Annotated in this window: 41 protein-coding genes, 1 tRNA gene and 1 pseudogene (1 of these 43 only partly in view); 20 read left to right on the top strand and 23 right to left on the bottom strand. The window is 64.5% G+C overall.

What is annotated here, in order from left to right:
• Positions 1-371: 371 nt before the first annotated feature.
• The 3 genes and pseudogenes from NG696_RS06525 to NG696_RS06510 form a co-directional block, all read right to left on the bottom strand.
• Entirely contained in the window at positions 372-767 is a 396-nt protein-coding gene (locus NG696_RS06525; protein WP_252574849.1) for a 6-pyruvoyl trahydropterin synthase family protein, read from the bottom strand.
• Positions 768-770: 3 nt separating this feature from the next.
• Positions 771-1,802 carry a dehydrogenase gene (locus NG696_RS06520; RefSeq protein ID WP_252574847.1) on the bottom strand — a complete coding sequence of 344 codons (1,032 nt, stop codon included), beginning with the start codon at positions 1,800-1,802 and terminating at the stop codon, positions 771-773.
• Between the two features lie 180 nt (positions 1,803-1,982).
• Positions 1,983-3,617 (bottom strand): annotated as a pseudogene (locus tag NG696_RS06510) (HNH endonuclease signature motif containing protein).
• Between the two features lie 235 nt (positions 3,618-3,852).
• On the opposite strand from NG696_RS06510, the gene NG696_RS06505 reads away from it, so the two are divergent.
• Together NG696_RS06505 and NG696_RS06500 are read left to right on the top strand one after the other, a co-directional pair.
• Positions 3,853-3,942 (top strand) — tRNA-Ser (locus tag NG696_RS06505).
• Between the two features lie 541 nt (positions 3,943-4,483).
• Positions 4,484-5,623 (top strand): IS110 family RNA-guided transposase, encoded by a 1,140-nt coding sequence (locus NG696_RS06500; protein ID WP_252574845.1) that lies wholly within the window; start codon positions 4,484-4,486, stop codon positions 5,621-5,623.
• A gap of 673 nt (positions 5,624-6,296) precedes the next feature.
• On the opposite strand, the gene NG696_RS06495 is transcribed toward NG696_RS06500, so the two are convergent.
• The 4 genes from NG696_RS06495 to NG696_RS06480 form a co-directional block, all read right to left on the bottom strand.
• Positions 6,297-7,436: an ABC transporter permease gene (locus tag NG696_RS06495; RefSeq protein ID WP_252574843.1), complete on the bottom strand. Its 1,140-nt coding sequence runs from the start codon at positions 7,434-7,436 to the stop codon at positions 6,297-6,299.
• A gap of 61 nt (positions 7,437-7,497) precedes the next feature.
• Entirely contained in the window at positions 7,498-8,160 is a 663-nt protein-coding gene (locus NG696_RS06490) for an ABC transporter ATP-binding protein (protein WP_252574841.1), read from the bottom strand.
• Positions 8,157-9,719, bottom strand: coding sequence for a hypothetical protein (locus NG696_RS06485; protein ID WP_252574839.1), 1,563 nt, complete (start codon positions 9,717-9,719; stop codon positions 8,157-8,159). Before NG696_RS06485 ends, NG696_RS06490 begins: the two co-directional genes overlap by 4 nt.
• Positions 9,720-9,831: 112 nt before the next feature.
• A complete protein-coding gene (locus NG696_RS06480; RefSeq protein ID WP_252574837.1) occupies positions 9,832-10,080 on the bottom strand; it encodes a hypothetical protein in 249 nt (82 codons plus the stop codon).
• A 692-nt stretch (positions 10,081-10,772) separates the two neighbouring features.
• On the opposite strand from NG696_RS06480, the gene NG696_RS06475 reads away from it, so the two are divergent.
• Entirely contained in the window at positions 10,773-11,729 is a 957-nt protein-coding gene (locus NG696_RS06475; RefSeq protein WP_308291952.1) for a ScbA/BarX family gamma-butyrolactone biosynthesis protein, read from the top strand.
• Here NG696_RS06475 and NG696_RS06470 read toward each other — a convergent pair.
• The gene (locus NG696_RS06470; RefSeq protein WP_252574833.1) at positions 11,726-12,310 is read right to left on the bottom strand and encodes a ScbR family autoregulator-binding transcription factor; all 585 of its coding nucleotides are present in this window, start codon (positions 12,308-12,310) and stop codon (positions 11,726-11,728) included. The two genes, NG696_RS06475 and NG696_RS06470, sit on opposite strands and share 4 nt — an antisense overlap.
• A 36-nt stretch (positions 12,311-12,346) precedes the next feature.
• Here NG696_RS06470 and NG696_RS06465 point away from each other — a divergent pair, with 36 nt between their 5' ends.
• Complete coding sequence (locus tag NG696_RS06465) at positions 12,347-13,249, top strand: NAD-dependent epimerase/dehydratase family protein (protein WP_252574831.1); 903 nt, start codon at positions 12,347-12,349, stop codon at positions 13,247-13,249.
• A 387-nt stretch (positions 13,250-13,636) separates the two neighbouring features.
• On the opposite strand, the gene NG696_RS06460 is transcribed toward NG696_RS06465, so the two are convergent.
• Together NG696_RS06460 and NG696_RS06455 are read right to left on the bottom strand one after the other, a co-directional pair.
• The gene (locus NG696_RS06460; protein ID WP_252574829.1) at positions 13,637-14,416 is read right to left on the bottom strand and encodes a type 1 glutamine amidotransferase domain-containing protein; all 780 of its coding nucleotides are present in this window, start codon (positions 14,414-14,416) and stop codon (positions 13,637-13,639) included.
• A gap of 105 nt (positions 14,417-14,521) precedes the next feature.
• Complete coding sequence (locus tag NG696_RS06455) at positions 14,522-14,863, bottom strand: hypothetical protein (RefSeq protein ID WP_252574857.1); 342 nt, start codon at positions 14,861-14,863, stop codon at positions 14,522-14,524.
• 210 nt (positions 14,864-15,073) lie between these two features.
• On the opposite strand from NG696_RS06455, the gene NG696_RS06450 reads away from it, so the two are divergent.
• From NG696_RS06450 to NG696_RS06425, 6 genes are all read left to right on the top strand, one after another.
• Positions 15,074-15,283: a hypothetical protein gene (locus tag NG696_RS06450; RefSeq protein ID WP_252574855.1), complete on the top strand. Its 210-nt coding sequence runs from the start codon at positions 15,074-15,076 to the stop codon at positions 15,281-15,283.
• Between the two features lie 134 nt (positions 15,284-15,417).
• Entirely contained in the window at positions 15,418-16,509 is a 1,092-nt protein-coding gene (locus NG696_RS06445; protein ID WP_252574828.1) for an NAD(P)H-dependent flavin oxidoreductase, read from the top strand.
• A 70-nt stretch (positions 16,510-16,579) separates the two neighbouring features.
• Positions 16,580-17,941: a hypothetical protein gene (locus NG696_RS06440; RefSeq protein WP_252567039.1), complete on the top strand. Its 1,362-nt coding sequence runs from the start codon at positions 16,580-16,582 to the stop codon at positions 17,939-17,941.
• A gap of 75 nt (positions 17,942-18,016) precedes the next feature.
• Positions 18,017-18,640, top strand: coding sequence for a hypothetical protein (locus tag NG696_RS06435; RefSeq protein WP_252567037.1), 624 nt, complete (start codon positions 18,017-18,019; stop codon positions 18,638-18,640).
• Positions 18,641-18,727: 87 nt separating this feature from the next.
• Positions 18,728-19,477, top strand: coding sequence for a YcnI family copper-binding membrane protein (locus NG696_RS06430; RefSeq protein ID WP_252574826.1), 750 nt, complete (start codon positions 18,728-18,730; stop codon positions 19,475-19,477).
• A 104-nt stretch (positions 19,478-19,581) separates the two neighbouring features.
• Positions 19,582-20,202 (top strand): DUF4232 domain-containing protein, encoded by a 621-nt coding sequence (locus NG696_RS06425; protein ID WP_252567034.1) that lies wholly within the window; start codon positions 19,582-19,584, stop codon positions 20,200-20,202.
• Between the two features lie 373 nt (positions 20,203-20,575).
• Here the strand turns inward: NG696_RS06425 and NG696_RS06415 are convergent, their stop codons facing one another.
• The 5 genes from NG696_RS06415 to NG696_RS06395 form a co-directional block, all read right to left on the bottom strand.
• Positions 20,576-22,087: a glycoside hydrolase family 32 protein gene (locus NG696_RS06415; RefSeq protein ID WP_252567032.1), complete on the bottom strand. Its 1,512-nt coding sequence runs from the start codon at positions 22,085-22,087 to the stop codon at positions 20,576-20,578.
• 104 nt (positions 22,088-22,191) lie between these two features.
• On the bottom strand, positions 22,192-23,799 hold the full coding sequence (locus tag NG696_RS06410) for an ABC transporter substrate-binding protein (RefSeq protein ID WP_252567030.1): 1,608 nt from the start codon (positions 23,797-23,799) through the stop codon (positions 22,192-22,194).
• A gap of 68 nt (positions 23,800-23,867) precedes the next feature.
• The gene (locus tag NG696_RS06405; RefSeq protein ID WP_252574823.1) at positions 23,868-24,827 is read right to left on the bottom strand and encodes a carbohydrate ABC transporter permease; all 960 of its coding nucleotides are present in this window, start codon (positions 24,825-24,827) and stop codon (positions 23,868-23,870) included.
• Between the two features lie 7 nt (positions 24,828-24,834).
• Positions 24,835-25,809, bottom strand: coding sequence for an ABC transporter permease (locus NG696_RS06400; protein ID WP_252567026.1), 975 nt, complete (start codon positions 25,807-25,809; stop codon positions 24,835-24,837).
• On the bottom strand, positions 25,806-26,816 hold the full coding sequence (locus tag NG696_RS06395) for a LacI family DNA-binding transcriptional regulator (RefSeq protein WP_252567025.1): 1,011 nt from the start codon (positions 26,814-26,816) through the stop codon (positions 25,806-25,808). Before NG696_RS06395 ends, NG696_RS06400 begins: the two co-directional genes overlap by 4 nt.
• A gap of 181 nt (positions 26,817-26,997) precedes the next feature.
• Here NG696_RS06395 and NG696_RS06390 point away from each other — a divergent pair, with 181 nt between their 5' ends.
• From NG696_RS06390 to NG696_RS06380, 3 genes are all read left to right on the top strand, one after another.
• Positions 26,998-28,563 (top strand): FAD-dependent oxidoreductase, encoded by a 1,566-nt coding sequence (locus NG696_RS06390; RefSeq protein WP_252574822.1) that lies wholly within the window; start codon positions 26,998-27,000, stop codon positions 28,561-28,563.
• Positions 28,564-28,685: 122 nt separating this feature from the next.
• Positions 28,686-33,806, top strand: coding sequence for a DNA glycosylase AlkZ-like family protein (locus NG696_RS06385; RefSeq protein WP_252574853.1), 5,121 nt, complete (start codon positions 28,686-28,688; stop codon positions 33,804-33,806).
• A complete protein-coding gene (locus NG696_RS06380) occupies positions 33,799-34,644 on the top strand; it encodes a DNA-formamidopyrimidine glycosylase family protein (RefSeq protein WP_252574821.1) in 846 nt (281 codons plus the stop codon). The genes NG696_RS06385 and NG696_RS06380 overlap by 8 nt, the downstream gene beginning before the upstream one ends.
• Before the next feature lie 30 nt (positions 34,645-34,674).
• Here the strand turns inward: NG696_RS06380 and yczE are convergent, their stop codons facing one another.
• Entirely contained in the window at positions 34,675-35,346 is a 672-nt protein-coding gene (gene yczE / locus NG696_RS06375; protein ID WP_252574820.1) for a membrane protein YczE, read from the bottom strand.
• Positions 35,347-35,408: 62 nt separating this feature from the next.
• Here yczE and yczR point away from each other — a divergent pair, with 62 nt between their 5' ends.
• Positions 35,409-36,956 (top strand): MocR-like transcription factor YczR, encoded by a 1,548-nt coding sequence (gene yczR / locus NG696_RS06370; RefSeq protein WP_252574819.1) that lies wholly within the window; start codon positions 35,409-35,411, stop codon positions 36,954-36,956.
• Positions 36,957-36,973: 17 nt separating this feature from the next.
• Here yczR and NG696_RS06365 read toward each other — a convergent pair whose 3' ends face one another.
• The gene (locus NG696_RS06365; RefSeq protein WP_252567014.1) at positions 36,974-37,477 is read right to left on the bottom strand and encodes a DUF4188 domain-containing protein; all 504 of its coding nucleotides are present in this window, start codon (positions 37,475-37,477) and stop codon (positions 36,974-36,976) included.
• A gap of 79 nt (positions 37,478-37,556) precedes the next feature.
• Here NG696_RS06365 and NG696_RS06360 point away from each other — a divergent pair, with 79 nt between their 5' ends.
• Positions 37,557-38,132 carry a TetR-like C-terminal domain-containing protein gene (locus tag NG696_RS06360; RefSeq protein ID WP_252567013.1) on the top strand — a complete coding sequence of 192 codons (576 nt, stop codon included), beginning with the start codon at positions 37,557-37,559 and terminating at the stop codon, positions 38,130-38,132.
• Positions 38,133-38,274: 142 nt separating this feature from the next.
• Here NG696_RS06360 and NG696_RS06355 read toward each other — a convergent pair whose 3' ends face one another.
• Positions 38,275-38,967 carry an SRPBCC family protein gene (locus NG696_RS06355; protein ID WP_252574818.1) on the bottom strand — a complete coding sequence of 231 codons (693 nt, stop codon included), beginning with the start codon at positions 38,965-38,967 and terminating at the stop codon, positions 38,275-38,277.
• The gene (locus NG696_RS06350) at positions 38,960-39,637 is read right to left on the bottom strand and encodes a winged helix-turn-helix domain-containing protein (RefSeq protein WP_252574817.1); all 678 of its coding nucleotides are present in this window, start codon (positions 39,635-39,637) and stop codon (positions 38,960-38,962) included. The genes NG696_RS06355 and NG696_RS06350 overlap by 8 nt, the downstream gene beginning before the upstream one ends.
• Positions 39,638-39,865: 228 nt before the next feature.
• Between NG696_RS06350 and NG696_RS06345 the strand changes: the two genes are divergently transcribed.
• The gene (locus NG696_RS06345; RefSeq protein WP_252567181.1) at positions 39,866-40,873 is read left to right on the top strand and encodes an RluA family pseudouridine synthase; all 1,008 of its coding nucleotides are present in this window, start codon (positions 39,866-39,868) and stop codon (positions 40,871-40,873) included.
• Here the strand turns inward: NG696_RS06345 and NG696_RS06340 are convergent.
• Positions 40,858-41,391 carry an O-acetyl-ADP-ribose deacetylase gene (locus tag NG696_RS06340; RefSeq protein ID WP_252567007.1) on the bottom strand — a complete coding sequence of 178 codons (534 nt, stop codon included), beginning with the start codon at positions 41,389-41,391 and terminating at the stop codon, positions 40,858-40,860. The two genes, NG696_RS06345 and NG696_RS06340, sit on opposite strands and share 16 nt — an antisense overlap.
• Before the next feature lie 584 nt (positions 41,392-41,975).
• Between NG696_RS06340 and NG696_RS06335 the strand changes: the two genes are divergently transcribed.
• The gene (locus tag NG696_RS06335; RefSeq protein WP_252567006.1) at positions 41,976-42,653 is read left to right on the top strand and encodes a hypothetical protein; all 678 of its coding nucleotides are present in this window, start codon (positions 41,976-41,978) and stop codon (positions 42,651-42,653) included.
• An 88-nt stretch (positions 42,654-42,741) separates the two neighbouring features.
• The gene (locus NG696_RS06330; protein WP_252567004.1) at positions 42,742-43,359 is read left to right on the top strand and encodes a DedA family protein; all 618 of its coding nucleotides are present in this window, start codon (positions 42,742-42,744) and stop codon (positions 43,357-43,359) included.
• A 15-nt stretch (positions 43,360-43,374) separates the two neighbouring features.
• On the opposite strand, the gene NG696_RS06325 is transcribed toward NG696_RS06330, so the two are convergent.
• The gene (locus NG696_RS06325; RefSeq protein WP_252567002.1) at positions 43,375-43,680 is read right to left on the bottom strand and encodes a hypothetical protein; all 306 of its coding nucleotides are present in this window, start codon (positions 43,678-43,680) and stop codon (positions 43,375-43,377) included.
• A gap of 222 nt (positions 43,681-43,902) precedes the next feature.
• Here NG696_RS06325 and NG696_RS06320 point away from each other — a divergent pair, with 222 nt between their 5' ends.
• The gene (locus tag NG696_RS06320) at positions 43,903-44,394 is read left to right on the top strand and encodes a hypothetical protein (protein WP_252574816.1); all 492 of its coding nucleotides are present in this window, start codon (positions 43,903-43,905) and stop codon (positions 44,392-44,394) included.
• A 51-nt stretch (positions 44,395-44,445) separates the two neighbouring features.
• Here NG696_RS06320 and ppc read toward each other — a convergent pair whose 3' ends face one another.
• Positions 44,446-47,268 carry a phosphoenolpyruvate carboxylase gene (gene ppc / locus NG696_RS06315; protein WP_252574815.1) on the bottom strand — a complete coding sequence of 941 codons (2,823 nt, stop codon included), beginning with the start codon at positions 47,266-47,268 and terminating at the stop codon, positions 44,446-44,448.
• Positions 47,269-47,420: 152 nt separating this feature from the next.
• Positions 47,421-48,101, bottom strand: a complete 681-nt coding sequence (locus NG696_RS06310; RefSeq protein ID WP_252566997.1) for an NADPH-dependent F420 reductase — start codon at positions 48,099-48,101, stop codon at positions 47,421-47,423.
• 212 nt (positions 48,102-48,313) lie between these two features.
• Here NG696_RS06310 and NG696_RS06305 point away from each other — a divergent pair, with 212 nt between their 5' ends.
• Positions 48,314-48,960, top strand: the 5' portion of a protein-coding gene (locus NG696_RS06305; protein WP_252566995.1) for a DUF1684 domain-containing protein. It continues 190 nt past the right edge of the window; 647 of the gene's 837 nt are visible here — the first part of the coding sequence; its start codon is at positions 48,314-48,316; its stop codon lies off the right edge, out of view.

The raw sequence follows: 48,960 nt of genomic DNA, 5'->3' as shown, positions 1-48,960 counted from the left end.
AATGAACTCCCACTGGGCATCGGACAACAAGGCATAACGCGAACTCACCGCTCAATTTTGCCAAAAAGCCACCCCAAAGCATTAGGAGACACGCCCTAGGCGCACCGCACGCAATCAGCCCGTCCACGAGGGTGACGGTTTCTGGGGTGATGTCCGCCTGTGGTGAGTCCGCCCCGGCGTCCCAGGCGCCCAGCAGGCCGCCCAGCCACCGTCGTTCTCCAGCGCTGGCGTCAGGCCACGAACCTTCCACCGCCCGTATCTCCACGGCAACCCCAAACGATCTCAGGCCTTGGGTGAGCCGCGCGTTGTAGACATTGCCGCCGGAGTTGTGGCGGATGTTGGCGGGGACCAGGAACCTGACCAACATGGGATCAGACGGACAGGTCGAGGGTGTAGGTGGCCCACGCGTCCGGATTTTCGCGCAGGGTGACGTCGATCCCCGCGAGCTCGCGGCCGTCGTCGTCATCCGTGAGCTTGGCTGCGACCGCGTGGGCGATGTATTCCGCGAGCGCCTCGGTGGTGCTGAGCTTGCCTTCGAAGTCCGGGTGTTCGTCCAGGTTTTTGTAGTTGAGGCCGGACAGCACGTTCTCGATCATGCCGCCGGCGGCTCCGATGTCCAGGACGATCGAGTCCTGGTTCAGCGCACGACGGCGGAACGTCACCTCCGCCACGAACGTCGCCCCGTGGAGCGCCTGGGCCGGGCCAAATGCCTCCCGCGGGAGGCTGTGGGCGATCATAAAATGACGTCGGACGGTCAGGCTGAACACGGGCTACTTCCTGTCTTTGGGGTTGGCTTCCGCGGGGCTGTCTGCGTTGGGGTATTCGATCACATGGCACAGGGCTACCAGCGTGCCGTCGGCTAGGTTCTGCACTACTGCCGGCAGGTCCGTGAACGGAGAGGCACCGGTGAGGAATACATCGAAGACCGGGTCCTTGAGGAGCTCAACAGCCAATTCCAGGCGCTCAGCCGTGGTCCGGCGATGCCGCCGCGCCCGGGCAACCACGCCCACTTGGCTGGCCCGGATGGAGAGCCTGCGTGCATGAAAGTCTTCACCCAGCGGCAGCGTGACCTTGCGGTTGGCATACCAGGACATCTCGATGATCTCCCCCTCATCGCCGGCCAGCTGCAGGCTGCGTTCGAGGCCTTCCTGGGAAGCGGAGCAGTGGAACACGATGTCGCAGTCGGGTTTGGCATCCTCCGGGTGGGCGAATTCCACGCCGAGCCTGTCCGCCAAGTGCCTACGGTCTGGGTCCAGGTCCACGAGTTGGAGGCGGGCCAGCGGGAAGGTCCGCAGCAGTGTCGCCACCATGCCACCCACCAGACCCGCGCCGACGACGGCGATCCGGTCCCCCAGCCTCGGTCCGGCTTCCCAGAGGGCGTTGACGGCGGTTTCCACGGTGCCGGTGAGGACGGCGCGGCGGGCCGGGACGCCGTCGGGAATCCTGGTGAGGGCGTCGGTGGAAATGACGTAGCGGTCCTGGTGTGGATTGAGGCAGAAGACCTTCTGGCCTGCCCATCCTTCGGGCCCCTCCTCCACGACGCCCACGGAGAGATATCCGAACTTCACGGGCGACGGGAAGTGGCCTTCCTGGTGCGGCGCGCGCATTTCCTCGGCCACGCGGGGCGGGACGGAGCCTTTGTGCACCACGATTTCCGTGCCCTTGCTGATGCCTGAATACAGCGTGCGGACCAAAGCTTCGCCGGGCCCGGGGGCTGGCAGGGCCTCGTTCCGGAGCTCGCCATGCTCCGGGCCCGTAGTCCAGTACGCGGTTGCCTGTGCCTCTTTGCCTGAATTAGTCATCTTGCTTACGAATCTAGTCGGCGGGGGCTCTTCGCGACACCCAGCCCGCGCGGACGGACACTTGGAGCCCTTGGAATCGGGGCCATAACTGTCCGTTGGCGCTGTTGATGGGAGGAGCCCCGTTCTGCCCGTCTTAGCCCTGCCAGAGCCCTAACCCTGCGTTCCTTTAGGGGTTGGCGGTCAGACAGGGCTGTTGGCAGCGAGGGAGAAGTCCCAGTTCGGGTAAGGGTCTTGGGGCATGGGTCCGTGCGGCAGCGTGTCGTCCGGGAACATGTCGTCCGGTAGCAGCGCATAGTCGGGCAGTTCATTGTCGGGTAGATGAAGCTCGGCAGGTTGAGGCTCCGGAAAGGGATCATCCGCCCAGGGTCCGCCCGGAATTTCGTCGTCGGGCACTCCCTGATTTGCATGAGGCGCCAGCGCTGACCATTTGCCCAGCTGTTGTTCGGGCCAGGGTTTTGGCCACTCAGGTGGTTCCCAGTCGGGGTGTTCGCTGGCGTAGTGCCGTCCGGTGGGCGATATCCAGCCGGGTGATTCGGTCTTTGTGGCGGTGGTGGGTTTCCAGGCTGTGGTGGCGGAGCCTGTGATGCTTGGGGCAGGGCTGGCCGAGGTTTGAGATCCCGGTGGTGCCGCCGCGTGCCCAGGCCAGGATGTGGTCTGCTTCGTTGTCCAGGGAGTGGTTGCCGCAGCCAGGGAACGGACACTTCCCGTCCCGCAGCCGAAGCCATTGGCGCTGGGCTTTCGTGACCCGGTAGCTGGTCCGCCCGATCTCGAGCGGTGCGCCGTCTCGTGGGTCTGTCAGGACGCGGTGGAAGGACTCCGCGCCGTCCGCGAAGAGCTGCCGGGCCATGGACGGCGGGATCGGTCCGTACCCGTCGAGCGTGGCCGGTTCATCAGTGAGGCCCAGCAGCGACATGACCGGGACCGTGACCAGAACCTGTGCCCGCGGCGACGGAACACCCCCGGCCATGCTGGCGCAGTCGCCGGCCGCATCATCTGGGCCGCCGAGGAGCCAGGTGACGGTGATGTCGGCGCGGATCTGGCTGAGGGTCCGGTCCTCATCGGGTCCTTGGAGTGCTCTGGCGGCGGTGGTGGTGCGGTCCCAGATCCCCGCGGCCTGATCGGCGGGCAGGTAGGCGGAGAGCCAGGCCATGCCGTCACGCTCCGGCGCATACTCCGATCGCCGATCTTGGCCACCACGTACGTGGCGCTTTTCGATGCTTACCGGGTGGTGCCGCTCCCGCCACGTGCGGGCCTTGTGCCGGAACCGGCCGGGGACGAGCTCCCCCGCCGGGCAACCCCTCGCAGGGTTCACGGCGTCCGGGTCAAGGAAATGCGCCTCGAGGGCTTGCGCGCCGGCAGGGTCCAGGTTCACGGTTTCGTCGACCATGATCCGGGCGTGCTGCCACGAAATCGTCCCGGCCTGCAGCGCCGACAACGTCAAGGGCAGGGCGGTGGTGAGTTGGGGGCCTCCGCGAGCAGGGCACCCGCGGTGCGTTCACTGACCGTCAGCACGCAGGCGACCTCAGCGATCACGGCCATCTCTTGTCCGGTGTGGTCCTGCGGCGACTCGGCAGGACCCGCCAGGGTCTCGGCAGAGGCAGCAAAACCGGCGGCATCATGGACCTTCAGGGCCGCCATCTTCGCCTCCGCGCGGGCCACGGCAGCCAGCGTCCGCAGGGCAATATCGGCTCCCCTGCGCAACGGATCAACACCACCGGAACCTGAGGAATCGGCAGCGCCACGAATGACAAAAGCCAGCTCAGCGAAGGACGCCGCAAGGGCCTCCGCCGTCTCCACAGCTGCTCTGCTATCCATACTCAAATCATCCCCGGAGGGTGTGACAATAACGGCGAGGCTGAATGGCTATGTGCATATTCCTGATCATCCGCACCTCAAGGCTGCCATCCGAACCGCCCGCCGCGTCACTGCAGTTGAGAGCCTCATGTGTCCCTCGGGCGCTGGAGGGGGCTTACGTCTCCCTTCGCACCATCCGTGGGCTGCGCCTGCCGTTTTGTGGATGGGCGGTATGCTCCGGTAACCTATTCAGGTTGGTGACGTGTCCGAGCGGCCGAAGGTGCAACACTCGAAATGTTGTTTGGTGTCAAAGCCAACGTGGGTTCAAATCCCACCGTCACCGCCAGTGGGGGTTTTACGAATTCCCCGAGCTAGTGATTACGAATTCCCCCGGGCAGCAGTTGCCCGGGGGAATTTTTCATTCAGCGCGGCACGCGCTTGATCCTTGGGTCGCAGAAGCAGCCCCACGACCGTGTAGCGTTACACGGCTTATAGGGGCGTCGCTTGCGTTCCATTTGGATTTGGCACGACCAGTGACCCCAATGCCTGTCCACATTGGGGTCACCTTGGGGATGTTGTTTAGACGATATGAAGTGAAGAGCGTTCAGTCTCCTGCCCGTCCGGAGCGGCCATTGTCGCCGGGCAGCCGCGCAGCGCCAGCCTGATATGACGCGTATCCCTCGTGCCAGGGCGGCGCTGCGGGGCCTATCGCCCGGCGGAATTGGCCTTGGTCCGGACGGGCAGGGAATAGACCGGGACGATGGAATGAAGGCCGGGGCCTTCTGTTTCACAGGGTCCGTGGGTTGCCACTGACCAACCTCCTGGTCTATCGGCCTTGGGAGAGATGCAATGGTAGTGCCACATGTGAGTTTTGGGAGGTCCCGGCTATGTTTGAGCATACTTTCATCGGGCTCGATGTTCACGCGGTTTCTGTAGTTGGCTGCGCGCTGAGCCCGGATACCGGCGAGCTGGTCCAGGCGAAAATGGACTCCGACCCGGCGGTGGTGCTGGAGTGGATCCGCCGCTGCGAACCCCCGGTGAAGGTGGTGTATGAATCCGGCCCCACCGGATACGTTTTGGCCCGGTACCTGCGCGAGACAGGCATCAATTGCGTGGTCGCGGCGTCCTCGAAGTTGCTTCGCGCCCCGGGCGACCAGGCCAAAACCGATAGGCGCGACGCCCGCATGCTCGCCGAAATGCTCGCCCTTGGCCAGATCACCCAGGTGCGGGTCCCGACACGGGATCAGGAAGACCTGCGGGACCTGTCCCGGCTGCGGGCCACGTCGGAGAAGGACCTCGCCCATGCCCGCCAGCACGTGAACGCGATCCTGCTCCGGCACGGCATCAGGTATCCGGAGGAAAGCAAGTGGACGAAGGAACATGTGCTGTGGCTGCACCGGCAGCGTTTTGACTCCCCGGTGTTGCAGTTCACCTACGAAGCCGATGTGGAGCAGGCCGAACTGCTCGCAGCGCACCTGAAACGCATTGACCAGCGCGTCGCAGCAGCCGCCAGAGACTGCCAGTACGCCCCCGTGATCGAGGCACTGATGTGCCTGCGCGGCATCCAGACCACGACCGGCTTCGGACTCGCCGTGGAAATCGGGGACTGGACCCGCTTCACCGGGTCCTCCATCGGTTCCTACCCAGGGCTGGTGCCCAGCGAGCAATCCTCGGGCCAATCCCGCCACCAGGGCCCGATCACGAAAGCCGGCAGCAAATACGCCCGCAAACTCCTCATCGAGGCGGCCTGGCAGCACAAACGCCCCTACTCCCGACCCGGGCTGCGCCTGGTGCGCCAGCTGGACCTGGTCGCCCCGGCAACCCTATCCGGGCCCTGGAAGGCAACCACCGGCTCCACCACAAATGGGAAGTGTTCGACGCCCGGAAGAAAAGGTCAGTCACGGCCAACACCGCGATCGCCAGGGAACTGGCCGGCTGGTGCTGGTCCCTGGCCGCGCCGCTGCAGCAAGGGAAAAGCATGCACACGGCCTGACAAACGTGCCTTCCGGGTGGTTGGCGGGGCGTGACGTGGCAGCATTTTGGGGCTAACCCCGGGTTAGCCCTGGGCTAGTGGCTACTATGTGTCCATCATAGGCGGCTGGGCGTGTAACAAGGGACAGGTCACACCGTTTCGCCGCCAGTTCCGAACCCGAGTCAAGCAGTCTTCGGCTTCGTGCGCGGGAGTCGTCGATGCTCTCGCTTCCGGTCATGAATGTTCAACGCGGGGCATCTTCACACGTTGCCGGCTCTCACAAACCCAACCTGCTTAACAGCACGTCAGTGAAGTCATCCCAGGCTTGCCGTTCCTGAAGCCATGCGGGCCCTGTTGTTCGGCCAGGTCCGATCAGCGGGGCTACCTGACGCTTGATGTCCTCCCAAGTTCCATCTGGCCACCTGACATCAGAAGGCACCGTGCGGAGCAGGAGCTGAAAGTGATTGGCGGCTTGGTTTAGTAGCGGCTCGTCATTCAACGCCTGAGCATAGCTCTGCAGTCTGGCTGCACTTACGGTCGCCATAGGCGCGTCCGCCTTTCGAATTCATTTGTCCGGACTTGCTGTTCGCGGTCGACCCAACCACATCCCACGGCAGGAGTCCTCTCGTTGAGTTTGCCTTGCTGGCGGACTTCGCCAGCGTAACAGTGACGAATCTTCGGTTGGGCTGTGTTCCTCTGAGAGAGGGCCCTCATTCTCTCCGCTTCCTTTAGAGGTCTCTGAGCGAAGTATCGGCGTCGAGGCGAGCCAGTCGTGCAACATGGCCGACTGCTCCTGCGCAGAGGAATAACGGGACGCAAACGAGTGCGCCGAGAACTAGTAGCCAATTTGGCGTGGCCCAAGCAGCAACCGGCAGTAGGTCCAGTTGCAAGCTGCTGAAGACGGCTGTTCCAATCATGGAAGAAATGGTCCCCAAGAGCGCACCTCCTACGCCGATGATGAGGCCGACTGCCGCCAGTTCAATCATGTAAACGCCGGCTATCGAGGCTCCAGACCATCCGACGGCTTTGAGGAGGCCCACTTCTCGCGCACGCTGTTTGATCCAGCTTCCGCCCACCGAAATGCCCACTCCGAGGCAGAAAATGATCAGGACCCCGCCAATTACCCAACTGGCCAGAGCCAGGAGAGCAAACAAGCCCGACAAAGAGCGTATCTGGCCGGCCACACTGTTGACGGAGTAACCCAGGGCTCGTACGTCGTTCTGGACACTCACCACTTCGTCTGCGGACTCGACGCGGACGAAGGCTCGGGGGTATTTTGCTGTTTTCGTTGCCGGTCGGGCTTTGGCGAGCGTTGATTTGAGAAACTCGTCGGAAAGGTAAGCCGCCTGTGCACCGTCCGCGCCCGGGGAGGAGTTGTCGTAGATGCCCGCTACGCGCAGGGAAATTGAGACTGGTTCCCCGTTTCCCGGACCGATTTCCTTGGTATAGACGAAGCTTATTTCCTCGCCGAGCAGCTTGGTATAGTCCTGTCCCTGGCCCATGTCGGGGAGCATAATTTCGTTCCCCTTCACGCCTTCTTCAGGAATGTCTCCAAGCAATACTTTCGGCGTGATGCCGCTGATGAACGGTGTACCCAGAAACGCGCCGGGATTGTTCGTGGTCGGCCAGTTCGCTGGTTCCTCGATGGCGAGGTCGATTTGCGCCCAGCCGGAAGAATCCACGACGTGGTCGATCTGCTCAAACTCCGACAACGAGTCGTCCGTGATGTCGCGCGACGAGCCCGGCCCGACAGAAGTTACTTCCACATAGTTGAGGGCGGAGTTGGTTGTGATGTTGTTCGAGTACGAGCTGATGCCTGCCCCAACTACGCTGTCTGCAAAGACGAATACGGCGATGCCGAGCGCCATAAGAACCGCGAGTGGCCTTAGTTTAGATAGGGACAGCCGAACTGAACGTCCAGCGAAGATTCTATATTTGTTCAACAAGTACCTCACTCATGGGCAGTTCGCGGTGGGCTGTGTGCTGAAAGACCGAGTCGTGAGATGCGACCAGAACACCACAACCGCTCGCCGCGCCAGCTCGCATTGCATCGAGAATGGCTTCTGTGTTTGCCGGGTCAAGGCCCGAACTTGGCTCGTCGGCCAAGAGGACTGAAGGGTTGTTAATCAGGGCGCGGCAGAAGGCAACTCTTTGTTGCTGCCCGCCTGAGAGTTTTTTCGCTTCGCGGTCAGCCACGGACACCAGCCCGAAGCGCTCTAACTGTTCGGTGATTTCTGCCCGCGTGATCGGCCGGTTGCTGGCGAGAAGAACATTTTCCAACGCTGTGAGTTCAGGCAGTAAGTTGCTGCTCTGAAACACCATCCCGATTTCGGTCGAGCGCACGAGGCCGGCTGTCCGTGACGAGGTATGAGTCCTGTCGTGCCCTTTGATCCAAACTTTGCCGCTGTCGGGTGTTGATAGCAGCCCCGCGATGTTCAGGATTGTGGATTTCCCTGACCCCGACTCCCCCCGGAGCCAGACGATTTCGCCCGCTTCAACGATTAGGCTGACACCGGATAGCACTTGATGTCGTTTGCCGCGCTCATCCGTGAAGAATTTGGCGATGTTGTCCAGACGCAGGACTGAGGTCATTTGCTCTCTCCTAGGTTGTACGCGCCGGGTACGGCGATCATGGCTGCTGAGAGCGAGAGGCTGCACGCTGAGGCTTTGTCTTCTTCGAGTCGATACAGGGAGGGGACTTCCTCGCATCCCTTCAACTTCTGAAGTCCCTGGGCGGCCTTTTCAAAGTCGTTTGAGTCGAGCCCCGAAAGGCTTGCGCTCGTCATCGCGGTCAACGCCCGAAAGTAGTTCAGGCCTTTTCCACTAGGTTCGAGGATCAGCTCGGGAAGCTGGGCCTGAACTGCCGGGAACATCGATCGCACTTCCTCACTGTTAGTGAAGAACATCGAGTTGGAGAGCGCCAGCAGGGCGGTGGAAAGGGAACTTTCAGTGTTAGGATCGGCGTCGAATGGCTCTAGGCGCCGCAGCTGCACAGTTGAGTCGGCCTGGACAAGGACGTCCATTAGCTCGATGTATTCGGTGAGATTTGCCGATGTCACTGTTGTCGGGATCTTTGCCTTTCCTTGCTCGATTATGGTGCCGTAGTCACGCCATGATTCGGAACCGGATCGTTTAAGGGCTACTAGCGCCTTGAGCTGAGTCAATACATCGGTGTCGGGTGTCGCAAGAACCCGTGTCAATTCTTCCTGTGTTCGCTCCTTCGCGATCTCTGGGAAATTTGTGTCGAGGAGCCGCGCGGCCAAGTATGTTCCATGGACTGATCCTTTGGTCACCGATGATGAACGGACCAGTCCGGTCTGCTCGTCAATTCTGGTAGCTATGCGGTCCTTAACAAGCCGTTGCGCATCCGCATGTGAGTCCAGCAGTTCCAAGGAACGCAGCATGGAGTCGATGAGTGCATCGTCGTCAACCTGACCTGAATCCAGAAGCTTGACGAGGTGGTCTTTCGCATCGTTAGGGACCACGAGATCATTCTTGAGCGTGACTCTTGTTTCAAGTGCTGCCTGGAAGTCAAGGGTCGATTCGTAGTCTGCTGGGAGCCTCTTGATGTCCACGTCATTGAGCGCGATCTGCAATTCGACGGGTTTCTGCTTTTGGAGTGCAGAGTAGGAATCGAAGAGTCGCCACAGCAGGTAAGGCTTGTTGGTTATGGAACTAACGTCAACAGCCTCCAGGCGGGAATTCACTTCCTCCACAGCCGGCTTTCGCGCTGTCCCGGACCAGTCGTGCATCCTGCCAACGTCGATCCAAAACCAGAGCGCCGCGATTTCTGCGCCCACGTCTGGCTGCTTGATGGGGATGGCCGCATCCGCCAATTTCGTCTCCAATGCCGGAGACAAGGTTCCGCCGGTTGCTTTTAGCAACTTCAGCGCCGACCACAGAGTTAGCAGATCTGTGGTGTCCTGGCCGCTGACATCTTCGTCCACAGCCTTACTGGCCTCATCCGCGGCCAAAAGGTAGGAACCAAGATCGTCGGAATATAGGGCGGTGGTGTAGATGTCTCCGCGCTCTTGGTCCCCCGCTTCGGGCATCCTGATGAGCCCGTTGGTCCCTTGGAGCTTCTCCAGGTCTTTTTTAATGGCGGTAACGTCGTTCGCCGGCGCGAAGGGACCGGCACTGCAGGCAGACAAGCCAAATATTATTAGGGTCAGCAATGACAGTCGTTTGATACTTCGCTTGCTGTGGAGATTTCGACGACTTACGCCCGTACTCATATTCACCGCTACAGTGCCGATCTCTTCGTTATACGCGGGCGGAGGCGGTGCGCAGGTTGCCGTAGTAGAAGCCAGTGGCTGCTACGTCGGCACCCAGATAGAACGAGCCCCACCCCATGCAGACTGTGCCGCTCAGGTAGGATCCGGAAGCGCCGTTACTGTTGGTCCACTGGAGTGTGGCCGGGTTGCTGGTTCCCGATCCTGACAGGTTCACGCCCTTGATGCTGATGGACCCGACGCCGTACTGGTAAAATGATGTGGTATTGCGGATCCACACAGGTGATACGTTCATCACGGCCGAGGACGAGAAACTTCCGCAGCCACCCTCTGACACCGACTGAATCCACATGTTTGCCGTGATCGGCTGCCCGTTGTCGAAGGTGGCAGTGCCAGATGAGCTGCTCGCCTGCGCGCCAGACGCTGCACCAATTGCCAGAAAAGAGGTCAGTGCTATTGCGGCACCGGCCTTCCTTAAGTTCTTAACCATTTTCATGTGGTCCCCCAATTTCGATTGTCAAATGCCAGTTACATGCACGTTCCGAAGCGTTCGGGATTGATTGAGTCATTGCACGCAACGCCCGCATGTCTGACTCGTTCTATCCCGACTCTGACCGTCACGCCTCACAGGGTGAATTTGAACCACGGACCGTCCTGTCAGCCGCTACATGCGTCGCTTCCGATAGCGCCGCATGTAGGGATGCCGTGTTCCGCGGCCCGAGGCCGCCCGGACTCTCAATTGAAAGTCCTGGGACACCAGTCGCGGATTAACTCCCCCTCTTAGAACCCGCCAGATTTGCAAATCACCAGCGCGCCGAGCGGTCTGCCTCGGAATGCCGACCGCTCGGTGGTTAGAGGCTATGCCAACGAATTGACTAAAACAAGTTGGACGACCGGTTTTCTTTTGACAGAGATAAAACCATGCGTCCGGTATGCTCATCTGCGTTGGTCTAAAGCCGGGGGGGCTTAAAAGTGTGGGATAGCCAGTGGTTGAACTTCAGTTCAACTGTTCCAAGAGAGCTCGTCCACCGGGCCGCCGTCTCGGAAGTCTTCTTGACTGACGTTGTTCGGACCGGGGATGACGAATTTCGTGTTGCCACACAGTGGCCTCGATGGCACGTTTTCTACAACGTCCAGGGCAACGCTTTAGACTCTGCCCTCCTCGTGGAGACCATGCGCCAGGCGACCGTGTTGATCGCGCATTCCGACTATAAGGTTCCACTGAACCATAGGTTCCTGATGCCGATGATGTCACTGGAGAAAGTCGCTGTTCGTTCCCCTGACCCTTCACGGCCACTGGAGATGACCCTCCAGATCACCGTCAGCAGTACTCGCAACAGCGCAAAGCATCCAAGCAAACTTCACGCTCGGGGGACCTTCATGGCCGACGGCCAAGTTGTTGCCACTGCCGAAGCCGGGGCCCGCGTTATGAGTCCAACTGCATACAGTCGACTGCGCCGGACCACTCCAGCCGGCGCTCCCGCACTGTCCGAGCCGGTCAGCGCAGAAGAGGTTGGGGCAGTCACGCCGTTCAATGTGGTCCTGGGAAAGCCGAGCCTGAAGGATTGCTGGCCTGTACGAGTCGACCAATCGCACCCTATTCTCTTTGACCACCCCTTAGACCACGTTCCCGGGGTCCTGTTGATCGAAGCGGCACGCCAGGCCGCCAGGTTGGCCGCAGGGTGTCCGGCACTGGACGTCAGCAGGCTACGCGCGCGCTTCGACAAGCTGGTGGAGTTTAGCGATGAGCTGCGTGCAACGGTGACAACCTTGTCGGACAGAGGCAACGGAGATGTCGAAGTGGTTGTGTCAATGAATGTTGGGCACTGCGTCAAGGGGGAGTTTGAGCTTCTGCTCTCCAGGGTGACCGACAGCCGTCCACGTAGCGTACACAGCTTTGTGTCTTCGCCGTCACGCGCAGCCCACTAATCGGTAATGCCCGCCAACAAGAATCCCCACATTCGCTCAATTTCCTCCATCAGGTCTCGACGCTCGGTCCGGACCTCGGCGAGCATCTGCACACCCGTGAAAGACGCCACAATGTAGCGGGCAAGTGCGGCAGGCTCCACTGATGATCGCACGGTTCCTTCCCTCTGAGCCGCCCTCACGAGGGACTCCATCGTCGAAATCCAGTCAAGGTACGGTTGCTGCACCGCGTGTCCAAATGAGGAGGCTTCAAACGTGAGCCTAATGCCGGCTCTTACCACCGACTCGTCAAGGAGTTGCTGACCAAAAGACCGACACAGCAGCCTCATGGCGGTCAACGCAGAGTGCTTTTCTTGGAGGATCGCAGTGCTTTGGTCAACTGACATTTTGTGTTGGGCATAGATTACCGCTTTTGCAAGCTCTTCTTTGGATTTGAAATGGAAGTAGAGAGCCCCCTTGGTCACCTTCGCGTGCTCTGCTACCTCAGTTAACGAGGCACTGGCATAGCCGTGAGCTTCGAAAACGGAAGCCGCGCCGGCAATGATCGCCTCACGGGTCGCTTTTGCCCTGTCCTGTAGCGCCAATCGATCAATCCACCTTCCGACACACGAGAGGCAAGAATGCCCGGCTCTCCTCCATTATCACGTCTCCCACAGGCGTCTCTGACCGTCCTTCTCGTCGGGGCATCCGGTTTCGTCGGCGGCAACGCCCTCCGAGCATTGTGCCGTATTCCACACATCTCAGTTAGGACTCTGACGCGAAGAAGCCAAATATCAGTGGGGCTTGATCAGCTGGAGTCCGTGTCAGGAAACATCAGCGACCGGTCCTCTGTCCTGCGTGCTGCGGTCGGCGTCGACACTATCGTCAATGCCGCCTCCTACGTGGGACATGACTCCAAGCAGGCTGAAACGACGAACCTCGAAGGCGTCAGAAATCTGACAGATGCTTGCGCGATTGCAGGGGTCAGCAAATTGATCCATGTCAGCACCACGGCGGTGTATGGATTCGGGCCCTTTCGAGGCCTGGAGCCCGACCAATGTCGGTTCGCTCCGGAATCCATAGCGAGCCAAAGCAGGGTAGCAGGGGACGCAGCCGTCCTCGCAGCAGGCGGTACGGTGCTGCGACCAAGCCTCATATACGGCCCCGGTGACAAATGGCTCTTTCCCGGGCTGGCACGAATGTTCAGTGCCCTTGGAGCAACCATCGATGGAGGATCGGCTGCGCTATCCACCATCGCGGCCTCGACGCTGGGAGACCTCATTGCGACCATCGCCACTACAGGCGAGGACGTCGCCGGGCCCTACCATGCTTCAGACCTGACGCCGACGACGCTTGAATCAATGCTAGGCCTGGTAAAGGGTCAAGGGAATGAAATAGACACTGCATCTAGCGTCGGCCTCAACGAAGCAATCGAGAGGCTCACCCCGCTGGGATTCACGGAACACCAAGTGAGAATGGTGGGCGAAGACTATTGGTTCGATTCGAAACCCATATGGGACATCAAGCGGCGCGCCGGACGCTGACGGCGTAGCCGGATACCCACCATGGCATCCAAGCGGGACTTGCGCTGTCTTGTCTCCTCACCGGACGTGTGCCAAAACCTACGCTTAGCCTGTGCCAACTGATCAGACAGCGATAAAAGTCTCCTTCTGCCATCTAGGATGTAGGTAATTCGTAATACCCCCGCCAGTTGGCAAGGCCCCCCACTTTCCTTATAAACAAAGGGAAGTGGGGGTTTTGTTTTGCCCCAAACTTGGCCCCTTGATTTGTTGACATGGCCGTAGATCGTGGGAGCACGGAACCGGAAGCAGGTCGGCGATGCGTTGGACAGTGTGGTTGCCGGCGCACGTACGCCGGCTGGAGGCCGCCCTGTTGTCGAGGCGGCCGCCAGTTTCAGTGCGCTGCGGGCGTTAGTGCTCGGTGCCTGCGGCAGCAGCCTTCTTGGCGTTCTTCTCGGCATCCTTCTCGGCGCGCAGAGCCTCCGCCTCGTGCTGCTCCTCGGCTTTTTCCTGGTGGATGACCTCTGCCAGGAGCTTCTCCATCTCCTTGGCCACGCCGGCCGCTGACGCTGGGTTCTGGCCGGTCACCAGCCGGTCGTCGACCACGACCTTTTCCTCAAAGACACCAGCGGAGACGTGCGTGGCGCCCTGTTCCTCAAGCCGGTCTGCCAAAAAGAACGGGATGACCTTGTCCTTCCCTGCGGCAACCTCCTCGTCGTTGGTGAAGGCAGCGACCTTCCTGCCCTCGACCAGCCGAAAGCCGTTGGCCAACTCGACGTTCAGCAGTCCGGCCGGCCCGTGACAGACAGCGCCCACAACGCCGCCGGCGTTGTAGACGCTGGCTACGAGGTTCTGCAAGCCTTCGCTGTCCGGGAAGTCCCACATGGTGCCGTGGCCTCCCACGAGGAAGACGGCGTCGTACTGGTCGGGATCAACGACGTCGACGCGGGCAGTGTTGTAGAGACCGGCGCGCGTGGTCTCGTCCTCCGTGAAGGCGACCTGGATGGGATCTTTTGAGTCCACCTCGTCGCGCGGGGGCTGGCCGCCCTGGATGGACGCGAAGTCGACGAAATGCCCTGAATCCTTGAAGACCTTCCAGGGATGTGCAGCCTCGGCCACGTTGTACCCGGTCTTCTCTCCGGTATCGCCGATCTCGGAAACGCTGGTCAGTACCATGAGGATTTTCTTCATGAAGTGCTCCTTCCGTCTAATTTCCACCCTACGCCCAGCCCAATTCGGGCCCTCCCGTCTTAGAAGGCAAGGGCCTTTGCTGTACCCGACGGACAGTTCCCCCCGTTAAAGCTTGTCCGTCTTCTCATCTCCCTTGTGCCCGCCGCGCAGGTTTTCCTGGACCTTGCCGAAGAGATCCTTGATGGTGGATTCGGTATTCGTCAGCATGTCCGGCTGAAGGTAGACGTGTTGACTGCCCGGGAGGCTGTAACTGGACTGCAGGCCGCCACTTCCTTCAACGCCCTGCAGGGCGATGGTCACGCCGCCTTCCTTGCGCGCAATGGCCGCGATTTTTCCGAACACCAGCGTGAATTCGTCTGGCTCAAAACTGACGGTCTGACCCACGTGGGTCCTGTTAAGTTCACTGGCCGGAATCGCTTTCTCGTTGCCAGTCCCTGAGTAGTTCATCATGTGCTCCCTGAGGTAGTTGGCCACTTACGCCAGCAGTCTAGTCCCGCCCCATGCCGCGGTACATGGCCCTACTGGATGCCTGCACAAACGGCCGCAGCAAGAGTGGTCACATCCTCCATTGAACAGACCCGAGCCCTTCGGGTTGTATGAAGTGGACCGGCACACCTGCCCGGCACCCGATCTTTAAAAGGAAGAACCGTGACTTCGATGACGAATCGCGTTAATGCCCCCGGCCAATGGGACGACGTCCAGGTGGGCGACACCGTTCTGCTGACCCGGAACGGCCACACCGAGTACGCCGGCGCCGTGGACACCAGGACAACGGACGGCGAGACCGTCTGGGTCAGGACGCCGGTGGGCGGCCGCAGGCTCTTCCATGTCAGTGACGGCTTCGAACTCACCTGGAGCCAGCCGTGACCGAGACCTGCCCCGACGACTGCCATTACTGCTCAGGCCCGGAAACAGACTGAACGCAGCCACAGGTTGGGCAGCGGTCGCCAGCCCTGCGAGACTGGTCCTGAAGCCGACGTCGATCTCCCAGGAGCCACCGCATGACTCTCGAGAACAGCACTTCAGCCAGCTCAAACCGCATCACCGAACTGTTCGGCACGGACGTTCCGGTGGTGCTGGGCCCCTTCGGTGGCGTCTCTTCCGTGGAGCTGACAGCAGCCGTGAGCGACGGCGGCGGGCTGGGTTCCTACGGCCTCTACGGTTACGGTGCCGACGCCATTCGGAACACAGCAACCGAGCTCAAGAAGGCAACGGCGAAGCCGTTCGCCCTCAACCTCTGGATTCCCACCGGCGACGAAACCACGTCGCTCCCCCAGCCGGATTTCGACCACTACGTCGAGACCCTGAAGCCGTACTTTGACGAACTGGGCCTGCCGCTTCCGCACATGCCGGACCGCTACCTGCCCGGCTACGACGAGCAGGTGGAGGCAACCCTGGAGTCAGGTCCTGCCGTCGTCAGCTTTGTTTTCGGTGTGCCCGCGCCGGAACTGGTTGAGGCGGCGCACCGGCGTGGAATCGTGGTGGTGGGTACCGCCACCACAGTCGCGGAAGCCATGGCCCTGGAAGCTGGCGGCGTGGATGCCGTGGTTGCCAGCGGCATGGAATCCGGCGGCCACCGCGTCTCATTCCTGAAGCCTGCGGAGGAGTCCCTGGTCGGAACCTTTGCACTGGTTCCGCAGGTGGTTGACGCCGTCGGCATCCCGGTCATCGCCGCCGGGGGAATTGCGGACCGCCGCGGATACGCCGCCGCACGAGCCCTCGGCGCCGACGCGGTCCAGGTGGGCTCGGCGTTCCTGGCCGCCCGCGAATCTGCGGCCGTCCCTGCATACCGGGCCATCCTCCACAGCCCGGCCGCGCGGGAAACGGTGCTGACGAGAGCCCTCAGCGGACGGCTTGCCCGCGGCATCCCCAACCGCATCATCGCCGAACTGTCAGAAGCTGGGCTCTCGGACGCCGGAATAGCCCCGTTCCCCGTCCAGAACTGGCTCACTGGCCGATTCCGCCCACAGGCAGCAGCCCAGGGAAACACCGAACTCATGTCACTCTGGGCAGGGCAGGCCACATCACTGGTCCGGCACGACTCCGCCGCTGCAGTACTTGCCGAACTGCTCGCCGGCAGCCCTGTTTTGTAAGCTCGATACATCCGCGGTTATCCCAGCCATCGAATGTGGGACGATCGCCCGTTGACACCGGAGGCAATCCTTGACCAAAAAGACCGGCAAATCCAAGAGCAACAACAAGGACCGGCGGCACCTGAAGGCTGTTCCCCCGGCCCCCAAGATGCCGCTGCAGCTGGTCCTGAACCATCGGGCAATTGACTCGATGGCTGTCGAGTTTATTCAATGGAACGCGGCTGAAGCCCCTGACCCGGCCGATGCCTTCGAGTGCCTCGAGCTGGTCAAACTCTTCCTTACCGCGCAGCACGCCATCAATGGTTCGAGTTCAGCCACCGCTATCGACAGTGACGGCGTGGAGCAGGCGGCCGGTGCAATTGCGGCGTCGCTGGACCCCGACGACATGGACGAGGCCTTCGACGACATCTACTTCGCCCTTCACTCGTACATCCATTTCCTGAAAGGGAGCGGCCGCTGGAGCGGCACGGACGCCGCCTACGAGGAACTCCATTCAGCACTGGGAAACGGTATCGCCGCGGCTGTCCCGCAATTGCCGGTTATCCAGGTACCTGACCTCAGCGATGACCACCAGGAGGCTGCGTTCAATGCCATGCCGCTGATCCAGCATGCCACCTCCCTGCTGGACTGGATCGGAACCGGCAAGGAAGTCACCAGCACTGGTGCCCTGCGGCTTAAGGACATCGAGCCGGCAGCCGCAGCCGTAGGAGTACATGCCCGTGGAAAGCGGGCCGCGAGTCGGACCCTCCCACTTTTCGATCTGGAAACTGCCGAGAGCCGGCCCAAAACGTTGCTGGAAGTCGGGACCATGCACGACGTGCCGGTGCTCCGCGAGATCTGGTCAGCCTTGGTGGGGGCAAACCTAATCAGGCTCGGATCAACCAAAGCCGTTCCCGGCCCGGAAATGGCCGCCTGGAACAGCGCGAGGATCGAGGAACGGCTGGACATCCGCCGGATGCTGTCGGTGGTCCTTTTGGTCGGAGTGCTCACCGAGGAGGGCCAGGGGTGGGACCAGGAAGCGGTGGCCGCGATTCTGCTGGGCGTCCTCACCTACGGCACCACCGATGAACCGATGCCCGTGGCGGACCTCGAAAAGCTGGCGTCGCCGGACCTTGAGGGCGCCTTGCTTCAGGAGACAGGCCTCGAAGACAGCGAACTCGACGAAGCGGGCCTCGAAGACTCAGAACTCGAAGAGCTCTACGCGTCGTACGCGGCCCTCCAGGCACAGCAGAAGCTGTCCCTGCTCGCCGAGCTGGGATTGGTGGAGGCTGCGACGGATTACCGCGTTCCGCCGGTGGCCATCCAGTGCTTGGACATGGCAATGGGTTTCTTCAAATTGGCGGACGAGCCATCCGACGCCACAGAATCCCCGTCCAACGTGATCGCGCTGCACGGACCGTCACCGACGGGCCGCCCGCCCAGAGGCCGGTAGAATCTGAACGTCGCCGAAGAACACTGGAAGAACGCGACTGAAGCCCGTCACCGGCGACCGAAATAAGGAGGATCCGTGCGCACCAACCACGCCCGGCCGCCCTTCCATTTCCTTCGCGCCGCGTCCCTCTCCACGGGAGTCCTGACTCTTGCCGCAGGCGCCCACGCGGCCGGCGGCGGCGACCTTCCCGCCCCGGGCATCCTGCTGGCCGTGCTCGCGCTGACAGTACTGGCAGCCACCACTGCCACGAGGCTGCGGCTCAATTTTCCGGCCATGCTCGGCGTCCTCGGCGCGGGACAGTTCATCCTGCACGAAGCCTTCACTGCGTTCAGTTCGGCGGGCGCGGCTATGAGCACTGCTGCCTCCGGGCTCCACAACACCCACTTCGCCGGCGCTGCCGCACCTGTCATCGCGGCCACCGGACACGTCCAGGATTCCGGATCCGCGGGCATCCTGATGCTCCTGACCCACGCACTCGCCACCGGCGCGTGCGCCCTCCTGCTTGCCAAGGGTGAAGCCGCGCTTTGGGCAGTGGCCGCGTGGCTGAGGCCGCTCGTCCGGCTCCCCGAAGCAGTAACGCCCGACGCCGGCACGCCGCGGGCGGTTCCCGGCCCACCGGCGGTTCTCCCCCTCCGCCCCTGGCGGAACCTCAGGCAACACAGCCGACGCGGCCCGCCTTCCGCCGTCGTACTTTCCTGACTCCGCCCGCACCGCACTTCCGCAGGCCGCGGGCCCCATCCCGTACTTCCGCACGCCCCCATTCGGCGTGCGTCCGAAAGGCAACCCATGACCACCACATTCCTTCGCCGTACCCTCACCGCAGCGGCAGCCACCGGCGGCGCAGCCGTCCTGATCCTGACCGCAGCAGCAGGCGCGTCGGCCCACGTCGGCGTCACCCCGAACAAAACCGACGCCAATTCCTACGCCCTGCTGACCTTCGGCATCCCGCACGGCTGCGAGGAGTCCGGCACCACCAAGGTGGCCATCACTCTGCCGGCCGAACTCAACGACGCACAGCCCACGGTGAACCCCAACTGGACTGTGGAAAAGGTGACCGAACAGCTCGCCGAGCCGAAGAAACTGCCCGACGGTACGTCCATCACCAAACGCACCAGCCAGATTGTGTACACGGCCAAAACTCCCCTGGCCCACGACCTGCGCGATGCCCTGGTGCTGTCGGTCAAGCTGCCCGACGCGGCAGGCTCCACGCTGTACTTCCCCACGCTGCAGTCGTGCGAAACAGGGCAGACTGACTGGTCGGAGATCGCCAAGGACGGCCAGGACCCGCACTCCCTGAAGGCGCCGGCACCGTCCATCACCATCACCGAGGCGGCCAGCGCGGAAGGCCACGGCGCGGCTGCTTCCACGGCGCACACCACCGAAACCCCGGCCACCGAGCAGGCAGCCGCGGTGACTGACAGCGGCGCGGACGCCCGCAGCTGGGCGGGGCTTGCCGCCGGTCTCGGCGGCCTCGCCCTGGGCGGGGTGGCCTTCGCGCGCAGCGGCTCGAAGCGCCGGCAGGAATCCGCCACGTAACATCGCGGGATTTGATGCCCGGATGATCACAATCCGGGCATCAAATCCTCCTGCGGGCCCGTGGCATCGTTGACTCCCGTCACAGCAGCAACAAAAGTGGTGCCATGACGTCTCTGCGCATTTCACAAGGGTTTGTTATTACGACGGCGGTCGCGGCGGCGGCGCTGATGCTCACCGCCTGCGGACCGAGCCAGCCGCAGGCGCAGGGGACGACTCCGGGGACCAACTCCGCCAGCCCGTCCACCACGCCGGCGTCTCCGGGCGCGTCCCAGTCGCCGTCGTCGTCCGGCACCACTCAGGCCGGTCCCGCGCTCTGCAAAGCGGCCACGCTGTCGGCGGCTACCGATGCTTCCGGCGGGGGCGCGGCGGGCAGCGTCTACATGAAACTGAACCTCACGAATACGGGCACGGCGCCCTGCCTGCTCAAGGGCTACCCGGGGGTGTCGCTGACCGCCAACGCCGACGGGGCACCCATTGGCGCGGCCGCGACCCGCGACGAAACCACCCCCGTAGCGGACGTCCTGCTCGCGCCGGGCCAGACCGGAACCGCTGTTCTCCGCTACACCCAGGCCGCGAACTACAGCGACTGCACGCTGACGGACGCGGCCGGTTACCGCATCTACCCGCCCGAAGACACGGCGTCGTTGTTCCTGCCGCAGCCCACCAGCGCGTGCAGCAACGCCAACATCGCCCTCCTGAGCGTCGGAGCCTTCCAGCCCGCCTGAAATGTCGGAAGGATTCGGTCCGCTGCGCAGGCTAATTCGCCGGCTGCAGATGAGTCCGGAGTTCCTCAAGTGTCGGCGGATTGGTGCCGGGCCGCCGCACCGTGATGGCGGCCACCATCGCTACAGTGCGTCCAACTTGCTCAGGAACAGCAGGTGCCAAGCCATCGGGCCCGCAGGTGAGGAGTCCCAGGATCAGGGCTCCATCTACGAGTCCCCGGCGCCAACCGTGTCAGTGACCCGGGAGGTCAATGCTGGGATGGTTAGCCGTGCGACGACGATGACGTCCAGGAAAGTTCGGGCCGGGCCGGCCGCGTCGGGGTAGTGGATCAGCTGATTTTCTTCCGCTGGTGTGCCGTGACCACGAATTCTGGAGTCAGTCGACGAACTGGGTGACGTTCAGGCTGGTGATGGCGGCTGTGCCGCCGATGGAATAGAGCGAAAGGTCGGTACTGGTGGGTGCGGGGAAGATCAATTCGGTCATGGTGACCTGGCCCTCCTGGGCGAAGACCTCAACGGAGCAGCGGTCCACGAAGATGGTGAGCTTGTAGGAGCCTTCGATCTCGCGGATGGGGGCTGCATCGATAGATGCGAAAGTTTCGTGGAAACTTGTCTGCCCGGAATCCCGGCGGTCAACAACGAGGGCGCCTTCAACGGGCTTGATGCCGATGCGGGTTCCCTTGTCCCCGTCGCCGCGGACCACAAGCCCGAATTCCGTGGCGCTTCCGGGCGTCAGCGTGATATCGATGCGTTGGACGCTGCCCGCTGCACCGTCCAAGAGGTGTGTACCGTCGGCGATTTCCGTGTGCTCAAGGCTGAACGTCCGGGACGGGTCGGAAATGGGAGCGAAATCTCCGGTGGCCTCTTGAATCAGTCGCGGCTTTCCGTCAACGGTGCGGAGGGATACTTCGCGGGCCAGCGTCATGGGGCTGCGCCAGGGGGAGGTGGGGATCTGGTTGGCGTATTCCCAGTTGTTCATCCAAGCGATCATGAGGCGGCGATTGTCAGGGGCGTCGCTGAAGGAGACTGCGGCGTAGTAGTCCCGGCCCCAGTCCAGCCACTGGTACTCGCCCAGCAGGGCTGGGTCCTGGAGGCCTTCGGTCACGGTGGTGGCTGAGGTGAACGTGGTCCCGTCGAAGTCCCCGACGAAGTATTGCCCGGCGGAGCCGTTGTTGGGTCCGCCGGGGTTGAGGTTTACGGTGAGGACCCACTGAAGGTTCTGCGGGTCCCCGTCGACGGGGAGGGGGAAGAGGTCGGGGCATTCCCAGACGCCTCCGGTGGCGTTGGCCGGACCGAACGTGCTTAGCAGCTCCCAGCTCTTCAGGTCCTCGGATTTGTAGAGCACTATCTGGAAGTCCTTGGCTTCCACCGCGACCATGACCCAGTAGCTGCTGCTGGCGCCGGTGTAGCGGATGACTTTGGGGTCGCGGAACTCGGCGGATCCGCGGTTCAGTACGGGATTGGCGGTGTGTTTGGTCCAGGTGTATCCACCGTCGCGGCTGTAGGCCAGTGACTGGGCCTGGAGCCCAGCGTGTGCGGAACCGGGTTTGTAGGCGCTGGTGTAGACGGCGACCAACGGTGGAGCCGAGTCGTTGCCGAATCCGCTGGTGTTGTCCCGGTCGAAGACGATGCTGCCGGAGAAGATGTCTTCTTCCTCGTCGCATGCGATGGCGACGAGGTGTTCGGTCCAGGTGGTCAGGTCCGTGGAGGTGGCGTGTCCCCAGGACATGTTTCCCCAGACGTTATCCAGGGGGTTGTTCTGGTAGTAAAGGTGGTAGACGCCGTCGTGAAAAATCAGGCCGTTGGGGTCATTGAGCCAGGTATTCCGGGCGGCGTAGTGCAGGGCCGGCCGGAAGGTGTCGGCCGTGGTGGCGGTCGCGGCAGTCATGAAGGTGAGGTCTCGCTTCTGAGCAGGTCTGTGCAGAACCCTCGTGCACAGGGTTCCCTGGAAGTGGGGTGGGCCGGTTACGCCGGCCCACCCCGGTGGTGGAGCTAGGAGTTTTTCTTGTAGCGGTCGTAGGCCTGCTGGTAGACCTCGATCATTTTGTCGACGCCGACGTTCTTGAGCTGGGAGACGTAGCCGTCCCATTCCTGCTCGATGCCGCCGGAGACGATCCACTTGGCCGTGTTCTGCTTCACCAGTGAGGTGGTGTCGGTCTGGATGGTGCTGATCTGTTGCAGTTCTTCGTTGGAGAGGGCGACCGGGGGGTAGCCGTCGTTGCCGGCGAAGGGCTTGTAGAGTTCGTTGACGGTTTTCTGGCGTTCGGCGGCGCGGGGTTCGGGCGCGACGACGGTGGTGAAGTTCTCGGCGGTGTTGGCCTTCGGGCCGCCCGGGGCGACCTTTTGGCGTCGTTCGCCTTCGCTGGTCCCGGCCGGGGCCGGGATCTGGGTCAGGAGGCCGGTGGCGTCCTTTTGCAGGGTTTCACCGATGGGCCCCCAGTTGGCCTGGGCGGACTGGATGGGGTCGTAGAGGTTGTCGGCCCAGCGCATGGTCGCGGCCGGGTATTTGTTGGTCCGGGTGATGGCGAAGGCGCCGCGGGCGATTTCCTGGTTGTTGGACTGGCTGGCGATCCGCTTGCCGTTCACGCCTTCGAGGACCGGGACGAGGGCGTAGTTGTTGGCGCGGTCCGCGCCGACCATTTCGGGGATTTCCCACCAGACGAAGGAGCCGAGGTTTTCCGTGGCGGCCTTGCCCTTGGCCAGGTACGCCTTGTCGTCCTGGGAGAAGGACTCGGGGTCGATCAGGCCTTCCTGGTACCACTCGTGCAGGGTCTGGATGGCCTTTTTGTAGCCGTCCTGGGTGGGGGTGAAGATGACTTTGTCGTCCTGGACGATGCGGTGGTCCATGTTGTCCGGCACTCCGCCCAGCGCCGCGATCAGGTCAACGATGTCCCCGCACCAGGAGCCGGGCATGAAGCTCAACGGGATGGTCTTGCCGGTCCCGGACGCGTCCTGTGTCTTGAACGCCAGCAGTGCATCGTGGAACTCATCGATGGTTTTCGGCATCGGGATGTTCAGCTTCTTCAGCCAGGAAGTGTTGATGGCCAGTTCGTTGGGGAACTGGACCAGGCCGAGCTCCTCGATCGATGGCAGGGAGTAGATGTGCCCGTCCGAGGAAGTGATGGCGGCCTTGATCTCCGGCCGGTCAGAGAGCAGCTTGGAGAGGTTGGGTGCGTTCTTTTCGATGAGCCCCTCGAGCGGGATGAGTGTGCCGCTGCCGGAGTAGGTGGCGATCTCGGCGTCGGTCAGCCCGGTGTTGAAGAAGGCGTCGGGCAGGTCACCGCTTGCGAGGATGAGGTTCTTCTTTTCCTGGAAGACCGTTTCGGGCAGGTTTTCCCATTTGATGTGGACGTTGGTGGCTTTTTCCCATTCCTGCACCACTGTCATGGTGTTGTAGTCCGGGGCCAGGGCGGCCTTGGTCCCGGAGAACGTCAGGTCGAGTTGCTTGCTGACGATGGGGAAGCCTGTTTCCTGGAAGCCGAAGTCCGCGGAGGCGTCTTTGATCTCCGTGGTGCCTGAGCCGCCGCCGGAGCAGGCGGTGAACATCAATGTTCCGGCCAGGACGGCGCCAAGGGCGGCGTATTTACGGCTGAGTGCCATGGTTATTCCTATTCTGAGGTGGGTGTGCCGTCCGACGGCGGTTGCCCGGGCGGTCGATGCGGGAGGAGCTATTTGACGGCGCCGATCATGGCGCCCTTGGTGAAGTGCTTCTGCATAAATGGCAGGGCAATCATGAGTGGCAGGCTCGAGACGACGATCATGGCGTATTTGGTGAGCTCTGCGATCCGTTGCGCGGCGGCATAGGATTCGATGTCCCCGCCGGTGGTTCCGGTGGAGGAGACGTCTGACTGGATGAGGATGTTGCGCAGGACGAGCTGCAACGGGTATTTGGAGTCGTCGTTGAGGAAGATCAGTGCGTCGAAGAACGAGTTCCACTGGGCCACGACGTGGATCATGATCATGAGCATGATCAGCGGTTTGGACAGCGGGAGCACCATTTTGAAGAAGAATTTGAAGTCGGTTGCCCCGTCCATCTGGGCGGCTTCGCGTAGCTCGTTCGGAATGGTGTGCTCGAAGAAGGACCTGGCGATGATGAGGTTCCACACGCCCACCGCTCCCGGCAGGACCACTGCCCAGACGGTGTCCAGCATGCCAAGGTCCCGGACCACGAGGTACTTGGTGATGAGTCCGCCGTCGAAGAACATGGTGATGACGAACAGGAGCATCAGGATCTTCCGGCCGGGCATGTCCTTGCGGGACAGTGCGTAGGCCCCGCACAGGATGGTGCTGACGCTGACGGCCGTGCCAAGAACGGTATAGATGACGGTGTTCCCCAGGCCGTTCCAGATCCGGCTGTCGGCGAAGATCCGTTCGTAGCCTTCGGTAGTGACACCGGAAGGAAACAGCCAGACCTTACCTTCGTAGACGGCGTTCGGGTCGCTGATGGAGGCGATGACGATGAAGTACAGCGGGTACACCACGGCCAGGATGGACAGCAGCAGGACAGTGGTGGCGGCGATGTTGAAGGCACGGTCACCGTATTTGTCGCGCAGAGTCTGCTTGCGGCGGACCTGGCTGAGAGGCCGGCTCCGTTGCTCGGTAGGGCGGGGGTTGGTTGTCAGGGACATTTCGGCATCACCACAGGGTCGCTTGGTTGGCCCGGCGCGCGATCGTGTTGAAAACGAGGAGCAGTGCCAGGTTGAGGAGGGAGTTGAACAGGCCGATAGCGGCCGAGTAGCTGAACTGCGCCTGCTGCAGACCCGCGTGGTAGACGTAGGTCTGGATGATCTCCGAGGATGAGAGGTTCAGGGGCGTCTGCATCAGCAGTGCCTTCTCGAAACCGACGTTGAGCAGGTTGCCGATAGCCAGGATGAACAGGATCGTCACCACGGGCATGATGCCCGGCAGGTCAATGTGCCGGATGCGCTGGAGCTTGGAGGCGCCGTCTACCTTGGCAGCGTCGTGCAGCGCAGGGTCGATGGCGGCCAGTGCCGCGAGGTACACGATCATGGAGAAGCCGGCGTTCTGCCACACATCCGAGATGACGTAGATGGGACGGAACCACTCCGCCGAACCCATAAAGAAGATCGGCTCACCGCCGCCCAGCTGGATGGCGTTGTTCACCAGCCCCGACCTCGGGGACAGAACCACGAACATGATGCCCACCACCACCACGGTGGAGATGAAAGCGGGCGAATACAGCACGGTCTGGGTGAACTTCTTGAACCTCTCGCTCTGGAGCTGGTTGACCAGCAACGCCAGAATGATTGGAATCGGGAAGGCCACCAACAGGCCAAGGACGGCGATCCACAGGGTGTTACCGACCACCTGGCCGAACTGGTAGGAGTTCACGAACCTGATGAAGTGCGTCAGGCCCACCCAGGGGCTGTCCGTGAACCCGTCCACCGGGTTGTAGTTTTTGAACGCGATCTGCACGCCGTACATCGGCCAGTACTTGAAGACCAGAATGTAGACGATCGCCGGGGCTAGTAATACGTATAACTGCCAGGCACGGGAAATCCTCTTCATGCGGAGCGAAAGAGAAATTTTTCGTTGCGGCAACGGTGCCGCAGCAGGACGGCCCCGTCGGGCCGGGATGGTGCGGCTCATGGCATCTCCTTAGGGTGAGTCACGGAATTCCGTTCAATCAGAGGGCAGTCCATCAGCTCGACCCGGCCATCGGGTTCCGCGTCCTGGAGGATCAGGTCAACCGCGCGCCGGCCCATGGCGACGAACGGCAATTCAAAAGTGGTCAATCCCGGGCGAAGAAACGGCGCCAGCGTCGCCTGATTATCAAATCCCACGATCGAGACGTCCCCGGGGATCGAGAGGCGCAGGTCCGAGACGGCCTGGTAGGCACCCCAGGCGCCCCGGTCATTCGCGCAGAAAATCGCGGTGGGCGGGTTGCTCGAGGTCATAAGCTCCAGCGTGTACTTGTAGCCGTCTTCCTCACCGCCTTTACCGAAACGGACCAGTGACGGATCAACGTCCAGCCCCGCTTCTTCAAGTGCCGCGCAGTAGCCCTCATAGCGGCCAACGGCGGCAGGAAGGCCGCTTTCAAGGGTTTCGATATTGACCATCCCCACCCTGGTGTGGCCCGCCTCGAGCAGCCGGCTCGTGGCCGCGTACCCGCCTTTAACCTCGTCCGGGGCGACGCTCGGGACCAGACCGGCCCGGTCCTGCGAATTCAGCACCACGGACCTGACGCCCGCCAGGGCCTCCGGAACTTCCAGCCGGCGGTGATACATGGCGGCGTAGACCACGCCGGCAACCTTATAAGAGAGCATGGTATCCAAGGATGCAGCCTCGAGCTGCCTGTCACCGCCGGTGTTTACCGAGAGCAGGAGGAGCCCGTCCTCCCAGGCCCGCTGCTGCGCGCCTTCGATGATGGCGCCCGCAAAAGGAGTGGTGGCCACGGAATCGCCGATGAACCCGATCATGCCGGCCACGCCCTCGCGTAGGACTTTAGCGTGGGCGTTAGTGCGGTAGCCGAGCCGGTTCACGGCGTCCCGAACGCGCTTGCGGGTATCCTCGGAGAAACGCGACCCGGAGGCTGAATTCAGCACCAATGACACGGTGGCCTGTGAAACACCGGCAGCAGCAGCGACGTCGTGCATTGTCGGTCCTGACTTTGGCCGTGATCCAGCCATAATGGGCACCTCCTCGGGCCAGTTGGTTTTGTGGGTTATTCGTATAACTTCGGTCAACTGTAGCGTGCATCACATCGGGCGTCAACAGATGATCCGCATCGCTCTGGGCTCTGGGCTTGACAGACGCTGATAAGTACACTTAGCTTCCATGACGTCGCTCTGGTTGGACCGCGGGCAATCCTTCAGTACTGACACATTCGAGGCAGGCAGCTGCTACGACACCGTGGTGGCCGGGGCCGGGCTGACGGGGCTGGTCACAGCGCTGCTGCTAGCGCGCTCGGGGCAGCGAGTCCTGGTCCTGGAGGCGAGGTTTCCCGGGGCCGCGACCACCGGAAACACAACGGCGAAAGTCAGTCTGCTGCAGGGGACCATCCTGTCCGGCCTGGCCAGGCAGTATGCGCAGAAGCAGGTTGGGGCCTACGTTGAGGCCAACCAGGAGGGGCAGTCGTGGCTGCTCCGCTATCTCGACGAACACCACGTGCCGTATCAGCGCCGGAATGCCTACACGTACGCCACCACCGCCCAAGGGACCGAGCGTCTGCTTGAGGAACTCGGCGCAGCGACCACCGCCGGCCTGGACGTCGAGTACGTGCGTGATGCTCGCCTCCCCTTCCCCATCCAAGGCGCCCTACTCCTGACCGATCAGGCCCAGATCAATCCCATAGACGTCCTGGATGCCCTACTCAGGGATGTCCGCGCCCGCGGCGGGAGCGTGGTGGGCGGGGCCCGGCTGCGAAATGTCTCCGGGAGCGGACCGCTGGCGGTCCACACGGACCAGGGCACCGTCACTGCCAACAACGTTGTGCTGGCCACCGGAATCCCCGTCCTGGACCGCGGGCTTTACTTCACCAAACTCAAGCCCCTGCGTTCCTACGCCGCGGCCCTGGAACTGCCGGCCGGAGTCACCGCGCCACCCGGAATGTACCTGTCCGCCGAGGAACCCACCCATTCGCTACGCGACTATGAGGCTGACGGCCGCAAGTTCCTGCTGGTGGGCGGGCACGGGCACCAGGTGGGACGGACCGGATCGGAGAAATCCCATCTGTCGGGCCTCTTGGACTGGGCTACCGGACACTTCCCGGGTGCGGTAACCACCCACACGTGGTCGGCCCAGGACTACCAGGCCACCAACCTCATGCCCTTCTTTGGCAAACTGCCACGGGGCCGAGGCCACATCTTCTTCGGCACCGGTTACAACAAGTGGGGCATGACCAACGCGGTGGCCGCCGCCCTTGGCATCTCCGCGGACATCCTCGGCGGCAGCCTCCGCTGGGCCAACACGATCCATCACCGCGTGACGTCTCCGGGCGGGGCAATGACCGCCGTCGCCGTCAACGCGGGAGTGGCTGCGCGGCTGGCCACCGACTGGGGGAAGCTGGCGGTTGGCAAGTCGGTGACTGGCAGGCCGGCGGTTGAGCCTGTCGTTGAGCCCGCCGAAACCGGCGTGTCGACGGGCCCACCCACCGGACGTCCCGTACCGGCCGACGGCGACGCGACGGTTTACCGCGACGGCGCCCGGCCGGCGGCGGTCTCCACAGTGGACGGCACCACGTGCAGGCTCTCCGCCGTCTGCACACATCTGGGCGGGATTGTCCACTGGAACGACAGCGAGCTGACCTGGGACTGCCCGCTCCACGGCTCGCGCTTCAGCCCCGACGGCAAGCTCCTCGAAGGACCCGCCACCAGGGATCTTCCGAGACTCGAGCAGGGTTGATCCGCGCCTCCAGCGGTGCCGGCCATACTGTCGGTGGGGTAGGGCATGATGGAGGAATGCAGGAGGATCAGCCAGCGGAAGCGGGCCACGCAGCCCGCCCGGCCGGGCGCAAAGAGGAACCCATGGGCCGTTTCAGCCGGCCCACGCGGGACTGGTTCCTGGGCGCCTTTGCGGAGCCCACCCCTGCCCAGACCGGCGCCTGGAACGCCATCTCGTCCGGCTCGCACGCACTGGTGGTGGCGCCCACCGGATCGGGCAAGACGCTCGCGGCGTTCCTCTGGGCTTTGGATCGATTGCTTGTTGAGGCTCCTTCCCCTGGTCCGGAACTGGGTGACCCTGTATTGCCGGGCGTGGATGCTGTGCCGGAGAAAGGGCAGGCCAAAGGACGACGCCCCCGCCCGCCCAAACGCAAGACCCGCGTCCTGTACATCTCGCCGCTGAAAGCCCTCGGCGTGGATGTGGAACGCAACCTCCGCTCGCCGCTGATCGGAATCACCCAGACTGCCAAGCGGCTGGGGCTGCCGGCGCCCCTGATCACCGTGGGGGTCCGGTCCGGTGACACCACGACGGCGGACCGTCGCGCGCTGCTCAGCAACCCGCCGGACATCCTCATCACCACGCCGGAATCGCTGTTCCTGATGCTCACCTCCAAGGCGCGCGAGACCCTCACCGAGGTGGACACCATCATCGTTGACGAGGTCCATGCCGTCGCCGGAACCAAGCGTGGCGCGCACCTGGCGGTCTCCCTGGAACGGCTGGATGCGCTGCTGTCCAAGCCCGCCCAGCGGATCGGGCTCTCCGCCACGGTGGAGCCGCGCGAGCTGGTGGCCCAGTTCCTGGCCGGAGCCGCGCCGGTGGAAATCGTGGCGCCGCCGTCGCGCAAAAACTGGGACCTCACCGTGTCCGTCCCGGTGGAGGACATGTCCGACCTCCCGGGTGCCGCCGGCGCCTTTGACTCCGGTCCCGCCTCAGGGCTGCAGCCCCAGGCGTCGATCTGGCCCCATGTGGAGGAAAAGATCGTTGACCTGGTGCTGGCCAACCAGTCCACCATCGTCTTCGCCAATTCCCGTCGCCTGGCTGAACGGCTCACGGCGCGGCTCAACGAGATCTACGCCGAACGGCAACTGATCGCGGTCGGCGGCGGCTGGGACTCGCCTGACGCTGGTGCCGCAGATCCACGTTTTCCGTCCGGCGCCCCTGCATTCAGTCCTGCTTTTAGTCCTGCCTCCACTCCCGCTTCCACGGCGACGCCGGCCCACATGATGGCGCAGGCCGGCAGCACGTGGGGAGCCGATCCTTTGTTGGCCCGCGCCCACCACGGCTCCGTTTCCAAGGACCAACGGGCACTCATTGAGGACGATCTCAAGTCCGGCCGGCTGCGCTGCGTCGTGGCCACTTCGTCCCTGGAACTCGGCATCGACATGGGCGCTGTGGACCTCGTGGTGCAGGTGGAATCACCGCCGTCGGTGGCCAGCGGGCTCCAACGTGTGGGCCGTGCCGGACACCAGGTGGGGGAAATTTCGCAGGGAGTGCTGTTTCCCAAGCACCGCGCAGACCTGGTGCACACTGCCATCACTGTGGAGCGGATGCTCGAAGGGAAGATCGAGCGGCTCTTTGTTCCGGCCAATCCGTTGGACATCCTGGCACAGCAGACCGTCGCGGCCACCGCCCTGGGCAGCATCGATGTGGAGGAATGGTTCGCCACTGTCCGGCGGTCCGCCCCGTTCGCGTCCCTCCCCCGGTCAGCGTACGAGGCAACCCTTGACCTGCTGGCCGGCCGGTATCCATCCGATGAATTCGCGGAACTGCGGCCCCGGATCATCTGGGACCGGAACGCCGGCACCATCGAAGGCAGGCCCGGCGCCCAACGGCTTGCCGTGACGTCCGGCGGCACCATCCCGGACCGCGGCCTCTTCGGCGTCTACATCATCGGCACCGAGGTGGAAGGCTCCGGCGCGCCGGGCGCGGACGGCAAACCCGCCGCGTCACCGGCAAAGGGCGGCCGCCGCGTGGGCGAGCTGGACGAGGAGATGGTCTATGAGTCCCGGGTGGGTGACATATTTGCGCTGGGCGCCACCAGCTGGAAGATCGAGGACATCACCCATGACCGCGTCCTGGTCTCCCCCGCGTTCGGCCAGCCCGGCAAACTTCCCTTCTGGAAAGGTGACTCGCTGGGGCGGCCCGTTGACCTGGGCCGTGCGCTGGGCGCCTTCGTGCGTGAGCTGTCCGCGTCCGACGTCGGCCCTGCCACCGAACGCTGCAAGGCCAGCGGGCTGGATGAATTCGCCGCCAACAACCTGATCCAGTACATCAGCGAACAGAAGCTTGCCACCGAAGTGGTCCCCTGCGACACCACGCTGGTGGTGGAACGCTTCCATGACGAACTGGGCGACTGGCGGGTGATCCTGCACAGCCCGTTCGGGATGCCGGTGCACGCTCCCTGGGCACTCGCCGTCGGGCAGCGCCTACACCAGCGGTACGGCCTGGACGGGTCGGCCATGGCCGCGGACGACGGCATCGTGCTGCGGGTCCCCATGATGGAGGACGAGCCGCCCGGCGCCGAGCTGTTCCTGTTTGATCCCGAAGAGCTGGAGCAAATTGTCACCGCCGAGGTGGGCGGGAGCGCGCTGTTTGCCTCGCGTTTCCGGGAGTGTGCCGCGCGTGCCTTGCTGCTTCCCCGGCAAACCCCCGGGAAGCGGCAGCCGCTCTGGCAACAGCGCCAGCGGTCGGCGCAGCTGCTCGACGTCGCGCGAAAGTATCCCACGTTCCCCATCGTGCTGGAGACTGTCCGCGAATGCCTGCAGGACGTGTACGACCTTCCGGCCCTGAAGGACATTGCGGCCTCGGTGGAACGACGCGAACTCAGGATCGTGCAGACCACCACGCAGCAGCCGTCGCCGTTCGCCAAGTCCCTGCTGTTCGGGTATGTGGCCCAGTTCCTGTATGAAGGGGACTCACCCCTGGCCGAGCGCCGGGCCGCAGCCCTGGCCCTGGACTCGACGCTCCTGAACGAGCTGCTCGGCCGCGTTGAGCTCCGCGAACTGCTGGACGCCAAGGTCATCGAGGCCACCGAGCTTGAACTCCAGCGCCTTGCGCCGGACCGCCGGGCCAGGGGCATGGAAGGCGTTGCCGATCTGCTCAGGTTGCTGGGTCCGCTGACGCCGGAAGAGGTCGCCGCCCGTCTGGAGGCTGCGCCGGGGGTGGAGCCTGCGGTGGTGGTTGAGCCCGTCGAAACTCCGGTGGTTGAGCCGGTCGAAACTCCGGTGGTTGAGCCTGTCGAAACCCCGTATGCCGACACTCCGCTGGCCACGACGCACCTGAGCGCACTGCTGCGGGCCAACCGGGCCATAAGAGTCAACATCGGCGGGGCCGAGCGCTACGCCGCCGTCGAGGATGCCGCCCGGCTGCGTGATGCCATCGGCGTTCCGCTGCCCATGGGCGTTCCCCTGGCCTTCATCGAACCGGTGGCAGAGCCCTTGGGCGACCTGGTTTCCCGGTACGCGCGTACGCACGGACCCTTCACGTCGACGGAAGCCGCGGCCCGGTTGGGGCTTGGCGTCGCCGTGGTCAGCACCGCATTGAAACGGCTCGCCGCGGACGGCCGGGTGGTGGAAGGCGAGTTCCGGCCGCACGCCGCCCCGCCGGAACGGGCGGCCAGCTATGGGCCATCGGACGACACACCGGTTGAGGATGTCCAAACGGCTCAGCCGCTTCCGACAGAATCCACGCAGACGCACCTTCCCGCTCCTACCACCAGCGAATGGTGCGACGCCGAAGTGCTACGCAAGCTCCGGCGTCGTTCGCTCGCAGCCCTGCGCGCCGAAGTGGAACCGGTGGACGCCGCCGCCTATGGGCGCTTCCTGCCGGCCTGGCAGCATGTCCGCACTCCGGGAGCCGGGCGCGGGCAGCCGTCCCTGCGGGGGTTGGACGGTATTGTCACCGCGATCGACCAGCTTTCCGGCGTGCCGGTACCGGCTTCGGCGTGGGAGCCGCTGGTCCTGGCCAGCAGGGTTTCGAACTACCAGCCCGCCATGCTCGACGAGCTCATGGCCGCCGGCGAGGTACTCTGGTCCGGGGCGGGAGCGCTGCCTGGAAACGACGGCTGGGTCAGCCTCCACCTGGCCGATTCCGCCGAACTGACGCTGAATCCCGCCCTCGAATACGAACCCGGTGACGCGCAGCAACGCCTGCTTGACCACCTGAGGAACAACGGCGGCGGTTACTTCTTCCGCCAGCTGAAGGACGTGGCCGGTGGCATGGACTCGGTGCTCAGCGACCAGGAAGTGGTGTCCGCGCTGTGGGATCTGGCGTGGGCGGGCCGTATCACCGGCGACACCTTCGCCCCGGTCCGTGCCCTCATCGCCAGCGGTCACACGGCGCATCGCCAGGTGGCCCGCCCGCCCCGCGCCCGTGCCCCCAGGCTGAGCAGGCTCGGTCGCTCGCACGGCACCGGCCTCCTGGGATCGCCCAGGTTGGGCTCCTCTGGACTAGGCTCCCCTGCGCTGGGCTCCCCTGCGCTGGGCGGCGGACGGTACGGCTCATTGTCGGGCACTGTGGCAACAACCCCGCTGGCCGCGGGGCGTTGGTCTGCCCTGCCCTCGCCCGAGCTGGACGCCACCATCCACGCCCGTGCCACGGCTGAACTGTTGTTGGACAGGTATGGCGTGGTGACCCGGGGATCGGTCATGGCGGAGCAGATTCTGGGCGGGTTCGGCCTGATGTACAAGGTGCTGGCCAGGCTGGAAGAGGCCGGACGCTGCCGTCGCGGGTACTTCATCGAGCACCTCGGGGCCGCACAGTTCGCTGTCCCCGCAACCGTGGACCGGCTCCGCTCCTATTCCGAGGACACCCAACTGGCCAAGCCCGAGCCGATGGCGCTAGCCCTTGCGGCCACGGATCCCGCCAACCCCTACGGCGCGGCGCTGCCGTGGCCGGCCCTCAACGAGGATGCCGGGACGGGGCACCGGCCTGGGCGGAAAGCCGGCGCGCTGGTGGTTATGGTGGACGGCGCCCTGGTCCTCTACGTGGAACGGGGCGGTAAAACGCTGCTGTCCTTCAGCGAGGACGCGGCCGTGCTGTCCGCCGCGGGGGCAGCCTTGGTAGGTGTGGTCACCCGGGGCGCGGTGGACAAGCTCATCATGGAAAAGGTCAACGGTCACGGCATCCTGGACACCCCGGTGGCGGCCGCACTCGCCGCCGCCGGGGCATACTCAACGCCCAAGGGTCTGAGGATCCGTGCCTGAGGGCGACTCCGTCTGGCGGGCCGCCGCCGAACTGCACAAGGCCTTGGCTGGGCAGACGCTCACCGCCTCGGACTTCCGCGTGCCGAGGTTCGCCACGCTCAACCTGGCCGGCTGGACCGTGGCGGAGGTGGTCCCCCGGGGCAAGCACCTCCTGATGCGCGTGGTGGGACCGGACGGGAATGGACCGGACGAGCGGAAACTCACCATCCATTCGCACCTGAAGATGGAGGGCACCTGGCAGGTTTATCCGCCGGGTGGACGCTGGCGGAAGCCGGGATTCACCGCCCGGTGCGTTCTGCGCACGGCGGCAGCGGACGCCGTCGGATTTTCACTGGGCATCGTGGAAGTGGTCCGCACCGCGGACGAGGACACCATCGTGGGCCACCTGGGCCCGGACCTGCTGGGTCCGGGCTGGGACGTGGCCGAAGCAGAGCAGCGGATCCGGGCGGCACCCGACGTGCCCATCGGCGTCGCCCTGCTGGACCAGCGCAACCTGGCGGGCATCGGCAGCATCTACCGCTGCGAATCCTGCTTCCTGTCCGGTGTGCACCCGGCCACACCGGTTTCGGCTGTCCACGACCTCCGGACCCTGATGACGGATGCCAAGCGGCTGCTCGAAGCCAACCTCGGCCCGGGACGCCGGGCGACCGTCCTCAATCCGCGCGGCATGCCCGTCGGACGGATGGCGGGCCGTCCGGGCTACTGGGTTTACCGGCGCGAACACCAGCCGTGCCTGAAATGCCGGACCCCCATCCGCCGCGGCGTGCTGGGCAAACCCAACGGCGAGGAAGAACGGGACATCTACTTCTGCCCGCAGTGCCAGCCAATGGTGCCCTAAGCGTCGTGTCCTAGGCGGTCCTGGGCGGTTCTAGGAAGTCCTGGCCACGCGTTCGACGGCGACCGGCTCGCCGGTGTCCAACTCGGCAGCGTCCTGCTCGAGGGCTGCAGGTTCGGCTGGAAGCGCTGCGGGCACCATGAACCACGGCATCAACAGCTGGACCAGCGGCCCGATGGCGAGGGCGTAGACCACCGTGCCCACGCCCACGGAACCGCCCAGCAGCCAGCCGACTCCCAGCACCACCACTTCGATCAGGGTGCGCGAGACCCGCACGGACCAGCCGGTGCGCCGTGCCAGCCCGGTCATCAGGCCATCCCTGGCGCCCGGACCGAACCGTGCGCCGATGTAGCAGGCGGACGCGATGCCGTTCAGCAGCACGGCGCCTGCAAGCATGCCGATCTGGCCGCCCAGATGCGAGAACGCGGGGATCAAGGCCAGGCCGATGTCTGCGAAGACGCCCACCAGCACGGCGTTGCAGAGTGTGCCGAACCCTGGCCACTGCCGGAGCGGGATCCAGAGGAGCAGCACCAGGAAACTCACAATGATGACCACCACGCCGATGCTCAGTCCCGTCCTGCCGGCCACCCCCTGATGGAACACATCCCACGGGTCCAGTCCAAGTCCGGCTCGGATGAACATGGCCAGGGAGATGCCGTACATGGCGAGGCCGGTAAAGAGCTGGAGGAGTCTGCGGGTCAACATAAACGACAACTCTGCCAGACAACTGGCATTGAATTACATAGCCAGTCTGGGATACTGGCCTCATGTCCCCTTCGCTGAACCCGTCCGCACTGGCCCGTCTCCTGGGCGAGTGGCACCTCGGTGTCGCGCCCGCCTACCGCGAGCTGGCCGACGTCGTCCGCCTCCTGGTCCTTGACGGCAGGGTTGCCCTGGACACGGCGCTGCCCAGCGAGCGGGCGCTGTCTGAGGCGCTGGGCGTCAGCCGCACCACTGTGACAGCTGCCTACGGGCACCTCCGCGGGCAGGGTTTGCTCAGCAGCGGGCAAGGCAGCCGGGGCCGGACCCGGATTCCGCGCCTGACGCCCCTGGGTACCACGGTGCTCACGGTGCTCACGGACGCTGGCCTAACAACCGCGGGGCGGACGCCCGGAACAACGTCTCCGGGGCTCGCGGCACCGGAGGGGCTGATTGACCTCGCCTACGCATCGCTGCCGGCCAGCGGCGAGGTGGTCCATCGCGCGTTCGCGGCCGCCCTCACCGAACTTCCCGCACTGCTGCCGGGCTTCGGCTACGACGCCAGTGGGCTACGCCCCCTGCGCGAGGCGGTGGCGGCACGCTATACGGCGGCCGGGGTGCCGACCACTGCCGAACAGATCCTGGTGACATCGGGCGCGCAGCACGCCCTGAATATCATCATCCGCGCTTTGGCGGCCCGGCTGGACAGGGTGCTGGTGGAACACCCCAGCTACCCGAACGCCCTCGATGCCATCCGCGCGGCCGGTTGCCGGCCCATTCCGGTGGCGTTCACCGCAGCCCATGGCTCAGGCACCGGCAGGGCCGACGGCGGTCCACCCCCCTTGGTCTGGGACATTCACGCACTGCAGGCCGCCATGACACAGCAGCGTCCCAGGATGGCGTACGTGGTGCCGGACTTCCACAACCCAACCGGGCAGCTGATGCCCGATGTCCAGCGCCGCCAACTGGTCCGGGCGGCCGCGGCGGCGGGGACAGTTCTGGTGGTGGACGAGACCCTCCGCGAGCTGAACCTCGACGGCGTCGAAACCAGCCCCGTGGCAGCCTTCAGTCCCGCCGTGGTCACCATCGGGTCGCTCAGCAAATCCCACTGGGCCGGACTTCGGACAGGCTGGATCCGCGCCTCCGAAGCCATGATCCAGCGCTTTGCGGCGGCACGGACGTCCCTGGATCTGGGCGGACCGCTTATGGAACAGTTGGCGGCCGCCCACCTGGTCCGCGCACTCGACGAGCCGCTTCCCGCACGGCTTAGCGCCCTCCGGGACAACCGCACCGCACTTCTGGAGCTCCTTGCCGGACACCTGCCGGACTGGGAAACGGCGCGCCCGGCCGGCGGACTGTCCGTCTGGTGCAGGCTGCCAGCACCGGTCAGCACGGCGCTGACGATCATCGCTCCGGACTTTGGTATCCGGCTGGCCGCCGGGCCGCGGTTTGGCATCGGCGGCGCGTTCGAACGCTACCTCCGGGTGCCTTTCACTCTGCCGCCGGACCAGCTGGAGACCGCCGTCCTGGCCCTGCGCTCAGCCCAGGACCGGCTCGACGCCGCCCCGCAGCTCCGCCGGACCCTGAAGAACGCGCCGGCCCTGGCTATCGCGTGACGGGTGGGCTTTCGGGATCAGCTGCCGCTGGCACCGCGGCCTGCGGGCCGGCCCATCCGCTGCTTGGCCGTATTGGTCCCGGCCCCGACCGGGACATGAGCCGTCGCCTTGGCCAGCCCAAACTCCGGCATCCCGTTGTAGACAACCTCGATCCCGCCGGCCGGCACCTGGTACGTCTCATGCCAGACGCCGACGTCCCCTGTCCCGGAGAGTTCCTTCATAAATCGTCGCCACGGTTCCAGGTGCGGGGACTCCCGGTCCGCGGCGAACTTCCGCAGGTGCTCGGGGCTCTCCCAGTAGCTGAGCAGGATGGTGGTGCGCCCGAACCACTGCTCACAGCCGAGCATTCCTGCCGTGGGGTCGGCGGCCAGGTGCTGGAGCATCCTCGGCATGGCGGCAGCCACCTTGCCGACAGTCCCGATCTTCCACCATCGGTTCGCCCGCATGCCGATCAGGAAGACGGTGACTGATTCGCGGCCCGGGTCAGCGGTGTACCGGCCCGGAAATACTTTCTGCGCCATGGGAACTCCTTCGGTTCGCGGTTTCATGACCTTGTTTCATAACAACGTTACGAAACAAGGTTATGAAACAATGGACTCCATGGCAAGACCCGTAGTGCATAACGATTCCCTCAGGCAGGGCCTGCTGGCCGTTACGGCCGACCTGGTGGACCGCGACGGTCCCGCACGCGTGAATCTGCGGGACGTGGCAGCGGCGGCCGGAACGTCCACAACGGCCGTCTACTCGCTGTTCGGCGGAAAATCCCAGCTCCTGACGGCCGTCGTGGACGACGGATTTCGGTCCTTCCGCGACTCACAGGTCGCCGCGGCCCCTGGCGGACTTCGGGGACTCGGCGCGGCCTACCGGACCTGGGCGCTGGAGCATCGGGCACTCTACCGGCTTATGTTCGGTGGCGCGCTGGCCGCCTACGTCGATTGCCAGCCAAGCCCCGATGCTGCCGCCGATGCCATGGAGCCTCTGATGGAAGCAGTGGCCTCCGCCCAGTCCGCGGGCACTATACTGCAGGCACCCGTGGAAATGGTCGCCGTCGCAATCTGGGGGCAGGTCCACGGCCTCGTGAGCCTGGAACTGGCCCAGGTGGGCCCGCCGGACGCAGACTGGGCTGCCGCATACAACGCAGCCCTCGACGCCGTCGCCCGCGGCTGGGCCGCCTGACCCCGCTGCATTCGCGAGCGCCCGTGCGGACTTTCCCGACGCGCCGATCCGCCCGCGACGCGCAAATTATCTGACGCAGGTGGATTTCCCAGTGCGCCAGATAATGTGCGAGTCGATATTCGGGTGCCGGGCTCAGGAGCCCTTACGCGTAGACCTTTTCGAGGAAGCCGCTCCAGGCCTCGGCGGTCGTTGAAGAGTCACCGCTGCCGCTGAAGTCGTGCACAGTCATACCCACCGGCGCGCCGAATGCGTTGCGGCCGAAGAACCGGTACATCGCATCCGACGTCCGCAGGCCCAGGAAGTGCTTGTTGGAGAAGTCCACTTCCCCGGACAGCCGCCCCACGCCGTCGAGCTCCAGCTCAACAGCGGAACCCTGCGCCGCAGAATCCACACCCATAGCTTTCTTCAGGTGGTCGAAACCGTCCGGGGTCTGCGACGCTGCCGGAGACTGGATGTCCGTAAACACGACCGGCTTGCCGTCAAAGTGCTGCAGGTACTGGCCGAGCGTGTGCAGGTAGAACGCCGTGTGCTTGCTGGCGCCGTCGTACTGCTCGTCCCAGTTGTCGGCGAAGATCCCGCTGTGGACATAGTGCAGCCGGGCGCGGCCGCCGTCGAGCGGCTCCAGGATGTGCTCCAGCTGGTTGAACCAGCCATCCGGGCCGTCCATCCGGGAGACGAGATGCGTGGGATGCTCCTGCACGGTCTTGACGTCCGGCCACTGGTCCGTGGGGAACATCCACGCCGGCGTTCCACTTGTCACGGCTTCCCAGACACGCTCGGGCGTGCCGGGCAGTTCGGTGTCGTACACGATCTCAAATTCACGGTTGTCAGTCATTGTCCTGCTCCTTCGCTGAGAGGGGTTTGATGGGGGTTTTGAGAACGGGGTGAAGAGCGACGACGAGCCGGTGCTTTCGTCCGCCCCCCGCCGAAGTGCCATTTGGGGGCGAGCCGCCCGCCGGGGTGCCGCCCGGGCCGACGGCCGCGCCGCCGTCGTGATATTTGTCCACCAGGCGGGTCACGGCGACGCCGAGTTCCTCGGCAAACGCGGCCCGGTCCGCGGCCGTCCGGAAGGTGATCTCGCCGTCGATCGCGAAGGTGGCCAGCTTCTGCCTCGCGGCCGCGGCTCCCGCGATCAGCTTCCCCACCTCCTGGACCATCCGGCCCGCGAGCGCCAGCAGCCAGAAGGCCGAGAACCGGTCCGAGAACCGGTGCGGATCCGGTGCCACCGATGCGAGGGCCACCGGAGAAATCAGGTAGGAGGCCGCCGTCGCCTGGAGGACACGCTCGGTGACGTTCCCCTTGCGCCGCTCCTCCACGAGTTCTACCAGCCCGTGCCGCTCGAGGGCCTTGAGGTGGTAGTTGACCTTCTGCCGCGGCAGGCCTACCTTGGCGGCAAGCTGCGTGGCCGACCCGGGCTCCGCGAGCTCCCGGAGGATGCGGGTCCGGATCGGGTCCAGCGACGCTTCCGCCGCGGCCGGGTCCTCGATCACTTCGATGTCCAACATGCTTCCATCCTGCCAACCGACAACTTTTATTGTCAAGAACTTTTTTTCCGTCGGTGCCGAGATCGCCGGAATCGTGCTCCGATTCGATGGTTCCCTGCCCAATCGATGGGTCCAACCATCGAGTGCGCAGGGAACCGTCTAAACGGGCGCGGGCTGGGGGGCGGGCGCGGGCTGGGGGGGCGGGGCGAGGTGAGGCCAAAGGAACCGGCAAAGTAGAATGGACCGGTGATGCAATCCCCCCTCCCCGTGCGCGAAGGCGTCAACGCCACCCGCCTGCGCCTCCCGGACGAGGGGCCGTGGACCACCGCGATGGACTACATGATGCACCGCTGGGGCCACATCGATCCGCAGGGCATCGAGGACAGGTTCGACGCCGGCGAGATCGTCGGCGAGGGCGGCGTCGCCCTGGACAGGGCCACCAGGCTCGAGGACCACACCTTCATCTGGTACTACCGCTCATTGCCGCCGGAGACCCGTATCCCGGTGGAAATCAGCATCCTGCACCAGGACGACCACCTCCTCGTGGTGGACAAGCCGCACTTCCTGCCCACCACCCCCGGCGGCACCTACATCCAGGAATCGGCCCTCGTTCGGCTCCGGAACCAGCTCAGCCTGCCGGACCTGATCCCCATGCACCGCCTGGACCGGATGACCGCCGGCGTGCTGCTGCTGTCCACCAATCCCGAAACGCGCGGAAATTACCAAGTGCTCTTCGAGAAGCGGCAGGTGCAGAAGGAATACGAGTGCGTCTCCGCCGCGGAGCCCGCCGCCGGCCACGCTGCCGTCAAATTCCCCGTGGTGGTCCGGAACCGGATGACCAAATCCCGCAGCTACCTGCTGGCCGAAGTGATCGAGGGCGAGCCGAACGCGGAGACCCGGATCGAACGGCTGGAAACGTTCGACGGCGGCACTTCAGCAGGTGCCGCTGGCACCCGCGTGCCTGGCACCCCTGCCGCTGGCACCGGCGCCGAAACCAACCCAGCCCGCCTGGCGCGCTACCGGCTGGAGCCGCACTCCGGAAAAACGCACCAGCTGAGGGTGCACATGGCCTCGCTGGGCCTGGGCATCGTGAACGACGCTTTTTATCCGGACCTGCTGGACAAGGCCCCGGACGACTACTCCAAGCCACTGCAGCTCCTGGCACGCGGCATCCGCTTTGTGGACCCCATCAGCAAGAAGCCCGTGGAGTACCGCAGCGGGCTCCACCTGAGCGAGGCTACTCAAACACCGCGCTGATCAAACACGGTCTTGAAGGCCTGCTCCATCTCGGGGCTGAACAGCACAAACTCCGCCAACTCGAGCGCGCTGGACGGATGCGAGGCACCAAACCCTGTGACGGCGTCGTACGCGGCCTCCGCCACCTGGCGCCCGTCCCAGCCGTACACTCCCCCGCCCACCGCCGGGAATCCGATGGAAGCCGCGCCCAGCGAATCCGCCAGCCGCAGGCTTTCGCTGAAGCAGGAAACCAGCAGCGCCGGGTTGGTCTGGCCGGCATGCCGGTTGGGCCCTACGGTGTGGATGACCCAGCGTGCCGGCAGCCGGAATCCAGGCGTGGCGACGGCGGCTCCGGGCGCCAGCCCGTGCGGCAGGTCCGTTTCGCGCAGTTCGCGGCAGGCGGCCAGCAGTTCCGGCCCGGCGGCCCTGTGGATGGCCCCGTCCACACCGCCGCCGCCCAGCAACGCTGAGTTGGCCGCATTCACGATCGCGTCAACGGTGCGGGTGGTGATATCGCCTTGGAGGATGGTGATCCGCATGCCGCCAGTTTCCCACCTACGGGGTGCGGCTCATAGGCCCCGCATCACGGCAGCCGAGGCACGCAACCAGGCCTCGCGGGTGGACGGAGGCGCCCTGGATGAGGCCCTGCCCAGAACCATCGCGTACGGGCACGCCTGATCTCCAGTCATCCGGGCACGGACCAGGACCAGGACCAGGACCAGGAAATCGTGGAGACGGCCGGCGATGCCGAAGAAAGCATCGGGGCTGTGCAGCGTGGGCTGGATGTGCTGAATGCCTCAGAAAGCACTGCCAGCGCGTAGCCGGCAGTTTCCTGAGCGGGTGAGTTGATGCCGGCAGGCCCTTCTTGAATGACACCCGGCGCCATGCTGATTGACCAGTATGTGGACTTATTGCCGGTATATAAACCTCAAGAATCCCTGTTACTAAATTGACTTGACATGATGCGCCCCAGTGCCACGATGGTTATCTGGGGGTATCGCGTGTTGTGTTTGCCAGCCGATTGGAGGGCGAACTTGTTGTTCTGCCCTCAAGCCAGCTGAGCGAGCTTGTGTCCGCGTTCCATCCGCACTGATCAAGCATCCGCACTGAGCGAGGAATCATCATGGATACCCTCATCGAAATCCCCGGAGACCGCACGGCGGCCAAGTTCGCCTACGCGGCCGCCGGCGTGGGCGTCGTAGGCGTGGCATCACTGGGCGCCATGTACGCCATCGAAGTGCCAAAGAACGGACCCTACGTCTTCGGCACCATCAACGATGCCACCGGCGGCGTCTTCCAGTTGGTGATCATCCCGGTGATCGTCCAGGTTCACCGGCGCCTGCGCCGCACACCCGGCTCCGAGGCCGCCAAATGGCTGGTGATCGCGGCCAGCGGCGCAGGGTCAGCAAGCTCGTTTCTCCTGGTCGCGAAGAAGCTCGATTTCACGGTGTCCACTGGCATCTCGGTGGGGGCAATGATGGTCCAGGCCGGCTGGTTCCTGCTGGCCCACCGGGCACTGCTCACGAGGGGCAGCTATCCCCGGGATCTCGCGAAGCTGGGACAGTTCATTGGCGGCGCCTTGGTGGTGGCGTTGCCCCTGGCGGCGCTGACCGCGGTGGAACAGGCGCCGGCCTGGATCCGCTGGGGCATCGGCGGGGCGGGAATAGCCTTTGGCGCCACAGCGTGGGTCGCCTGGCCGTACTGGTATTTCCTCGCGGCCCGGCACCTCAGCCACGTCCCCAGGGAAGTTCCCGGCGGAGCCCCACGTCCACGCCGCCGGAACATCGGCACCGGGTACTGAGGCACTCGCTGAACCCAACGCCCGGCGAGTCCGTGCCCCCGGCCGCCTCAGGCCGTGCTGCCGCGCAAAAGTGCGGTACTTTGTGGCCATGGACTTTGGGAACGCGGACAGCTGGGGGGCGGCGATCTACTTCTGGATCATCCCCGTGGTCCTCGGCGATGCCATCTTCCCGCCCATCCCCTCAGAGATGGTGGTGATCACCGGCGGCGCCCTCTCGGCCGACGGCCGGGCCAACGTCTTCCTGGTGGGGGCACTGTCCGCGGTGGCCTCCTGGGTCGGCGATATGGTGGTATTCCAGCTCTTCAAGCGCCGGCTCAGCCACGTCCTGGACCGCTGGCGCTGGGGCCGGAAAGTCCACCACGGCATCCATGCGGCCATCGCCAAGGCCGGCCGCTCCTCCACCTACGGAACCATCATCGGCGCCCGCTTCATCCCCGGCGGGCGGTTGGCGACGTCGGCGGCTTCGGGCATCGCCGACGTTTCGGCCCGGGGTTTCAGCCTGTGCGCCGGCCTCGGCGCGGTCCTCTGGGCCAGCTGGCTGGTGGGCCTGGGCTACTTCACGGGATCGGCAACCAAGCTGCCGTTCTGGGCGAGTTCGCTGATAGGCGTGGTGCTGGGCCTGGTGATCGGCGCCGTCGTCGGCATCATTGTCACCCGCCGGCGCGGCACGCGCTCACCGGTGGACGAGCCCGCACCCGGCGAGTGAGCTAGGGCGAGTGAGCTAGACAGGCGCCCAGCGGCCGCGGTTGCGGCGGAGCACCGTCAGTGCGCCGGTGAGCGCAACGCGTTCCACGGCGTCGCGCATCATCGCTGCCGATTCGCGCGCCTGCTGGTTCTCACCGCCGTATTCGGTCGCCTCCACAAGGAATCGGAGGTTCAGTTGGGGGACGCCGGCGGAAAGTTCGATCTGGTTGGATTCCACATGGTGACGGGTCTCCAATGCCTCGACCGCGGCGGCCATCACGGCTTCCGGCGGGTTGCCAGGTTTCAGTCCGGTGATTTTCAGGCGGGTCTGGAACGAAGGCATGCGTCAACCCTAATACGGGGTGTTCCTGGTCCCTTCCCTGTGGTGGGACAGCGGGACAGCGCCAGCGGCAGGCAAAGAACCTCAAGCAGCTGCCGAGGTCCGTCAGGAATCGCACCCCCACCCCATGGTTTTCCGAGCGGGACAGGACTAGTATGTGGCCTCGGTCTCATCGTCACACCTGACAATCATCAAGAAAGAAGACTGAACATGAGACGGACCACAATGCGAGTGATTGCGGCGGTATCGGCAGGCATGTTGGCATCAATGTTAGGGATCGGCGTCGCTTCCGCCGACAGCCGGAGTGACCTGGCCGAAGTGCGACAGGCCACAGCCCAATATCACGACGTTAGTGCGGCCATTGCCGCGGGCTACCAGCCCGTGGGTGAGTGCGTTCCAGGAATGGGCTTTCACTACGTCAACTTCAGCCAGTTCGGTCAGATGGATCCATTGGTCCCGGACGCACTGACGTATGCAGCGAACAAAACGGGCCAGCTCAGACTGGTCGCAGCGGAGTGGTTTAAGGTCGACGCCGACCAGGACCTGGCGACCGACACAGACCGGCCGAGCATGTTCGGCAAGGCATTCGACGGACCCATGCTCGGGCACGCTCCCGGCATGCCGATCCACTACGACCTCCATGCATACCTGTGGCAAGGTAATCCGGACGGCGTCCTGGCAACCTACAACCCGAATGTTCACTGCCCCGAACCGTAAGAGCGATCCGTTCCGAGAGGTCAGCGGGCCGCTGGCTGTGCAACATGGGTCCTAGCCCGTGTTGCGCAGGCCTGCCGCTACGCCGTTGACAGTGATCAGCATGGCCCGCTGGAGCCGTTCGTCGATCTCGGCACCGCTGATGCTCTCGCCTTCGGCGCCCTGGGTGGCCCGGATGCGGCGAAGCAGCTCCACCTGCAGGTAGCTGATGGGGTCCAGGTACTGGTCCCGGATCTCCAGCGAACGCTTGAGCGTCGGCTGGGCGTCCAGGAGCACGTTCTCGCCGGTCAGGTTCTGGATCTCGGTGACCGTGAGTTCGTACTCTTCGCGGATGGCCCGGAAAATGTGGTGCAGGTCCTCGGGAACCAGGGTGGCCACGTAGTACCCGGCGATGTCCATGTCCGTCTTGGCCAGCGTCATCTCCACATTGGAGACAACGGACCGGAAGAAGTGCCAGTTTTGCATCATCTCCACCAGCTGGGCGGAGTTTCCGGCCTCGCGGGCAGCCTTCAGGCCCGAGCCCACACCGAACCAGCCCGGGACGATCTGCCGGGACTGGGTCCAGCCGAACACCCAGGGGATGGCACGCAGGCCGCCAAGCCCTGCCCCGGAATCCGGGCGTTTGGACGGGCGGGAGCCGATGTTCAGCGAGCCCAGCTGCTCCACCGGAGTGGAGGCCAGGAAGTACGCGGGCAGGTCAGGATGGTCGATCAGGTTCCGGTACCGGTCGAAGGCGCCGTCGGAGATGATTTCCATAACGTGCCCGTACCGTTCGCGCTGGTCGTCCGACGTGCGCGGATCCCGGTGCAGGGCCGAGCCCTGAAGCACTGCCGCGAGGGACAGCTCCAGGTTTTCCCGGGCCAGCTCCGGCAGCGAGTATTTGTCCGAGATGACCTCGCCCTGCTCAGTGAACTTGATCTCGCCTTCCAGCACGCCGTTGGGCTGGGCCATGATGGCGTCGTAAGTGGGTCCGCCGCCACGGCCCACGGAACCGCCGCGGCCGTGGAACAACCGGACTCGGACGCCATGCTTGGCCGCCACGTCGCGCAGGTTGCGCTGGGTCTTGTGGATCTCCCACTGGCTGGTCATCACGCCGGATTCCTTGTTGGAGTCCGAGTAGCCCAGCATGATTTCCTGGACGTCGCCGCGCAGCCGGACCAGGTCGCGGTAGGACGGAACGGACAGCAGCTGGTCCACGATCTCCGCCGAGGCACGCAGTTCCTCAACGGTCTCCAGCAGGGGCGCGAACCCGATCTTGGCGTAGGGAGATTCACCGAACAGGTTGATCAGGCCTGCCTCGCGGGCCAGTACGGCCGCGGCCAGGACGTCGTCCGCGCCGCGGGTCATGGAAATGATGTAGGTCTCGATGACGTCCGGACCGTACGTGCGCAGGGCGCGGCGGATCTCGCGGAAGACGTCGTACGTGCCGTCAGCGACGCCGTCGAGCTTGATCGGGTGGCCGGAGAGCGGCCGGCGTGAGGCGAGCTCCGAGCCGAGCACCTCGAAGCGTTCCTCACGGCTCAGTTCGGCATAGCGGATGCCGGGCCCGCCCAGCCGGTCCATCAGCTGGCCAACGGCGTCATGGTGGTGGTCGGCGTGTTCGCGGATGTCCAATGTGGCCAGGTGCAGGCCGAAGGACGCGACGGCACGGCGGACACGGGCCAACGCGCCGTCGGCAGCAAGCGACGCCGAGTGGTTGCGGAGGGACAGCTCCAGCAGTTCGAGGTCGTTGAGGAGTTCCTCGGTGGAGCTGTAGTCACGGCCGTGCTCGTGCGTGGAGTCCGCGGCCACCCGCTTGCCCGTGTTGATGAGCTTGGCTTTGATGCAGGTGAGCTTGAGGCGGTAGGGCTCCTGGGCGTTGAGCTCCAGGACGCGCCGGTCCAGGCCCGGCAGCTTCTTCAGGTCCGCGTCGATGGAGTCCAGCAGGGTCTGGTCCGCACCGGACAAGGCGGTGGAGTTGGACAGGATGGAGATCAGCTCGTCCATCATCGCGATGCTGATGCGGACGGCGTGCTGGTTCTGGATCTGCAGGATTTCCCGGGTGACCGCCGCCGTGACGTTGGGATTGCCGTCCCGGTCGCCGCCGATCCAGGACCCAAACCGGATGGGTGCGTCCTGGGACGAAAGGCTGACCCCGTGCTCACCGAGCAGTTCCGAGAAATCCGAGAGCATCTCGGGCATGGCGTCGGTCAGGATGCCGCCAAGGTAGTAGATCGCGTTGCGGGCCTCGTCCACCGGGGTGGGGCGTACCTGGCGCAGTTCATCGGTCTGCCACATCTGGTCGATGACCTCCGAAAGCTGGCGGTCCTGCCGGCGGCGCGCGGTGGTGCCTTCCTTCGTGGGCTCGGCCAGGACATCAGAGAGCTTGCGGATCTTGTCCAGCACGGAACGGCGCGAAGCCTCGGTGGGGTGGGCGGTGAAGATGGGGCGGACGTCCAGCCCGTTGACCACTTCCTGCAGGACTTCGGGCCCCGCCTTGGCGGCGATTTCGGTGACAGCCTTGGCCAGCCACCCGTCCTTCTCCTGCCGGGTCCGCAGGCCGCGGACCCGATGGACCTGCTCGGCCGCGTTGGCAAGGTGGAAGTAGAACGCGAACGCTCGCACCAGGTCGGTGGCCTGCTCGATCGGCAGGGAGCCGAGCAGTTCGCGGACCTGTTCGACGACGTCGTGCGCGCTCCATGGTCCGGTGGCATCGGCACCGCCGCGGGCGGCTTCCTTGGACTCCTTGGTGAGGAGGCGGACCTGCTCCACCAGAGCAAGGAGTTCGGGGCCGTGCTGGCGGACCAGGGATTCACCCAGCAGCGTGGAGACGCGCCGGACGTCGGCCCTCAGTTCAGAGGCGAGGTCGGTTGCGGAGTTCATTGCAGTGTTAGCCATGGAAACTGTCTTTCGAGGGTTCGGACTTGGCTCGTACACTGCGCTGGATACTGTGAGCCACGTTACTAGCTATCGATGCTACCTGCACGGGATGGCGAAGGCGGAATCCGTCTCAGATATTGCGCCGGTCTCCGCCCCTGCCGCGCCGGACGTCAGCGGACGATCTTGAAATTGAAATCCGGAGTCCCCAACGCCGACCACAGGCGCAGCCACACCGGGAGCATCATCTCCGCTCCGCGAGCGGTGGTGATGTCTCCGAGGTCAATAATATCGCGGTGGCCCAGCTCCTGGAGGAGCGCCGTCACGGAGTTCTTGGCACCGGCGTCGTCGCCGGAGACAAACACCGAGTGGTCCCCGCCGCCCAGCCGTCCTGGGTCAACCATCAGCCCTGCGTTCATGGTGTTCAGGGTTTTGACCACCCGCGCCTCCGGAAACGCGTGCTGGATCCGTTCGGCGTTGCTGTCCGTGTTGACCGGGCTCAGCACCGGCGGCATGCCCTGGGAGAAGTCGAGCGGGTTGGAAACGTCCACCACCACTTTCCCCGACAGGTTGGCCGAACGCGCGGCGCTGAGGGCACTGAGTGCGCCCGCTCCGTTCGTTGCATTGACTATCAGTTCCGCCGCGGCTGCGGCCTCCGCGAACGTTTCCAGGGCTATGTGCTGGTTCGCTGCGTGCCATTCGCTGAAGGGCGGCGCGCCCATGGCGTCGGGCGCGCTGCGGGCGAGAGTCTCCCCCGGGTCGCGGGTGCCCACCACCACGTCGTGCCCCAGCGCGGACAGCGCGCCCACGAGGGTCCGGCCCGCGAAACCCGCGCCCAGGACCGCGATTTTCATGGTTCCTCCGAGGTCAGCCGTTGGGAGTCCGGAAACGAGGTTCCGTCGCCTTCGACGTTACTCTCCGCCGCCTGCAAGACAAGGTCTGCGGCAGCAACGCGGCGCTAGGTCCGTGGTGCTCCGCGGCGGTCCGTGATGGAATGGACAGCGTCTGCGCCGGGTTGTAGGCCTTGAAGTTGTAGCCGGGGAATCAGAACCCTTTGGGAGGAACCATGGACACCACCGCAACCGCGCAGCGGGAACGCTGGCAGCGTTTCCGCACGAACCGGAACAAGGCCCTCGCCACCCGCCACGGCTGGCTGACGCTCACCTCCTTCCAGTGGCTGGAATCCCGGCCCGCCGGCGTCGAACTCGCCCCCGGCCTCTGGTCCACGGACGGCACGACGGCGACACTCACCGCTGCGGCGCAGGACGGCCTGACGCTGGTGGAAACCGGCGAGCCCGTGGACGGGACCATTACGGCCGCCCTCGCCAACGAGGAATCCCTGATGTGGGTGCAGTTCGGCGGCGCGGACGGGCAGCAGGTAGTGGTGGAACTCGCCATGCGCGCGGACCGGTACGCCATCCGGACCCGCGATTCCGGCTCGCCGGTGCTGACGGAGTTCGACGGCGTTCCCACGTTCGACTACAACCCGGACCTGGTGGTTGAGGCCGCCTTCGAGGCATACCCCGAACCGGTGGCCGTCCCGATCGGAACGGCCAATCCGCTGGTGGACGGCGTGCATTATTCGGTGGGCGAGGTGGTTTTTCGGCTGCCGGGGAACGACCATCAGTACCGGCTGCACGCCGAGGAGGAAAAACTGGGCGCGCTGACCATCACGTTCCATGACGGGACCAACGGCGAATCAACTGATGAGTG

It is taken from the genome of Pseudarthrobacter cellobiosi (assembly GCF_023913755.1).
Classification (GTDB): domain Bacteria; phylum Actinomycetota; class Actinomycetes; order Actinomycetales; family Micrococcaceae; genus Arthrobacter; species Arthrobacter cellobiosi.
The sequence above is the reverse complement of the archived record's forward strand: the minus strand, read 5'-3'. Positions and strand labels throughout refer to the sequence as shown.

Bases quoted from the DNA above. Each gene is read 5' to 3' on its own strand.
- ppc (WP_252574815.1), bottom strand. From the start codon at position 47,268: ATGGCTAACACTGCAATGAACTCCGCAACCGACCTCGCCTCTGAACTG.
- NG696_RS06415 (WP_252567032.1), bottom strand. From the start codon at position 22,087: ATGACTGCCGCGACCGCCACCACGGCCGACACCTTCCGGCCGGCCCTG.
- NG696_RS06325 (WP_252567002.1), bottom strand. From the start codon at position 43,680: ATGCCTTCGTTCCAGACCCGCCTGAAAATCACCGGACTGAAACCTGGC.
- NG696_RS06520 (WP_252574847.1), bottom strand. From the start codon at position 1,802: ATGACTAATTCAGGCAAAGAGGCACAGGCAACCGCGTACTGGACTACG.
- NG696_RS06460 (WP_252574829.1), bottom strand. From the start codon at position 14,416: ATGAAGAAAATCCTCATGGTACTGACCAGCGTTTCCGAGATCGGCGAT.
- NG696_RS06490 (WP_252574841.1), bottom strand. From the start codon at position 8,160: ATGACCTCAGTCCTGCGTCTGGACAACATCGCCAAATTCTTCACGGAT.
- NG696_RS06390 (WP_252574822.1), top strand. From the start codon at position 26,998: ATGACGTCGCTCTGGTTGGACCGCGGGCAATCCTTCAGTACTGACACA.
- NG696_RS06430 (WP_252574826.1), top strand. From the start codon at position 18,728: ATGACCACCACATTCCTTCGCCGTACCCTCACCGCAGCGGCAGCCACC.
- NG696_RS06400 (WP_252567026.1), bottom strand. From the start codon at position 25,809: ATGAGCCGCACCATCCCGGCCCGACGGGGCCGTCCTGCTGCGGCACCG.
- NG696_RS06455 (WP_252574857.1), bottom strand. From the start codon at position 14,863: ATGAACTACTCAGGGACTGGCAACGAGAAAGCGATTCCGGCCAGTGAA.
- yczR (WP_252574819.1), top strand. From the start codon at position 35,409: ATGTCCCCTTCGCTGAACCCGTCCGCACTGGCCCGTCTCCTGGGCGAG.
- NG696_RS06365 (WP_252567014.1), bottom strand. From the start codon at position 37,477: ATGGCGCAGAAAGTATTTCCGGGCCGGTACACCGCTGACCCGGGCCGC.
- NG696_RS06320 (WP_252574816.1), top strand. From the start codon at position 43,903: ATGCGAGTGATTGCGGCGGTATCGGCAGGCATGTTGGCATCAATGTTA.
- NG696_RS06465 (WP_252574831.1), top strand. From the start codon at position 12,347: ATGCCCGGCTCTCCTCCATTATCACGTCTCCCACAGGCGTCTCTGACC.
- NG696_RS06500 (WP_252574845.1), top strand. From the start codon at position 4,484: ATGTTTGAGCATACTTTCATCGGGCTCGATGTTCACGCGGTTTCTGTA.
- NG696_RS06425 (WP_252567034.1), top strand. From the start codon at position 19,582: ATGACGTCTCTGCGCATTTCACAAGGGTTTGTTATTACGACGGCGGTC.
- NG696_RS06350 (WP_252574817.1), bottom strand. From the start codon at position 39,637: ATGTTGGACATCGAAGTGATCGAGGACCCGGCCGCGGCGGAAGCGTCG.
- NG696_RS06410 (WP_252567030.1), bottom strand. From the start codon at position 23,799: ATGGCACTCAGCCGTAAATACGCCGCCCTTGGCGCCGTCCTGGCCGGA.
- NG696_RS06395 (WP_252567025.1), bottom strand. From the start codon at position 26,816: ATGCACGACGTCGCTGCTGCTGCCGGTGTTTCACAGGCCACCGTGTCA.
- NG696_RS06340 (WP_252567007.1), bottom strand. From the start codon at position 41,391: ATGCGGATCACCATCCTCCAAGGCGATATCACCACCCGCACCGTTGAC.
- NG696_RS06385 (WP_252574853.1), top strand. From the start codon at position 28,686: ATGGGCCGTTTCAGCCGGCCCACGCGGGACTGGTTCCTGGGCGCCTTT.
- NG696_RS06450 (WP_252574855.1), top strand. From the start codon at position 15,074: ATGACGAATCGCGTTAATGCCCCCGGCCAATGGGACGACGTCCAGGTG.
- NG696_RS06445 (WP_252574828.1), top strand. From the start codon at position 15,418: ATGACTCTCGAGAACAGCACTTCAGCCAGCTCAAACCGCATCACCGAA.
- NG696_RS06335 (WP_252567006.1), top strand. From the start codon at position 41,976: ATGGATACCCTCATCGAAATCCCCGGAGACCGCACGGCGGCCAAGTTC.
- NG696_RS06330 (WP_252567004.1), top strand. From the start codon at position 42,742: ATGGACTTTGGGAACGCGGACAGCTGGGGGGCGGCGATCTACTTCTGG.
- NG696_RS06360 (WP_252567013.1), top strand. From the start codon at position 37,557: ATGGCAAGACCCGTAGTGCATAACGATTCCCTCAGGCAGGGCCTGCTG.
- yczE (WP_252574820.1), bottom strand. From the start codon at position 35,346: ATGTTGACCCGCAGACTCCTCCAGCTCTTTACCGGCCTCGCCATGTAC.
- NG696_RS06345 (WP_252567181.1), top strand. From the start codon at position 39,866: ATGCAATCCCCCCTCCCCGTGCGCGAAGGCGTCAACGCCACCCGCCTG.
- NG696_RS06355 (WP_252574818.1), bottom strand. From the start codon at position 38,967: ATGACTGACAACCGTGAATTTGAGATCGTGTACGACACCGAACTGCCC.
- NG696_RS06310 (WP_252566997.1), bottom strand. From the start codon at position 48,101: ATGAAAATCGCGGTCCTGGGCGCGGGTTTCGCGGGCCGGACCCTCGTG.
- NG696_RS06405 (WP_252574823.1), bottom strand. From the start codon at position 24,827: ATGTCCCTGACAACCAACCCCCGCCCTACCGAGCAACGGAGCCGGCCT.
- NG696_RS06495 (WP_252574843.1), bottom strand. From the start codon at position 7,436: ATGGCGCTCGGCATCGCCGTATTCGTCTTTGCAGACAGCGTAGTTGGG.